This is a genomic window from Mycetohabitans endofungorum (genome assembly GCF_037477895.1).
GTDB lineage: Bacteria > Pseudomonadota > Gammaproteobacteria > Burkholderiales > Burkholderiaceae > Mycetohabitans.
In genome coordinates this window covers 2,648,133-2,703,440 of record NZ_CP132744.1, presented here as the reverse complement: position 1 = coordinate 2,703,440, position 55,308 = coordinate 2,648,133, and the positions used below count along the sequence as shown (strand labels likewise).

56 protein-coding genes and 5 pseudogenes (2 of these 61 running past the window's edge) are annotated in these 55,308 nt (G+C 60.9%); 35 read left to right on the top strand and 26 right to left on the bottom strand.

From position 1 onward, the window contains the following. From RA167_RS12005 to RA167_RS11980, 6 genes are all read right to left on the bottom strand, one after another. Positions 1 to 152, bottom strand: partial view of a putative holin gene (locus RA167_RS12005; protein WP_076785720.1) — the 5' portion only. The gene continues 193 nt to the left of window position 1, outside the view; the window shows 152 of its 345 coding nt (coding positions 1–152); the start codon lies at positions 150 to 152; the stop codon falls past the left edge of the window. Between the two features lie 17 nt (positions 153 to 169). Then, the gene (locus RA167_RS12000) at positions 170 to 376 is read right to left on the bottom strand and encodes a tail protein X (protein WP_076785719.1); all 207 of its coding nucleotides are present in this window, start codon (positions 374 to 376) and stop codon (positions 170 to 172) included. Further along, positions 376 to 867 (bottom strand): head completion/stabilization protein, encoded by a 492-nt coding sequence (locus RA167_RS11995; RefSeq protein ID WP_076785718.1) that lies wholly within the window; start codon positions 865 to 867, stop codon positions 376 to 378. The genes RA167_RS12000 and RA167_RS11995 overlap by 1 nt, the downstream gene beginning before the upstream one ends. Before the next feature lie 99 nt (positions 868 to 966). After that, entirely contained in the window at positions 967 to 1,680 is a 714-nt protein-coding gene (gpM, locus tag RA167_RS11990) for a phage terminase small subunit (protein WP_076785717.1), read from the bottom strand. Further along, entirely contained in the window at positions 1,677 to 2,738 is a 1,062-nt protein-coding gene (locus tag RA167_RS11985; protein ID WP_076785716.1) for a phage major capsid protein, P2 family, read from the bottom strand. Before RA167_RS11985 ends, gpM begins: the two co-directional genes overlap by 4 nt. A gap of 36 nt (positions 2,739 to 2,774) precedes the next feature. After that, on the bottom strand, positions 2,775 to 3,638 hold the full coding sequence (locus RA167_RS11980; protein ID WP_076785715.1) for a GPO family capsid scaffolding protein: 864 nt from the start codon (positions 3,636 to 3,638) through the stop codon (positions 2,775 to 2,777). 142 nt (positions 3,639 to 3,780) lie between these two features. On the opposite strand from RA167_RS11980, the gene RA167_RS11975 reads away from it, so the two are divergent. From RA167_RS11975 to RA167_RS11965, 3 genes and pseudogenes are all read left to right on the top strand, one after another. Further along, complete coding sequence (locus RA167_RS11975; protein ID WP_076785714.1) at positions 3,781 to 5,547, top strand: terminase ATPase subunit family protein; 1,767 nt, start codon at positions 3,781 to 3,783, stop codon at positions 5,545 to 5,547. After that, entirely contained in the window at positions 5,544 to 6,614 is a 1,071-nt protein-coding gene (locus RA167_RS11970) for a phage portal protein (protein WP_237574200.1), read from the top strand. The genes RA167_RS11975 and RA167_RS11970 overlap by 4 nt, the downstream gene beginning before the upstream one ends. Before the next feature lie 36 nt (positions 6,615 to 6,650). Continuing rightward, positions 6,651 to 6,833, top strand: a pseudogene (locus RA167_RS11965) (hypothetical protein); the annotation flags it as partial. A 53-nt stretch (positions 6,834 to 6,886) separates the two neighbouring features. Here the strand turns inward: RA167_RS11965 and RA167_RS11960 are convergent. The 3 genes from RA167_RS11960 to RA167_RS11950 all read right to left on the bottom strand — a co-directional run bounded on the left by RA167_RS11960 (position 6,887) and on the right by RA167_RS11950 (position 8,251). Then, the gene (locus tag RA167_RS11960) at positions 6,887 to 7,246 is read right to left on the bottom strand and encodes an addiction module antidote protein (protein WP_076785712.1); all 360 of its coding nucleotides are present in this window, start codon (positions 7,244 to 7,246) and stop codon (positions 6,887 to 6,889) included. A 2-nt stretch (positions 7,247 to 7,248) separates the two neighbouring features. Continuing rightward, the gene (locus RA167_RS11955) at positions 7,249 to 7,545 is read right to left on the bottom strand and encodes a type II toxin-antitoxin system RelE/ParE family toxin (RefSeq protein ID WP_076787514.1); all 297 of its coding nucleotides are present in this window, start codon (positions 7,543 to 7,545) and stop codon (positions 7,249 to 7,251) included. A 505-nt stretch (positions 7,546 to 8,050) separates the two neighbouring features. After that, complete coding sequence (locus RA167_RS11950) at positions 8,051 to 8,251, bottom strand: hypothetical protein (protein WP_076785711.1); 201 nt, start codon at positions 8,249 to 8,251, stop codon at positions 8,051 to 8,053. Between the two features lie 767 nt (positions 8,252 to 9,018). On the opposite strand from RA167_RS11950, the gene RA167_RS11945 reads away from it, so the two are divergent. Together RA167_RS11945 and RA167_RS11935 are read left to right on the top strand one after the other, a co-directional pair. Continuing rightward, a complete protein-coding gene (locus tag RA167_RS11945) occupies positions 9,019 to 9,768 on the top strand; it encodes an NYN domain-containing protein (RefSeq protein WP_076785710.1) in 750 nt (249 codons plus the stop codon). A gap of 2,044 nt (positions 9,769 to 11,812) precedes the next feature. Further along, the gene (locus tag RA167_RS11935) at positions 11,813 to 12,925 is read left to right on the top strand and encodes a hypothetical protein (protein ID WP_139337017.1); all 1,113 of its coding nucleotides are present in this window, start codon (positions 11,813 to 11,815) and stop codon (positions 12,923 to 12,925) included. Positions 12,926 to 12,954: 29 nt separating this feature from the next. Here the strand turns inward: RA167_RS11935 and RA167_RS15690 are convergent, their stop codons facing one another. Together RA167_RS15690 and RA167_RS11925 are read right to left on the bottom strand one after the other, a co-directional pair. Continuing rightward, entirely contained in the window at positions 12,955 to 13,278 is a 324-nt protein-coding gene (locus tag RA167_RS15690; RefSeq protein WP_217697088.1) for a hypothetical protein, read from the bottom strand. A gap of 231 nt (positions 13,279 to 13,509) precedes the next feature. Then, positions 13,510 to 13,656: pseudogene (locus RA167_RS11925) on the bottom strand (IS3 family transposase); the annotation flags it as partial. Positions 13,657 to 13,941: 285 nt separating this feature from the next. On the opposite strand from RA167_RS11925, the gene RA167_RS11920 reads away from it, so the two are divergent. Next, positions 13,942 to 15,117, top strand: coding sequence for an NAD(P)H-dependent flavin oxidoreductase (locus tag RA167_RS11920; protein ID WP_083706084.1), 1,176 nt, complete (start codon positions 13,942 to 13,944; stop codon positions 15,115 to 15,117). Here the strand turns inward: RA167_RS11920 and RA167_RS11915 are convergent. Next, a pseudogene (locus RA167_RS11915) lies at positions 15,083 to 15,235 on the bottom strand (hypothetical protein); the annotation flags it as partial. The gene RA167_RS11920 and the pseudogene RA167_RS11915 overlap by 35 nt on opposite strands. Before the next feature lie 125 nt (positions 15,236 to 15,360). Continuing rightward, positions 15,361 to 15,891, bottom strand: a complete 531-nt coding sequence (locus RA167_RS11910) for a cytochrome b (RefSeq protein ID WP_076787512.1) — start codon at positions 15,889 to 15,891, stop codon at positions 15,361 to 15,363. Positions 15,892 to 15,962: 71 nt separating this feature from the next. Here RA167_RS11910 and RA167_RS11905 point away from each other — a divergent pair. The 5 genes and pseudogenes from RA167_RS11905 to RA167_RS11885 all read left to right on the top strand — a co-directional run. Further along, a pseudogene (locus RA167_RS11905) lies at positions 15,963 to 16,229 on the top strand (3,4-dihydroxyphenylacetate 2,3-dioxygenase); the annotation flags it as partial. A 127-nt stretch (positions 16,230 to 16,356) separates the two neighbouring features. Next, entirely contained in the window at positions 16,357 to 17,082 is a 726-nt protein-coding gene (locus tag RA167_RS11900) for a hypothetical protein (RefSeq protein WP_139337016.1), read from the top strand. Between the two features lie 400 nt (positions 17,083 to 17,482). Next, positions 17,483 to 17,695, top strand: a complete 213-nt coding sequence (gene rpsU, locus RA167_RS11895; RefSeq protein ID WP_041752963.1) for a 30S ribosomal protein S21 — start codon at positions 17,483 to 17,485, stop codon at positions 17,693 to 17,695. 535 nt (positions 17,696 to 18,230) lie between these two features. Then, a complete protein-coding gene (locus RA167_RS11890; protein ID WP_139337015.1) occupies positions 18,231 to 18,461 on the top strand; it encodes a hypothetical protein in 231 nt (76 codons plus the stop codon). 108 nt (positions 18,462 to 18,569) lie between these two features. Then, positions 18,570 to 19,388, top strand: coding sequence for a Cof-type HAD-IIB family hydrolase (locus RA167_RS11885; protein WP_076785702.1), 819 nt, complete (start codon positions 18,570 to 18,572; stop codon positions 19,386 to 19,388). 110 nt (positions 19,389 to 19,498) lie between these two features. Here the strand turns inward: RA167_RS11885 and RA167_RS11880 are convergent, their stop codons facing one another. Further along, positions 19,499 to 20,563, bottom strand: coding sequence for a glycosyltransferase family 4 protein (locus tag RA167_RS11880; RefSeq protein ID WP_076785701.1), 1,065 nt, complete (start codon positions 20,561 to 20,563; stop codon positions 19,499 to 19,501). A 771-nt stretch (positions 20,564 to 21,334) separates the two neighbouring features. Here RA167_RS11880 and RA167_RS11875 point away from each other — a divergent pair. The 3 genes from RA167_RS11875 to RA167_RS11865 all read left to right on the top strand — a co-directional run bounded on the left by RA167_RS11875 (position 21,335) and on the right by RA167_RS11865 (position 23,404). Continuing rightward, positions 21,335 to 21,451 carry a protein phosphatase CheZ gene (locus RA167_RS11875; protein WP_338876923.1) on the top strand — a complete coding sequence of 39 codons (117 nt, stop codon included), beginning with the start codon at positions 21,335 to 21,337 and terminating at the stop codon, positions 21,449 to 21,451. A 215-nt stretch (positions 21,452 to 21,666) separates the two neighbouring features. Further along, complete coding sequence (locus RA167_RS11870; RefSeq protein ID WP_076787509.1) at positions 21,667 to 22,170, top strand: DUF2844 domain-containing protein; 504 nt, start codon at positions 21,667 to 21,669, stop codon at positions 22,168 to 22,170. A gap of 16 nt (positions 22,171 to 22,186) precedes the next feature. After that, complete coding sequence (locus tag RA167_RS11865) at positions 22,187 to 23,404, top strand: DUF3443 domain-containing protein (RefSeq protein WP_237574202.1); 1,218 nt, start codon at positions 22,187 to 22,189, stop codon at positions 23,402 to 23,404. 322 nt (positions 23,405 to 23,726) lie between these two features. On the opposite strand, the gene RA167_RS11860 is transcribed toward RA167_RS11865, so the two are convergent. From RA167_RS11860 to RA167_RS11850, 3 genes are all read right to left on the bottom strand, one after another. Beyond that, on the bottom strand, positions 23,727 to 24,497 hold the full coding sequence (locus tag RA167_RS11860) for a ferredoxin--NADP reductase (RefSeq protein ID WP_076785698.1): 771 nt from the start codon (positions 24,495 to 24,497) through the stop codon (positions 23,727 to 23,729). 191 nt (positions 24,498 to 24,688) lie between these two features. Then, positions 24,689 to 25,492, bottom strand: a complete 804-nt coding sequence (locus tag RA167_RS11855) for an endonuclease/exonuclease/phosphatase family protein (protein ID WP_076787504.1) — start codon at positions 25,490 to 25,492, stop codon at positions 24,689 to 24,691. Positions 25,493 to 25,526: 34 nt separating this feature from the next. Continuing rightward, entirely contained in the window at positions 25,527 to 26,030 is a 504-nt protein-coding gene (locus RA167_RS11850; protein ID WP_076787507.1) for a hypothetical protein, read from the bottom strand. A gap of 217 nt (positions 26,031 to 26,247) precedes the next feature. Between RA167_RS11850 and RA167_RS11845 the strand changes: the two genes are divergently transcribed. Beyond that, entirely contained in the window at positions 26,248 to 27,225 is a 978-nt protein-coding gene (locus tag RA167_RS11845) for an AAA family ATPase (protein ID WP_076787502.1), read from the top strand. 30 nt (positions 27,226 to 27,255) lie between these two features. Here the strand turns inward: RA167_RS11845 and RA167_RS11840 are convergent, their stop codons facing one another. Further along, positions 27,256 to 27,450, bottom strand: a complete 195-nt coding sequence (locus RA167_RS11840) for a DUF2905 family protein (RefSeq protein ID WP_076787500.1) — start codon at positions 27,448 to 27,450, stop codon at positions 27,256 to 27,258. A 20-nt stretch (positions 27,451 to 27,470) separates the two neighbouring features. Beyond that, a complete protein-coding gene (locus tag RA167_RS11835) occupies positions 27,471 to 28,661 on the bottom strand; it encodes a class I SAM-dependent methyltransferase (protein WP_076785697.1) in 1,191 nt (396 codons plus the stop codon). Positions 28,662 to 28,674: 13 nt separating this feature from the next. Here RA167_RS11835 and RA167_RS11830 point away from each other — a divergent pair, with 13 nt between their 5' ends. The 6 genes from RA167_RS11830 (at position 28,675) to RA167_RS11805 (ending at position 35,531) form a co-directional block, all read left to right on the top strand. Continuing rightward, positions 28,675 to 29,508: an SDR family oxidoreductase gene (locus RA167_RS11830; RefSeq protein ID WP_076785696.1), complete on the top strand. Its 834-nt coding sequence runs from the start codon at positions 28,675 to 28,677 to the stop codon at positions 29,506 to 29,508. Between the two features lie 76 nt (positions 29,509 to 29,584). Then, positions 29,585 to 29,980 (top strand): dihydroneopterin aldolase, encoded by a 396-nt coding sequence (locus tag RA167_RS11825; RefSeq protein ID WP_076785695.1) that lies wholly within the window; start codon positions 29,585 to 29,587, stop codon positions 29,978 to 29,980. A 1-nt stretch (position 29,981) separates the two neighbouring features. Beyond that, the gene (ttcA, locus tag RA167_RS11820; RefSeq protein WP_076785694.1) at positions 29,982 to 30,905 is read left to right on the top strand and encodes a tRNA 2-thiocytidine(32) synthetase TtcA; all 924 of its coding nucleotides are present in this window, start codon (positions 29,982 to 29,984) and stop codon (positions 30,903 to 30,905) included. A 97-nt stretch (positions 30,906 to 31,002) separates the two neighbouring features. After that, the gene (glmU, locus tag RA167_RS11815) at positions 31,003 to 32,364 is read left to right on the top strand and encodes a bifunctional UDP-N-acetylglucosamine diphosphorylase/glucosamine-1-phosphate N-acetyltransferase GlmU (protein WP_076787498.1); all 1,362 of its coding nucleotides are present in this window, start codon (positions 31,003 to 31,005) and stop codon (positions 32,362 to 32,364) included. 59 nt (positions 32,365 to 32,423) lie between these two features. Continuing rightward, entirely contained in the window at positions 32,424 to 34,241 is a 1,818-nt protein-coding gene (glmS, locus tag RA167_RS11810; RefSeq protein ID WP_076785693.1) for a glutamine--fructose-6-phosphate transaminase (isomerizing), read from the top strand. 606 nt (positions 34,242 to 34,847) lie between these two features. Further along, positions 34,848 to 35,531 carry a GNAT family N-acetyltransferase gene (locus RA167_RS11805; protein WP_076785692.1) on the top strand — a complete coding sequence of 228 codons (684 nt, stop codon included), beginning with the start codon at positions 34,848 to 34,850 and terminating at the stop codon, positions 35,529 to 35,531. An 88-nt stretch (positions 35,532 to 35,619) separates the two neighbouring features. Here the strand turns inward: RA167_RS11805 and RA167_RS11800 are convergent, their stop codons facing one another. Then, positions 35,620 to 35,880, bottom strand: coding sequence for a hypothetical protein (locus RA167_RS11800; protein ID WP_076785691.1), 261 nt, complete (start codon positions 35,878 to 35,880; stop codon positions 35,620 to 35,622). A 229-nt stretch (positions 35,881 to 36,109) separates the two neighbouring features. On the opposite strand from RA167_RS11800, the gene RA167_RS11795 reads away from it, so the two are divergent. The 9 genes from RA167_RS11795 (at position 36,110) to RA167_RS11755 (ending at position 46,912) form a co-directional block, all read left to right on the top strand. Next, on the top strand, positions 36,110 to 38,797 hold the full coding sequence (locus RA167_RS11795; protein ID WP_076785690.1) for an ABC transporter transmembrane domain-containing protein: 2,688 nt from the start codon (positions 36,110 to 36,112) through the stop codon (positions 38,795 to 38,797). Further along, the gene (locus tag RA167_RS11790; protein WP_076785689.1) at positions 38,797 to 39,324 is read left to right on the top strand and encodes a hypothetical protein; all 528 of its coding nucleotides are present in this window, start codon (positions 38,797 to 38,799) and stop codon (positions 39,322 to 39,324) included. The genes RA167_RS11795 and RA167_RS11790 overlap by 1 nt, the downstream gene beginning before the upstream one ends. 227 nt (positions 39,325 to 39,551) lie before the next feature. Next, complete coding sequence (locus tag RA167_RS11785; protein ID WP_076785688.1) at positions 39,552 to 40,301, top strand: SDR family oxidoreductase; 750 nt, start codon at positions 39,552 to 39,554, stop codon at positions 40,299 to 40,301. Then, the gene (locus tag RA167_RS11780) at positions 40,292 to 40,912 is read left to right on the top strand and encodes a D-glycero-alpha-D-manno-heptose-1,7-bisphosphate 7-phosphatase (RefSeq protein ID WP_076785687.1); all 621 of its coding nucleotides are present in this window, start codon (positions 40,292 to 40,294) and stop codon (positions 40,910 to 40,912) included. The genes RA167_RS11785 and RA167_RS11780 overlap by 10 nt, the downstream gene beginning before the upstream one ends. After that, entirely contained in the window at positions 40,909 to 42,099 is a 1,191-nt protein-coding gene (locus RA167_RS11775; protein ID WP_076785686.1) for a glycosyltransferase family 9 protein, read from the top strand. Before RA167_RS11780 ends, RA167_RS11775 begins: the two co-directional genes overlap by 4 nt. A gap of 2 nt (positions 42,100 to 42,101) precedes the next feature. After that, entirely contained in the window at positions 42,102 to 43,856 is a 1,755-nt protein-coding gene (locus RA167_RS11770; RefSeq protein ID WP_076785685.1) for a carbamoyltransferase family protein, read from the top strand. After that, positions 43,853 to 44,860 (top strand): glycosyltransferase family 2 protein, encoded by a 1,008-nt coding sequence (locus RA167_RS11765; RefSeq protein WP_076785684.1) that lies wholly within the window; start codon positions 43,853 to 43,855, stop codon positions 44,858 to 44,860. The genes RA167_RS11770 and RA167_RS11765 overlap by 4 nt, the downstream gene beginning before the upstream one ends. After that, the gene (locus tag RA167_RS11760; RefSeq protein WP_076785683.1) at positions 44,857 to 45,972 is read left to right on the top strand and encodes a glycosyltransferase family 9 protein; all 1,116 of its coding nucleotides are present in this window, start codon (positions 44,857 to 44,859) and stop codon (positions 45,970 to 45,972) included. Before RA167_RS11765 ends, RA167_RS11760 begins: the two co-directional genes overlap by 4 nt. Further along, entirely contained in the window at positions 45,962 to 46,912 is a 951-nt protein-coding gene (locus tag RA167_RS11755) for a glycosyltransferase (protein ID WP_076785682.1), read from the top strand. The genes RA167_RS11760 and RA167_RS11755 overlap by 11 nt, the downstream gene beginning before the upstream one ends. A gap of 16 nt (positions 46,913 to 46,928) precedes the next feature. Here the strand turns inward: RA167_RS11755 and RA167_RS11750 are convergent, their stop codons facing one another. From RA167_RS11750 to RA167_RS11735, 4 genes are read right to left on the bottom strand one after another with little or no spacing between them, the layout of a single operon-like run. Then, a complete protein-coding gene (locus RA167_RS11750; RefSeq protein ID WP_076796809.1) occupies positions 46,929 to 47,813 on the bottom strand; it encodes a glycosyltransferase family 2 protein in 885 nt (294 codons plus the stop codon). Positions 47,814 to 47,821: 8 nt separating this feature from the next. Next, on the bottom strand, positions 47,822 to 48,514 hold the full coding sequence (locus RA167_RS11745) for a PIG-L deacetylase family protein (RefSeq protein WP_076785680.1): 693 nt from the start codon (positions 48,512 to 48,514) through the stop codon (positions 47,822 to 47,824). Next, complete coding sequence (locus RA167_RS11740) at positions 48,511 to 49,581, bottom strand: UDP-glucuronic acid decarboxylase family protein (RefSeq protein ID WP_076785679.1); 1,071 nt, start codon at positions 49,579 to 49,581, stop codon at positions 48,511 to 48,513. The genes RA167_RS11745 and RA167_RS11740 overlap by 4 nt, the downstream gene beginning before the upstream one ends. Continuing rightward, entirely contained in the window at positions 49,581 to 50,912 is a 1,332-nt protein-coding gene (locus RA167_RS11735; RefSeq protein WP_076785678.1) for a glycosyltransferase family 4 protein, read from the bottom strand. Before RA167_RS11735 ends, RA167_RS11740 begins: the two co-directional genes overlap by 1 nt. Before the next feature lie 305 nt (positions 50,913 to 51,217). Here RA167_RS11735 and RA167_RS11730 point away from each other — a divergent pair, with 305 nt between their 5' ends. Further along, a complete protein-coding gene (locus RA167_RS11730) occupies positions 51,218 to 51,520 on the top strand; it encodes a DUF2795 domain-containing protein (protein WP_041752974.1) in 303 nt (100 codons plus the stop codon). A gap of 325 nt (positions 51,521 to 51,845) precedes the next feature. On the opposite strand, the pseudogene RA167_RS15685 reads toward RA167_RS11730, so the two are convergent. Further along, positions 51,846 to 51,969, bottom strand: a pseudogene (locus RA167_RS15685) (divalent metal cation transporter); the annotation flags it as partial. Between the two features lie 52 nt (positions 51,970 to 52,021). Then, positions 52,022 to 52,786: a DUF4397 domain-containing protein gene (locus RA167_RS11725; protein ID WP_076785677.1), complete on the bottom strand. Its 765-nt coding sequence runs from the start codon at positions 52,784 to 52,786 to the stop codon at positions 52,022 to 52,024. Positions 52,787 to 52,823: 37 nt separating this feature from the next. Between RA167_RS11725 and RA167_RS11720 the strand changes: the two genes are divergently transcribed. The 4 genes from RA167_RS11720 to RA167_RS11705 all read left to right on the top strand — a co-directional run. Continuing rightward, a complete protein-coding gene (locus RA167_RS11720) occupies positions 52,824 to 53,012 on the top strand; it encodes a hypothetical protein (RefSeq protein ID WP_076785676.1) in 189 nt (62 codons plus the stop codon). Positions 53,013 to 53,088: 76 nt separating this feature from the next. Then, complete coding sequence (locus tag RA167_RS11715; protein WP_076785675.1) at positions 53,089 to 54,039, top strand: Ku protein; 951 nt, start codon at positions 53,089 to 53,091, stop codon at positions 54,037 to 54,039. Positions 54,040 to 54,206: 167 nt separating this feature from the next. Further along, a complete protein-coding gene (locus tag RA167_RS11710) occupies positions 54,207 to 54,926 on the top strand; it encodes a DUF1120 domain-containing protein (RefSeq protein WP_076785674.1) in 720 nt (239 codons plus the stop codon). A 37-nt stretch (positions 54,927 to 54,963) separates the two neighbouring features. Beyond that, positions 54,964 to 55,308 carry the 5' end (the start) of a fimbria/pilus chaperone family protein gene (locus RA167_RS11705; RefSeq protein WP_076785673.1) on the top strand. The gene runs 375 nt beyond the window's last position, so 345 of the gene's 720 nt are visible here — the first part of the coding sequence; it begins with the start codon at positions 54,964 to 54,966; its stop codon lies off the right edge, out of view.

The window sequence follows — 55,308 nt, the reverse complement described above, 5'->3', positions numbered from 1 at the left end:
TTCAATAACCCCATATCCTTCGAGGAAACGACCACGAGGGCCGCGCCGGTGAAGGCACCAATCAGTGCATTACCGTCGACGCCAGGCACAACGCTGACGATGCCGATCACAACGGATAACGCCGCTGCGGTAGTGGTGTTAGGTTCGGCCATATCGGACAGGTCCTCTGTCAATCAAACAGTTGCACAAGTGGCGCGGTGCTCGCGATTGCGCTTGCGTCGGGCAGCTCGACGACAGTGCCGATTGGCAATATCACGCCCAGCTCCGCCAATCCTGGATTGGCCTGCAGCGCGGCTTCGACGGTGCCATCGGTGCGTCCGTAATGGCGCCAGCACAGCGCGTCAAGCGTATCGCCTTGGCGTGAAATGACTTTCATTAGATCAACTCGATCGTTGACAGTGGGATGCCGCGAATCGCGTTGATCGCCCACCGCACGTTACGCCGCGCTTCGCTGATCGCGTCTGTGACATCTTCAGTGCGACTGGCGCCGGCCTTGGTTGTGTCGTAGCCGCGATACTGCTCCAACACGTCGGCTCGCACGCGGTGGTAAATCGCGCGGCGATAGCGCACGACGTGCACGCTGACACCATCGACGTGCGGTGCTGGCACACTGGCTAGATCGGCGTGGCCGGCCGCGACCTGGGCGGCCTGCCACGTTGCCAATTCGTCATTGACGCTGGCGAGCGCGTCCAGTGTGGCTAGGCGCAACCGTTCGTCCGTGATCGTGCCATCGAGCCGCATCGCATCGCGCAGGCCGGCGAGATCAATATCAGGAAACCACCCGTCGTTGGCGACGGTGCCTGGTGTAGCGGGCGGGCGCGCTACCGCGCGACCGGGCGTATCGGGGATGGCAAAAAAGCCGCTCATGGTTTCGAGGTCGGTAGATGGCGGTGGACCGACGTTCGCCTCGCGTTGCCGTCAGGTGTGGCGAAGGAACGCCGGTGCCGCCATGGCCGTAGGGGCTCGTTACAAACGCGCGGCTAAGCCGTGCGCGGCGCTCAACATCGAGTCGAGTCGAGCGATGCTCTGTTTTACGCCGGATCGCGCATCGAGCCGCAATGCCTCGCGCAGGCTCGCTAAGGCCGCCTGCGCTCGCGCTCGATCGCTGGCGTCATCCAGGCTGTCGCAACCGATGGCTCGCATGTCCAGCAGCCCCAACGCTTTGTGCAGCTTCGCGCGGATCGGATCGTGCATGTCGCACGACTGCGTGAGCGCATGCACCTCAGCCAGCTGCGTGGCGTCGAACGGGCCACCATCGCGTAGTGCGGCCAGTGCCGCGTCTGCAAACTCTTCGGCGATGGCGGCCGCCGTCGAGCGCTCATACTGGTCGGGTAGCGTCAGGCCATGCCGCAGCGCGTACCGCGCGATGTCCAGTGCGCCGGCATAATCGCCGGCGTCGATGCGCCAAATCATGACAGTCATCAGCACATCGTCCTGCGCACCGCGTCCGCCTGCAAGGGCACCGTCCACATAGGCGGCATAGTCAGGCAGCACCTCGCGCTTCACGTCGATTTTGCGGGCCACGGACTGGATCGCCTTCAAGCGTCGCTTGTCACTGGCGAGTTTGGCCAGCATCAACTCATAGTGACTTGCCCCGATGAGCGATTCGCCCGACTGCGCCAGCGTGGCCGTCTTGGCAGCCCGCACGCGCTCAATGTGACGTTTGGCCAGACTGATCACGGCGTATCCTTCGCGCGAGCCCGGCTCGTGTCGTCGCTCGCATCGTGCTTGGCGGCAATCTCGATGTTTTCCACGAGACAGCCCGAGCCAAAGTCCTCGACCACATAGGCATCGTTCGACGACTCGTAGTTCTCGATGCGGTCGCGCTTCGGATTGTCGGTGACTGCACGGCGCCGCGCGCCTTCCTGCCAGTAGATCGACAAGTGGTCCAGCCGCTGAATCAGGAACGCGTTGGCGGGAAAGTACGGCACCGACACGGCTGGCAGCCCACCGATGCGCTTTTGGCCCACGATCATGTCGGCGGCCATTTGCTCGCTGGGCACGTTTTGCGTGTTCAGAATCGGGAAATACTTGTCGTGTAGCAGGCCTCGACCGCAGATGACCACCAGCGCCGTGTCGTCCTGATACCACGGTTCGACCAGATTGGATAGCGCATCGTAGACGGCCGCGTCGAGCGTGGCAAAATCCGCGCCCGCGCCACCAATGGCGATCTTGCCCGATGTCTTGCCTTCGCTGAGCACGCGCTCTGGGGACTGTTCGCGGTACTTTTGCAACCAGCCCTTGTTGACGTCTTGCAAGAGCGGGTGTTGCTGACGATCGGAGCTCGCCGCGCGGCTCGTACCATTGAAGCCGATGCAAATACGATCGAGCGCTTGGCGCTTGACGATCGCATCGCGCACGCGAATTTGAAAGTCGTCAAACTTGGCCCACGCGTCCAGCTTCGCATAGGTCAGGTGCGTATCGAAGTCGGTCTTTGTGCAAAAGTACCCACTCGGATCTAGGTCCGTGGCATCGACCGTCGTGCGGTCTTTGACCGACGTGTCGGTCGTACTGGCGATTGGTGAACCCACTCCCAGGCCCAGTTTTTGGCCTTGCTGCTCGACCACGCCAATTACGTTGATGCGTTGCAGGAATTCGCTTGATTCGGTCAGCCGATTTTCGAGCGTCTGCTGCACGCTGGGCTCGACCGTGAACTTCTCGGCTGCGTTTGGCACGCCATTGAGTTCGGCAAGCTGGGCGGTGAACGCGTTGAACTTTTGCCGAGTGGTGTTGCGCATGGAGTCGGTCTCCGGAAAACGTAAAAGAGGAGCGGGTTAGCAATCGGTGGCGATTGGGCCACGCTGACCCAGTGCCACTGGGCGCGGCGCGCTGCTTTGCTTGGACAGTGCCGTGGTCAGGTCAGCCAGGGCGTGTGCGGTCGCCGCATGCGCATCGCGCTCGGCGGCCAAGTCGGCGCTCAACTGATCGAGGCGCGTGGCCAAGTGCTCGACGCGGGTATGTTGGTCGCCGCTGTGTTGGGCGATCGCCTCGATCGCACACGCGAGGTCGGTCAAGCGTACGTCGTCGCTTTGCTCCTTCTTTTTGACCAGTCCCAAAATGTCGGCGATTTTTGAGAAAACAGACTCATTGCGCTCCTGTGATAGGGCGGTCGGCTCAAATTCCATGGCAGTTTCAATCGCTTCGGAAAACACGTTCTGTGGCGATTGCTTACGCGGCGCAAGCGGGTTCGCTTGCGCGCTGGCGGCGAACGTGAGCATCTCGGTACCCAGACTCGCTGGACTGTCGGTCACCGCCAGGCCCACTAGATACGCTTGCTTGGTGTCGGCAAACGACGGGTCCACCTCGCATGACGTATAAATCTTTTGCTTGGCGCGCGTAAGCTCGACCAGATTAGGCGTCGGTTCAATCTGCGCATACAGCCCCACCTTGCCGGCAAACTCGCCGGTCTCATCGCGCGCTTCAAGTGCGAGCACGTCACCATACGCGTTAAAGGGGCCATCGGGCAGCACGCCACGGATGTGTTCGAGATTCACGCGTGCACCGTACAACGTACGGCTGTAGTTCTTCGCCATCTGCGCAATCCACTCGCGCGAGATGGTGCGCCCATCGGTAGTCGCGCCTTCGACGGCGATGCGAAACCACTTCGACTTGCTGGTAGGGTGTTCCAAGGTTGGCATGGGAGGCGTAACGGACGGTAGGTAGCGTGGAGGAGATGGTCGCGGTTTGCGCATGCACATTCAACGATTCGCGTCGGTGTGTGCACCGGGCACGTAGCGCCGCCGCTGCGCGTGCGCGCGTGTCGCGGGTACGCTGTGCGGCATGTCGGACATTGCCTATCGCCCGCTTTCTGTTGACCTCCGCAAGCAAGCCCGTGCGCTGTACTGGCAGGGCTGGCGTGTGTCGTCCATCGCGCGTCATCTGAATCTCAAACGGGCGACCGTCGAGTCATGGAAGCGACGTGACGGCTGGCATAACGCGTCACCGATCGATACGGTCGAGTTCACGACTGAGAGGCGTGTCAACACGCTGATCGCTAAGGAGAAGAAGGATGGCGCCGATTACAAAGAAATTGACCTACTGATGCGCCAACTCGAACGCATTGCGCGCGTGCGCAAGTACGGCGAAAGTGGCCGGGAAGCGGATCTCAATCTTCATATCGCGGCACGTAATGCCGCGCCGAAGAAAAAGCCAACGCGTAACGATTTCAGTGACGCGCAACGCGAGAGCCTGGTTGACGCGTTTCGCGCGTCGCTGTTCGACTACCAAAAGGTGTGGTGGCGCGCCGGGCAGCACCGCACGCGCAACATTCTGAAGTCACGGCAGATCGGCGCGACGTGGTATTTCGCACGCGAGGCGCTGGTCGATGCGCTCGACACGGGACGCAACCAGATTTTTTTGTCCGCCAGTCGCGCGCAGGCACATGTGTTCCGCCAGTACATCACGCAGTTCGCGCGCGAAGCGGCCGACGTTGATTTGACGGGCGATCCGATCGTGTTGCCGAACGAAGCAATACTGTATTTCCTCGGCACGAACGCGCGTACTGCCCAGAGCTATCACGGCAACTTCTATTTCGACGAGTATTTTTGGGTGCCGCGCTTTCGCGAGCTGAATAAAGTCGCCTCCGGCATGGCGATGCATCAGCACTGGCGCAAGACCTACTTTTCGACGCCATCGAGCATGAGCCATGAAGCGTATCCGTTTTGGAGTGGCGAGCACCGCAACCGAGGGCGGGCAAAGGCCGAGCACTTCCACCTCGACAGCTCACATCAAGCGCTGGCCCGTGGCCGACTGTGCGAGGACCGGCAGTGGCGTCAGATCGTCACCGTCGAGGATGCGGCGGCGGCCGGCTGCACGCTCTTTGACTTGGCCGAGCTGCGTGATGAGTACAGCGCCGACGAGTACGCGAACTTGCTAATGTGCCAGTTCATCGACGACACCGCGTCGATTTTCCGGCTCGCCGACTTGCAGCGCTGCATGGTCGATTCATGGCAGGAGTGGACGGACGACTTCAAACCGCTCGCGGCGCGCCCGTTCGGTGACCGCCCGGTGTGGGTCGGCTACGACCCGGCGCTGTCGGGGGATTCGGCCGGGTGCGTCGTCGTGGCGCCGCCGCTGGTGGCCGACGGTCCCTTCCGCATACTGGAAAAGCACCAGTGGCGCGGCCTGGACTTCGAAGCGCAGGCGCGCAGCATCGAGCAGATCACGCAGCGTTACACCGTCACGTATATGGCGATCGATACGACCGGCATCGGGCAGGGCGTCTATCAGCTCGTGCGTCAGTTTTACCCGCGGGTGGTTGCGTTTAATTACTCGCCGGAAGTGAAGGGCCGGCTCGTGCTCAAAGGGCTGTCGGTGGTGGGCCATGCCCGGTTGCAGTTCGATGCGGGTTGGACCGACATGGCGCAGTCGTTTATGGCCATTCGCAAGACGCTGACCGCCAGCGGCCGTCAGGTGACGTATGAGGCCAGCCGCAGCGAGCAAACCGGTCACGCGGATCTCGCTTGGGCAGTGCTGCACGCGATATCGAACGAGCCGCTCGAAGGCATGGCGGCTCGTCATGCTGGATTTATGGAGATTTGTTCATGATGGGAAAAACCGAGCGGCAAAGGCGCGCTCACAACCTGTCAGCCCGACGCTGCCGTGCTCGGGCGAGCGCCTTCACGTTTGGCGATCCAGTGCCGGTGCTCAATCGCGCCGAGCTGCTCGACTACACGGAGTTGGCGACCATCAATGGATGGTACGAGCCGCCGGTGAGCTGGTCGGGCTTAGCGAAGTCGTTCCGAGCTGGCACGCATCACGCGTCGGCGCTGTACTTCAAGCGCAATGTACTCTCGTCCACGTTCGTGCCGCACCGGCTGCTGTCGCGCGACACGTTCCGCCGCTGGGCGCTGGACTTTTTGATGTTCGGCAACGGGTACCTTGAGCGGCAGACGAACCGGCTGGGCGGCACGCTCAAATTCGAAGCGGTGCCAGCCAAGTACGTGCGTCGCGCCACGGACCTGGAGCGGTATGCACAGACAGATGGATGGCGGCCCGTGCACGAATTTACGCCCGGCACAATCCACCATTTGGCCGAGCCGGACGTAAATCAGGAAGTGTATGGCTTGCCCGAGTACCTCGGCGCGCTACACGCGGCGTGGCTCAACGAGTCATCGACGCTCTTTCGACGTCGCTACTACGAGAATGGCAGCCATGCCGGTTTCATCTTGTACGTGACGGATCCGGCACAGAATCAGGACGACATCGACGACATGCGCGCCGCGCTTAAAAGCGCGAAGGGGCCGGGCAATTTCCGTAACCTTTTTTACTACGCGCCCCATGGCAAGAAAGACGGGATCCAGCTGATTCCGGTGTCGGAAGTGGCCGCCAAGGATGAGTTCTTCAATATCAAGAACGTCACACGCGACGATTTGCTCGCTGCGCACCGCGTACCGCCACAGTTGCTGGGGATCGTACCGGGCAATACCGGCGGCTTTGGGGCAGCGGATACCGCCGCGAAGGTGTTCGGGCGCAATGAAATTGTGCCATTGCAGGCGCAGTTCCTCGCGTTCAACGAGTGGGCGGGTGACGAAATCGTGCGGTTTGTGCCGTATGCGATCGATATGCCTGCCGCGAATGGTGCCGCGCCAGCCATCGGCGTGGCATCAGCCTAACGCATCATGCCGTGTCGGCAGTCACGCCGGGTTCAATCCGAAATCGCCGTGAAAGACGAGTTCTGCAAGAATGTAACGCGTGAGGATCGACTTGCCGCGCATCGCTTGCCGCTGCAACTGCTCGGCATCGTGCCAAGCAACTCGGGCGGGTTCGGCATGTCAGACACTGCCGCACGCGTATTCGGGCGCCACGGAATCCAGCCGCGGCAGGTTCGCTTCGGTCCATACGCCATTGCGCCAGCGACACCGATCGCATTCAGCCGCCAATGACGTTACGCGTGCGCGGCGGTACGCACGCGCGTCCGAGTTGGCGCCGGCGCGGGAGCAGGCTCCGCCGCATGCACGGGCGATGCAGTGATGGTCAAATGCAGTCCCAACGCGCGCACAACCTTCATGACCGTTGCAAACTCCGCGTTTCCGCCTTCCGACAGAGCGCGATAGAGCGCTTCCCGCTTCACACCGGACTCGCGCGAGAGCGCCGTCATCCCGCGCGCCTTCGCGACGTTCCCGAGCGCGGCTTGAATCAGGCGCGGATCTCCCTCTTCGAACGCTTGCGCCAGATAGTGACGAACCGTTTCTTCGTCCTTCAGGTACTTCGAGCCGTCGAATTCAGTCAGTTCGCTGATTTTCATACTTAATCCTCCAGTTCGCCGGCGAGCTTTTTCGCCAGTTTGATGTCTTTTTTCTGCGTTGATTTGTCACCACCGCACAGCAGCACGACGATGATTTTGCCCCGCCGCACGAAGTAGGCGCGGTAGCCTAGACCAACGTCGATCTTCATCTCGCAGACGCCTTCGCCGACAGCACGCCAGTACCCAAGATTGCCGAGCTTTGCACGTTCGATGCGAACGTTAATCGCCGCGCTTGCGATCGGGTCGCGAACCTCGTCGAACCACTCATCGAATTGGGGGGTGGTCAGAACTTTGAACATGACGCTATTGTAACCCATAAGGGACAATGTGGCGCCTGCTTGCTCGCGCGCGTCCCTCCATTCCGTACCGCTGATGGACGCGAGCCGCGGCGCCTGCGGCGGCCGTCAGCAGTGCATGATCGTCGCACTGGTTTTCATGATATTCGGCACGACGCGCTCGCGCGCCCGCGCGCCGTCTATGTGCCGTCGCCTTTTCATAGCCTTGCGCAGGGTCAGCCGGCCCGCGCGAGGCCGCTGCGGAGCCTGCTGTCGCGTCGCGGCGGCCATTTCAGAGGGATGAGGGGGGGCGCACCTGCGAGCGCTGTAGCCGTCGTCGCGCGGTCCCCTCCTCGCCTGCCCGCTTCGCTTGTCACAGCACTTTTAATGCATTCGGGATATGCCGGGAAGGCCTGCACCGTGCGGGCCTGAGGGCATTTGAGCGTGCAACAAAATAATGCGGTTTGATGCGCGAATGGTGCACTTTCATGCGCATGATGCCCCTCGCGGTGGTAAGGGGCGGCAAAGCTCACAGTATGTCGTCTAGATTACTCGATGCGCTTATCAGCTGACGGCGCAACGGGTCTAGCAATAGATAAACCGACTGTGCATGTACCTGTCCAGTATCTGTCTTGCCAAGCAACTCGCACAACGCATCGATCCCGTGACTGGCATTGGCGATGGCCTCGGATACCTCGCGTAGAGGGGGCAGTGGTCGGGTGAGCGACATATCACACCTCCGACTGCAATTGCGCCATGGCTTGGCTAACCAACACCAAATTCGGCATTGGCCAGACAGCTAGCCGGCTTTTCGTCGCGTGGGGAATGCCGTTGAGGTGGGCAATCTGGAAAAGATCTATTTCATCCCATTGAAAGGGTTGAAGAGAAGGGGGGCACACGGCCATGTTAGCCTCCTACGAATCGTTCAATTTCGCCTCCTGTCAGAGAGGCGGCCGGGCACTTGAACACGGTCGTAGGGCCGCCCGCAGATTTCCCCTTACGGGTCTTGTATAGCTGCGCGCCACCCGGCCATAAGCAAGTGTTGCCAGCGTAACTAGGACAACACGGAACCTATGGACGCAAAAAAGCCGCTTTACTGACGGGAGCGGTTTTCCGCCTACGAAAAGGTGTGTTCAGCACCTTGAAATAGCTTGCCATCGATTCGGAACAGCGTCAACTTTTTGATATTTCGAGACCTTTCCTCGCCTGCGAGCTGTGCTTACGCGAGCACCATGCCGCACAGCTCGCCAGCCCTTGTGACATGGGTTTCCAAACATTTTCCAGTGTGCGGGAATCGTGCGTTTTCATGCACGTCATTGCGCCACAATGCATCTATTCGGCGCTACGAAGACATGCATAGTCTTGCACTAAGAAATATCTTTTGGTATCGTTTGGTTTATGGAGCCCTTGGCAGTACGCCGACGCACATCATCCAGCGCCGCGCCGAACCCTTGGGCTTTTTTGCGTTCCGGGGTCATAAAAACAGGGGCGGATGACATGCCAACAGCGATCCTGATTGATGGGGCTTTCTTTATCAAGCGCTTTCGCGCTATCGAACCGCACAACGCGCATGATGCACGGCGAGCTGCGGAATGTGCGCACCGGTGGGCCTGTGCTCATCTAACGCCGAAGCCCCGCCGAAATGGCGGAGGATATGATGAACAAGCGGACAGGCAACAAGTGCGACGTCAACGACGGGAGCTTTATCGAATTTTCTTCTATGATTGCCCGCCACTGGACAAGAAAATGCACAATCCGGTCAGCAGAAGATCAATCGATTTCGGCAAATCCCCTGAAGCTGTGTTTCGCTTGGCACTTCATGAACATCTACGCGGAATGCGAAAGGTTGCACTTCGCTTAGGCCACCTGTCGACGCTGACACCCTGGGTAATCAAGCCGGAGAAGGTCGGCGACCTATTGGCTGGGCGAATTCAGATGGCAGATATTACGCCGGACGACGTCATGGTTGACGTGCGCCAGAAAGGCGTTGATATGCGCATCGGGATCGACGTTTCTTCGTTGGCATTCAAAAAGCAGGTTGATCAAATCGTTCTGATAGCCGGAGACGCCGACTTCGTACCGGCCGCTAAACAGGCCCGACGCGAGGGTATCGATTTCATCCTCGATCCGATGTGGAAAGGAATTCCACCGAACTTGAACGAACACATCGACGGATTACGTTCAACCTGTCCTCAGCCGCAACGCAAATCCAACCCGCATGATCGGATGTGGTGTGAGATACAGTGAAATTACAGTTTGGGTGAGCTTGGATAGCCCTGATTGGCCTTGATTAGCTTTGGTTTTACAAATTGCGAGTTGCGCAAAGCATTGATTTATAAAGGGTTACAATGTGTGGGTAAAACTCCGAAGGCAGGGGTTGCTGGTTCGATCCCAGCCGGGCGCGCCAAATTTGTCGAAAAATCAAATAATTAGCTCGCTCTTGCGCGCAAGCTATGCGTCGAAAAAGGCCCGGAATGGCCTAGCTTGAGACTCTCAGTGTACCCAAATTTGTACCCATCTGTCCCTGATGCCCGGACCTAATTTTACTTTGCTAATTCGTAAGGCCCCGCGCCGCCGCGTGCCCGCCCGGTTTCCCCCGTGGGTCCTCCGACGATTGCTCTGGAGAATTGGGAGGGGGTGGCAGGGGGAGCCTGCCGAGCGCTGGCCGCTTCACTTCTGCCTGCCATAGGGCAGTGGGTGATCGAAAGTTTTTAATTTTAAATCAACACGTTGCGTACGCATGGCGGCTGGTCAATCTTCGTTCGGGCACACAATCGGGCCTAAAACGGGACGAAACAACAAGTATAGACAAGGGTGCGCCGTGCCCGTGGCGGGGCTGTAGTCGGGCCGTAGACCATCGCCCACCATATTGACCATGCGCCGCCTAGCTTCTGGCAACGCGCTGCGAATGCGCGTGCACGCGTGGGCTATCTGTTTGCCGTTTGCTGTGGTTGCCTGCTGTTCGAGCGTTTGTAATGCGTTGCGAGCTGCCGGTTAATTTCAGTCATCTTATCGACACAACACACCATTCTTCGCTCGCTGCCGGGAGGCTTGCTGACATTGTCGCAAGTCGCGTATCTGTGCCGCACTCCTGGAGCGAGCGAAGCAACGCGACGAGATGCCGACGCCGTGGGACGTGGGCCCGGCCTTCAGCGATTACGCCGTCTTAGGATCAGGGGGGAACACAATTGCCCATTGTGCAGCGAGGCATGGGCATTGGAATTTTTGCACACTGGCTTGCAAGAGATGTAGACCGGGAAATATTTACGCATCAATTCTTATCGGGCAGGTTTAATCGGGGCCTACTGGGCGGGCGCGTCAGCCGCCTCTGAGTGTTTAACTTGACCGGAACCGATTGAACAGCGTTGCTTGGGGGGGCGGTTTTGCGATCCTTCCGGCTGGCATATTCGATGCTGTGGCAAATCAGATACACGATCCAGGTCTGCGCCGCTGTGCTGGGATAGGCTGCGCCGATGGCTCGGCCAGTCCCCTTGATCGTTGATCACCGCAATCAGGATGTCCTGGCAACCGCCGGTCTTGAGTTCGTTGAACGCCGGCATCAAGTCCTGCCCCTGGGCGATGTTATCACTCCCTTCGCTAGCTTGCCCAAGCCATGCCTTAGGCGATTCAGGCAGCAGCCCAAGGGCCTCCGCCTAGAGGCTACCGTGCGTTTTTTCATTGGCCTATCCATGACTTCGCCTTTCATGATATGCCTCACCTATAAAAATTCGGACAGGTCCGTCATGATGTTCACACACGACAAGTATTTACTAGATCCGGGTCGTGTAAAGTGAGCAATAACGTTTTGCGTACCGTGAGCTTATAAGCGCTGGTTAGAATGACGACCCGCAACATCGGTTGCATTGGGCGATGAATGAATGATGATTGAATTTGATGACATTATCTGTGTGGTCAGGCGCAGTAACATGGGCAAATCAACGGTGTTACGCGCCTGCAAAGCGGGCGTCGGTATGGGCGGGGATAAATGTCAGGCGGCAGTTCCTGGGCGCCTAAGGCGGAAATTAAGGCTCACGCACCCAAGGGTATCAGTAGCGTACAGCACCTATGGCTTATTTTGTATGGCTTGACCGCTTGACGCTAATGAACTGATCCGCATGAATGCCTTCGTGTTTTCCCTTTTTGCGTCACTGCGTAGCCCAGTTCCTGGCAACACTTGCTCAAACGGCTTTCCCCATACAGTCTCTAAAAGTAGCGGAGGTTGCGCTGAAATCCATTGATCTAATTCATTAGAATTTCTGATGTTAGTTAATACAGTTAATAAGGTACTTGGATGAAAAAAAAGCATTGTCTGCAACCTAAAGGTCTGTCGGTTATGCTCAGTGTAATCACGATGCTCGTGGGTTGCGGAGGCAATACACCGAACACTTTAAGCCCAAATGATAAGGATCTTATTTCACCTACTTCCGGACCTGAACTATCCGTCTTATCGAAGGAGAGCCGGACACCAGGTCGCTTAACAGTGGAGCCAGTGGAGGTAATCGCCACCAGTTTTGCGGACATCCAAGCGGCTAACGCTGCATTGAGGGCTTCACCGGCAGAGCAGCACATCAACCCAAATAATGAAAATATCCAGTTACCGTTTTTAACGGAGGGAGCGCCTCCAATTGCAACTCCATTGGCACCTCGATCACCCGATGTGGAGAGAGCCAGCGCCGAGTCGGCATCTCCCCTTCTACAGAATATAAGGGCTACATTGGAGATTAATCCAAACACGTCCTATCATAACATTAAAGATGAAAATCTTGAGCGACTCGTATTTAGGCTGATACGTAGGTTTCGACTCGACGCCGATAGTATTCCATTTGTGATCAAAGCACTAAATAAACTATATCACCGTGGTCCCGAATACTATGCCGCTCTGTCGGACGTCTATGGTGATCCTGCTGAAGAGCACCATCGGCGCTACGAACACGTATCGTCATTGTTTGACATAATTAGGCACAGCGCAATGGAAACCGAGCCATGGCGTGAGAGACCTAACCCATTTTTCTTTAGTGATGCGCTTAAGGTGTTAGCTCAAGCAATATTATTGCAAAAATCTGCGGAGCAGGAACAGGGCACCCCAAATTTGGTCGATTTCAGCGAGGTTTGCGAGAAATTCGAGTCGTACTTTAACGAACACGATAATATGAATATTCCTATTGATTTAAATAGGATTAAGCTTAAATTATCCGGGAATAGCGTATCACTATCTGAGTCGCTCGCTCCCCGCATACTTAAATTGGAAGAGCTGTCAAGGGCAGACCGCAATCTGGGAAGGGAAGGGCTTAAGTATTATTTGAGCTATTACTCTAATGCCCTCCAGGATGCTGCCAAAACAGGTGTGCTGAAGGACGGTGATTTTAAAGACATTTTGGAAAGTTTACAGAAAAAGTACTATTGAGATCGATAGCATAATAATCCCTCCTGTTACTATATTCCTGTTCTGATAATCGGGGTCTTGGTCAGCCAAGCCCGGTACAATTGCCGCCCCAGTCGGGAGGTATTGTCGCCGGGCCTGGTGGGTGACTGGTGATCGCTGGTAGGGGGCTGGAATGATGCGACGCTGTCGATGTTTTCGTCGTCGATCAGTCTTCCACCATCGATACAATGCCAGTGGCCGCTGCCCGTGACATCGCGATCATTGCTAAAGTCGCCTGCTACTTGCCACATTCGCTGCGTTCGCTTTGATTGATTGATCAGCCGCTCGCCGAACTCGCCATGCTGCACGGTTTTGACGACAATCTCACTACTCACCTCACTCAAGCCAGCAACCGCATTCGCGACCTGGGTGCCCCAATCTATTGGACTCTTAAACGCATTTTCGGACCGCGCCCGCACTACCTGTCAATGATCGCCGCTACGGAGCCGAATTGGATCGACGTATTGGCGCGATCTCAGAATCGCCGTATAGGCGATGACCGATGATTGGCGTAATGGCGCTAGCGATGCCGTAATCGGAACGCCTGTCGAACTTCCATCAACGAATGTAAATTCCGCTCTCTGGCCGGTTGGGCGCGATTTCGGATAGCCGTGCAAACGCGCTGCTCGGTCCAACGCTCGAGCGACGTATAAGCCCAAGATGTCGTGGTCCACGACGGGCGTCATTCGCTCCTTTTGGCATCGCGCGCGGCGATTCGCGCGGGGCACGGCTGGCGCGCCAGATGTCCCCGCACGTGTACGGTCCGACGTTGCGGCAAGGTGACGCGTTGGTCTGCTTATGTGTGGTGCCAGGCGTGCGCGCCGGCAGCGCATTTTGTTGACGAAGATTAAGGTGCGCCAACCCTGCGTGTCGCACACTGTCGCTTTGAGCGGGTTCGCCCGCCATCGTCAAGAGGTTCAACCGTGCTTGTGCAAAATGTCGTATGCGAACGCCTCAGGATCAAGGGCAGAACACTGCTGCCGATCGTACAGGGAGGCATGGGCGTGGGCGTGTCTGCACATCGTCTGGCGGGAACTGTCGCATCGCTTGGCGCGGTAGGCACGATCTCGAGTGTGGACTTGCGCCGTCACCATCCGGATTTAATGGAACAAAGCCAGCGTTCGCGCGACCGGCAATTGATCGATTCGCTGAATCTGGAGGCGCTGCGCCGGGAAGTGGCGGCCGCATTGCAGCTAGCTTCGGGCAATGGCTTGGTTGCGGTCAACGTGATGCGCGCGGTGTCTTCATATGCCTCCTACGTCACCCAGGCATGCGAAAGTGGCGCAGGTGCGGTCGTGGTCGGCGCGGGTCTGCCGTTGGACCTGCCGGAGTTGACTGCCGACTTTCCGGACATGGCGTTGATTCCAATCTTGTCGGATGCACGCGGTATCGGCCTGGTGCTGAAAAAGTGGATGCGCAGAAACCGCCTGCCGGACGCTATTATCATCGAGAACCCTCGTTATGCGGCTGGGCATCTCGGCGCGCCGACGCTTGATGGGTTCGACCATCCGAACTATGCGTTCCAGCATGTGCTGGAAGGCGCGCGCGAATTGTTCAAGACGCTTGGGCTGGAGATGGAGAACATCCCGTTGATTGTCGCGGGGGGGATCCACAGTCACGAGCAGGTTCGGCATCTGCTCGACCTCGGCGCCAGCGCCGTGCAACTGGGCACCGCGTTTGCGGTGACGGAAGAAGGTGACGCGCATCCGAATTTCAAAAAGGTGCTGGTCGAGGCAAAGCCAGAGGACATCGTGACGTTCATGAGCGTGGCCGGCTTGCCTGCGCGTGCCGTGCGCACGCCGTGGCTGGCCAGCTATCTCGAGAAGGAGCAGAAGCTGCAGCGGGCCGCCAAGCCGCGGCGATGCACGGTCGGATTCGACTGCCTGCAGCAGTGCGGGCTGCGCGATGGCATTGGCAAGCATGGGCAGTTTTGCATTGATATGAGGCTGGCCCATGCGCTCTCGGGTGACGTCGGGCGAGGATTGTTCTTTCGCGGCTCGGAAACATTGCCGTTCGGCCATGTAATCCGTCCAGTGCGCGAGTTACTTGATTATCTGCTAGGTGGCGTGACACAGGTGCGTGCGCCGACGACAGCGGCTCGGCCATATACAGATGCAAGCCCGGTCCGCCAGTGTATTTCCGCTGCAGCTCGTCCTGGTGCTCCAATGCCTTAACCGGATCGTTGGTAAAGCCGACCGGCAGTTGCGAAGCGTTGGTGTAGTACGGGTTCTCGAGTGTGTGAGCCTGCAGGGCCTCTCTCTTCCTGACACTTGACCATTCGGACTCGGACATGGTCGAGCGACGACGAGTCGGGTGGCGGCCGAACTGCAATAGGAAAATCCGGCGTTCAATGCGCGTCGGGTCGTCGACATCTGGGCTGACGGCCGGTGCCGCGCCGGCCGCGCGCGGCGCATGGGCTACAGCATCCGGCGCAGCGTCCGGTCCCGCAGCAGCACGTGACGGCCGATCGCGGCCAACGCATGCAATCCGATCACCCAGTAGAACAGGTTGCCGGTGAACTTGTGCATTGCCTTGAGCAGTGGCCGCGCGACAGGATCCGCGCCGATCAGCCGGATGTCCAGCCCGACGATCGGCAGCGAGACCGGGTTGCCACCGGCGTTGACCATCAGGATGCCGAGCAGCGGCTGCGTGAAGATGAACAGGTACAGCGCCAAGTGCACGACGCGCGCAAGGAACACCAGTATGCGTGTCGACTCGACCTCCGCGGGCACCCCGTGCCACAGGCGCCAGAGTAACCGCAGCGACGCGAGGGCCAGTACCAGCGAGCCGGAACAGAAATGAATTGTGTTCCAGAATGTGCGGCTGTCGCTGCCCTTCGGGCCGCGTACCTCGATCGCGACATAGGCGAGTGCAACGAGCAGGAAAATCGCCCAGTGCAAGAAAATGGCGGGTTTGGAATAACGATCCGTCGCGGGGGTGGCGGGCATCTTGATATCCTCTATTATTGTGATGGTGGGCCGGGCGCCCGGCAAATCGGACGTCATGGCGCGTCGATTGGCAAGCGGCCATCGACGGCCATCGCATCATCGGCGAACGCTGTCGTGTGCTGAACGTCGATACCCTTATCGTTTCCGATGTGCGCTGTCTAGTCAATGCCGGCTACTACGTAAACCGCAACGCTCATTTTTGAGGAACTTACACGAGCAACGAGGTGCCGTTCTTCATCCAGGACATGACGTATGGGTACCCGGGCAATCCTGCGTTGGGACGGTTGATTGCTCAGACCACGACCGAGTACGGTGTGCACACGCACGAGATTGACAACCGTGGCGCGAACGCGACTATGCCAGGCAGTCGCCAACGTTACTGATTGGGCAATTTTAGCGCCGCCTTAATTTCAATTCTTAAAATCATCGGCCGCAAAAAGCCTGAATATCGACAAGAGAGGAAAAATGCGGGCAATTATGGCGGTGGTAGGCGTGTTGAGTGTGGCGGTGGCGGCGTGCAACGGTAGCCAGGTGTCGCCGACGGGTATCGTCGGCCCGTATTCGGGAACCTGGAACGGACAGTCCGCCCGGATCCTGGTGCTGGATGATGGCCGTTTCTATGTGCGATACATGAAGGCCGACATACCGAGTGCGCTGGCCGGCGTGGTCGCAGGTACGATCGCGTCGGGGGACGGGAGCGTCGCCCATGGCAGCGGCATCGACTACAACTACGGCGACCCAGGCGTAACGACGCTGACCTGGAGCGGCAGGTATGCGGCCCGCCAAGCGATCGCGGCCAAGGCGACCTATGCGGACGGCAGAACGGCACAGCTGAATGCGCGCTATGATCCGTGCTGGACCCGAGCGACGTTGGTGGCCGCGACCGGCAGCTTTTGCGGCGCGGGGATGGCTCACCGGAAAACACAAGTCGATTTCGATGCCCTGCGGCTCACCGTGGACGCCAAGGGGAGCATCGTCGGCCTATCACAGCATTGTCAGTTTTCCGGTACGCTCGCGCCGCGCGTAGACAGCAACGTCTATGACGCGACGCTGAATTTCAATGGCGGCGCCGGTTGCGCCTACCCGAATACCTCGGCAAGCGGGATCGCCATGATGCACGATACGCAGCTGGAAATGTTTGTCCAAACTCCCGACAAATCCAGCATTTTGCTCGTCATGGAAAAGCAGTAGCGGGCTTAGATGCCCGATCCGGGCGTTGCGGCCCCGACGTGCACCGACGGCGGCGATTGTTGCGACGATGATTCACACCGCGATGATCCGAGACGCTGGAAAAACGCTGGGGTCTATGCTATCCTGCCACGCTTTGGAGCGAGAAGGGTGTCCCGGTTGACCTGTTCCGGTGTTCCACCGCTTCTCATCGCGCCCGCCTACGCGTTTGCTTCCCCCTATATTCCCTGAGGGCCTGCCCGCCATCATGCGGGCGGCGCAGTTGTGGTCCGATTTTCCGGGCACCGTCAATACTGCTGCGCGCCCATCGGGCTTCCGCGTGTCGACGCATCTTGCGTGAGCGGGGGAAAGCGGCAATGCAAGGCGCCAGGGCGATGAATGTATTGAACCAGCCAGGGACAACATGACCACGATTGTTATCAAGGAAAACGAGCCGTTCGAAGTGGCGATCCGCCGCTTTCGCCGAACCATCGAGCGCAATGGCCTGATCGCCGAGTTGCGCGAGCGCCAGTCGTACGAGAAGCCGACGGCTGTGCGCAAGCGTAAGAAGGCCGCCGCAGTCAAGCGCCTGCAGCGTCGCCTGCGTAGCCAGCAACTGCCGAAGAAGCTCCACTAAACGGCTTGCCGGTCCGCCCGCAGGCGGATACGCATCGATCCAGACGGCCCATGTCCACCGGACATGGGCCGTCTGTCGTCTTTGCGTCGATGACGGTGGCCCAAGTTTGCGCTCGAAGGTACCGAGCACAATCGTAGTTGCGCAAGATACCTGCCGACAATACGCTATTCGCCCATGCCGGGGAAGTGTTAGCGCATGCCTTCCATGCTGCCGAGTGAAATGCGGTTCAGGTGACCCGGCACAGCAAGTCGCATCTCAAATCGAACTGCTGCGCAATCGAGGTAAGGCGGTCTTGCCAGTCGCGATGATTGAAGCTGTCGTGCATGCTTTGCCGGCAACTGAGCAACACGACCGTCGGGTGGGCCGCTGTGTCACGAATAGTATTCCGGTAGCGCGTGCAGCCGATCCGGCAAATAAAGGGGAAGACAAGCCTTAACTTACCGAGCGGTAAAGGCGCCAGTTCAGGGCAGCCAGTGATTATGGATTTCCATCGGGTGACGAGGCGAGCGGCGCTTGGCTTGGTTTGCGCGCCATCGTGCACGCACAGCGCGCGCTGGACGGCCGCGATATCAACGCGATGGTCGCTACACTGGACGCCGGCGAGAACCTGCCGGCGGCGCTATGCGGCGGTCTGGCATTGCCGATGGCGAAATATGTCGGAACTGCAGTGAGGGTTCGCTTCGTATCTCCGGCTGGAGATTCGGCCGATGGCGCGTTGCGCCTGGCGTCGATGGCCGCCGCACAATCGCCGAGCATGCTGCGCTGAAGTGGCGTTAAAGTGGTATGCTTTAGCGCGTTTCACGCGCGTGAGTAGCACGCGGCCGTACGTGCAAGCCGTATCTCGCCAGCGTACTTCGTTCTCAGTGACCTATCTATGTACCAAGTCATCGCCACTGATCTGGACGGTACGCTGCTCAATAGCGATCACCAGGTCGATCCGTTCACTGTCGCCACGCTGCAAGAGTTGCAAGCGCGCGGCCTGCATTTTGTGATCGCGACCGGGCGACATTTCCGCGACGTTGCGGGAATCCGTGACCGGCTCGGCATCCGGCCGTATCTGGTCACTTCCAACGGCGCGCGCGTGCACGATGCGCGAGACAACCGCATTCATGCGCACGATTTGCCCGCGGATATCGTCAAGCGGCTAATGGCGCCCGATATCGCCGGCACGCATGGCCGTGTCATCGTCAATTTGTTTGTCGACGATGCATGGCTGATCGATCGCGAAGCGCCTCAGCTGTTGACGTTCCATCAGGATTCCGGGTTTCGCTACGAGGTTGCCAACCTCGCGGCACATGATGGCCAAGGGGTGGCGAAGGTACTGTACATCGGAGACGCCGCTGACCTGCGCGTTATCGAGCGTAACCTGGCCCGGCATTTCGGGGATGCGTTGTACGTGACGTATTCGCTGCCCGATTGCCTCGAGGTGATGGCCGCTAGCGTGTCGAAGGGACGTGCGCTGGCACTCGTGCTCGAGCAACTTGGCCTGCCGGCCGAACGGTGCATCGCATTCGGCGACAACATGAACGACATCGACATGCTGGAGTCAGTCGGACACCCGTTCATGATGGGCAACGCCAACCCCCGATTGATCGCGCGGCTACCCCATGTCCCGCGCATCGGCAACAATTTCGAGGCCGGGGTCGCCCACCATTTGCGCGCATTGCTCGCGCCGCAGCGCGAGCCCGCTTAAAACGGAGATAGTCGTCGTCGTAACCATAATAGATGGGGCGAGGAGCGACATACACTGCGGGTGACGACGCATAGACCGATGCGATCGATGCCGCCACGCGGGCGGCTTTGTCAGCCTGCCGCGACCTTGCGAAGCATCGGCTGGCGCGCGCCGCGCGCCAGTGACGCATACGCGTCGACGTAATGCTGTGCCATGATCCGCGCCGTGAAACGCTGTTCGAAGCGCGCGCGGATTTGTTCGCGGGACAGCGCCTCTACCTGCGACAACGCGGCCACTGCGCCGTTGACATCCTCGCAAATGAAGCCGGTTACGCCGTGCTCGACCACCTCGGGCACTGAGCCGCGGTTGAAAGCGATCACCGGCGTGCCACATGCCATCGATTCGATCATGACTAGTCCGAACGGCTCACACCAGTCAATCGGGAACAACAACGCTTTCGCACCGGACAAGAAAGCCGGCTTCTGTGCTTCGTTGATTTCGCCAATGAACTCGACATCGCCGAGTGAGAGTAGAGGCTCGATCTCATTCTTGAAGTATTCGCGATCGACCTTGTCGACCTTGGCGGCGATTTTCAGCGGCAGACCGGCCTGCGCGGCGATGCGGATCGCGTGATCGACGCGCTTTTCCGGGCAGATGCGGCCTAGGAACGCCAAGTACGTCGGCTTGATGTCCGTTTGCGGCACGAGTAGGTTTTCCGGCAGTCCATGATAGATGGTATCGACCCACCCGGCACGCGGCAGCGGCCCACGCTGCGAATCCGAGATCGAAATGACGTGTGCCTGCGGGAAGCTGTCAAAGATCGGTTGCAGCTCCGGCAGGTCTAGGCGCCCATGAAGTGTGGTGACGAACGGCGTGTCGATCTGCGAGAACAGGGGAAACGGCAAATAATCGAGGTGAAAATGCAGGATGTCGAACTCGTGGGCCACGCGGCGCACCTGTTCGAGCATCAACATATGCGGCGCCATCCAGTCGCGGATGGACGGGTCCAGGCGCAATGCGCGGGGCCACGCCGCTTCAAGGCGTGCCGAAGTATGCGAATCGCCGCTCGCGAACAGTGTCACATCGTGACCCAGCTCCACCAGCCCTTCCGTCAGGTATGACACCACGCGCTCGGTGCCTCCGTAGAGCTTGGGCGGCACAGCTTCGTGCAGCGGTGCGATTTGTGCGATACGCATTGTGTGCTCTCCTTACGAAAAATCGCCCTGCGCCTCGTTGCTGGAGGCGCTGCGTGTGGGCAACGCGGAAAAAAATCGGCGAATCGGACCGCCAGTATGCCGCAGTTGCGGTCAGTCCGACGGATCGCGATATCGCGATCGGAAGTTTTATTATCTAGGCGAAAGCGAGGAATTCGAGCAATTTTTCAAAACCTTAATTTTGTTACAGTGCGAAACATCGGCGCAATATTGCATTCCGATCCATTGCGCCGCATTAGCACATCGTGAGGCGCGACGAAAGCCGCTCGCACATCACGACGCGGCGAAGGCGCTGGGAAGCACTGTCCGTCGCCACGCAGTTCCAATGGACCCTATCATGCCACGCTCAACCGCGAGGCGGGGCGGGGGCAAGATTCGAACCAGCCTGCGAGTACGTTGCCAACTTGTTGTTCTTAAAGGTTTAAGAGTTGTGCCACGCGCCACTGGCCTATTGCCGATGTGTAATTTGCACCGTGCTCATGTAGGAATATTTTCTCCATATATAGAAACCTTCCAGCGCGGGCGGGATACTCCTTTCCGATTTAGGCACCGTGAGTGTTCTACGAAACTCGATTCACGTTGGGCAGCGTGGTATGGCGCACCGATCGACGGCGAGCAAGTGCGTACACTGATGGCCGACACGCGTTCGTTCCTGCAGAAAGTGCCCGTGTCGACATAAGCCAACAACGTGCAGTTGCCCGAGGACATGTCGGCCGATCGGCATGAGCCGCTCGCCGCCGCGCATGCCCCATCTTGACGGGGAGTCCGTTGAGTCTGCCCTATGGTCCGCAGATCAATCCCGAAGGGCGTACCGACAGCGTCACCAATCAGCCCCAGGTCGATGATCTATTGACCAGTCTTGGGCGCTGAGATTGAGTAAAAGATGGGCGCGCAAATGCGTCGCTGCGTACGATTGCAATCCATTGGAACAGGAACGGGGCACCGCAGGCGCGGGTCCTGGCGGTGCGCCGTCAACGGCTTTGGGCGGCGCCGACGAAGTCGGGTGTGATTCGTTACATCGCGTACATGGCCTGGGCGTGCCGGGAAAACCGGTGAAAAGGCAGTGTTTCAAGGAGGAAGCCAAAATGAATATCCAAACAGCGTGCACCGCACTAGCTGGTGCCACGTTCGGCGTGGTACTGGTGGCACACGACGCGTGCGCCGCCCTTGGCAGCGCGCCGAGCTACGCGAGCAACGCCGCATCCAGCCAGGCCACGCTGCGCGCGGCCGTTGCCGCATCGCCATCGACGGCGTCCGGCGCCAGCGCAACGACCACCCCCTATACCGTGCAGCAGACCATGCTACCCACCGGCACCGTGGTACGCGAGTACATCGCCGATGGCACCGTAATCGGCATCGCCTGGTCCGGTCCTCAAATGCCCGAGATGCGCACGTTGCTGGGTACCTACTTCCCACAGTACGTCAGCGATATCCAGATGCAACGCCGCGACCAGGGCGGCCACGGGCCGGTGTGGATGCGCAGCGGTGACTTAGTCGTACATTCGGGCGGGCACATGGGCGACTTCAGCGGGCAAGCCTTCCTACCGCGGGCCTTGCCGGCCGGCATGACCGAAGCGGATATCCGCTGAACACAGGAGTGCTATCGTGACCCTAGTCAATACACGCCGCGGGCTCACATGGCGCGCCGCGGCGCTCATGGGCGCCATGACGCTGGCCGCGTGCGGAAGCGGCGGCCATTCCAATTCGGCGGTCAGTTCCGCTCCCCTGGCGGCCAATGTTGTGCCGATCACGGTGGCGCGGGGGCTCGACCGGGTGGCCAACATCGGCACTGTGTCCGTCACCATCTGCGCAGCCGGTAACGCCGCGCGGTGCCAGACGCTTGACAACATCCAACTCGACACGGGTTCGTATGGCTTACGAGTGGTCGCCGCGGAATTGTCACCCACATTGCGCGGCGCGCTGCAGCAGGCCACCGTGCCCAATTCGAATGCGCCGCTTGCATCGTGCGCGTTGTTCGCGGACGGGTATTCGTTCGGTTCGGTGCGCATTGCTGACGTGACGCTAGGTGGGCGGACCGCCAATGCGATCCCGATCCATTTAATCGATGATACTAAATTCCCGACAGTGCCATCCGACTGCGTCGTAGGTCGCTCGGAGAACACCACGTCGGAGTTGCATTCTCGCGGCATCCTCGGTGTCGGGGCGGCAGCCGTGGACTGCGGCAACCGATGCGCGACCAATGCGGCCGCCAGTTCCTACTTCAACTGCGCGAGTGCGTCCAACTGCGTGCAGACCGTCGTGCCGCTTGCCCAACAGATCGCGAACCCGGTGGCGAACGTGCCGATCGACAACAATGGCGTAATCGTCGATATGCCCGCGATCGGCCCCTCGGGACAGTCTTCGGTCAGCGGCACCTTGTTGCTGGGTATCGGCACCGCATCCAACAACCAGCTGGGCAGCGGTGTGATGGTATCGACCACCGATGATTCCGGTAGCTTCAGCGCGACGTACAACGGCTCGAGGATCACCGGGTTCACCGATACCGGCTCCAACGGCCTGTTCTTCACCGACGCGTCATTGCCCGTGTGCGGCTCCGGCAACCCGTTCTATTGCCCGCCTGGCCAACAGACCAAGATCCTCACCGTGACGGGCGCGAATGGTGCCACCCAGGCCGTCAATCTCAACGTGGGCAATGCGTCGATGCTGCTCAGCACGCCTAATACGTTTGCGTTCAACGATTTGGCCGGGCCGATGCCCCGCTACTTCGACCTAGGCATGCCGTTTTTCTATGGGCGGCGCGTAGCGGTGGCGATCAGCGGCAAGTCCACACCATCAGGCAATGGTCCCTATGTGGCATTTTGACGTGATGCACTGAGTGACCGGTGGCCGTGCGGGCGCACGGCCACCGGTCTTGCTGTTTGCCATTATCGGCTATCGGCGCGTCGTCATATTGACGGCTGGGCGGTCTGCAATTCGGCGTGTTGCGGCGGCGGCATCATGTGCCGTGATACGCCCAAGCCCACCGGGTACCGAGCGCCCAAGACGCTGTCGCTTCGCGACGTTGCATAGGGTGCTGCAAAGCCTGCCCGACGAAGCCGTGCCGAGTCGCGACATGCTCATCATCCTCAAATCACGGTCACGGCGGACAGCGACCTGGTGATGATTTCGCCCGTGGTCCGGCGTGTCAACTGACAAAGGCCTTCTCGACCACATAGTGGCCCGGCGCCGAATTGCTGCCTTCGGTGAAGCCCATGCCATCGAGCAGTTGCCGTGTGTCACGCAGCATATGCGGACTTCCACACAACATGATGCGGTCGTTGTCGATCGAGAACGGCGGCACGCCGAGCCGCTCGAACAATCCGCCCGTTTCAATCAGCTCCGTGATGCGTCCGCGATTCTGGAACGGCTCACGCGTCACGGTCGGGAAATACACCAGTTTGTCGCGGATCAGCTCGCCGATGTGCTCGTGCTGCGGCAAATGCTCGGTGATGTACTCCTTGTACGCAAGCTCGTCGACGAAACGGCAGGTATGCGTGAGCACGATCTTCTCGTAGCGATCGTAGACGTCCGGGTCCTTGATAACTGACATGAACGGAGCCAAGCCGGTGCCAGTGGAGAGCAACCACAGCGTCTTGCCGGGCAACAGATTGTCGACTACCAGTGTGCCGGTCGGTTTCTTGCCAATGTAGACCTGATCGCCTACTTTCAGGTGCTGCAGCCGCGATGTGAGCGGGCCGTCCTGCACCTTGATGCTCAGGAATTCGAGGTTTTCCTCGTAGTTCGCGCTCGCCAGGCTGTACGCGCGCAGCAGCGGTTTGCCATCCACTTCCAGGCCGACCATGGTGAACTGACCGTTATCGAATCGAAAGCCCGGATCGCGGGTGCAAGTGAAGCTGAACAGCGTGTCAGTCCAGTGATGCACGCTGAGAACGGTTTGTTGGGTCAGATTGCTCATGGTGTTTCAGTCGGATCGATGGCCGTCGGGTCCGGCACGCGCGACGGTCTGGCTAAATATATTAAGCACGTTACCATTTTACCGCGTCGCGGCAAAGTTATCCGGTGCTTGGACAATGGCGCGTCGCCAGACGTAACGAGCGGCACGCGGGGCAACGAGTAGTAGGCGCGTTGCAACGCCGTGGAACCGTCCTAGTCCAGCCGCAACCGCGCTATGTACGGCAAGTGATCCGATAACCACGCGGTGCGGGGTGCGGGCTCGAGCCATTGCATTGGCGTGATGCCCCGTACGAACATCTTGTCCAGCGCCAGCGCGGGCGAGAATGCGGGAAACGTCTTGCCAGCCTCGCCCAGCGTTGAGGCCACCTCGCGCAAACCGATCTCGGCGAACAACGGCTCCGAGTCGTTCTTCCAGTCGTTAAAATCGCCGGCGAGCACCAACGGGCCGGTTGCCGCCTCGCGGGCGATCCAATGGGCGATCCAGTTCATCTGGCGCAATCGCGACTGGCGGGTGAGCGCCAGATGGACGCACAGCAATGTGATCGGCGTGTTGTAAAGCGTCGCGCGTGCCACCAGCAAACCCCGCTTCTCGAAGCGGTGCGCGGAAATGTCCCAGCGCCCTCCTAGGTCGAGCGGATGCGGCGACAGGATCGCATTGCCGTGTCGCCACGATGGCTTGAACACATTTGGCCCGAGCGCCAGCTGTAAGCGCAATGCTTGCGCTATTTCGGTAGCCTGGCACTGCCATACGTCGGTAAGCGCGCCTTGCAGCGGCTCGCCGAAGCCATTGCTGGCCAGCACGGGCGCGGGCATCCGGCGCGCCATGGCCTCCTGCAGGAAATACAGGTCGGCCGGCGTTGCCTGCATCCAGCGTTGCATCGACTGCCATGCCTGCAAGCCGAGCGGCGAGCGGCCCTTATGCAGATTCCAACTGACGGCGACGAATTCCTTGTCACCGGTGCGCGGCACGCTGGGCAAGGTATCGCCGTGTCGCATCGGTCGACTATCCTTACGCGAGTTCATCACCCGTTCACTGTTCCACAATGCTCGCCTGTACGCGATAGACGAGTTGCGGGTCGTGGTCCACCAGCTTCCACGCTACCGTTCGCCCGGGCGGCACGAGCAGGCCGGGATGGACAGCGGTGACTCGACGCGGCTGCGGTGGCAGTGCACAACCCTCGGCGGTCTGTGCGGCACGCGTATCCTCAAAGATCTCCTGTACGTCCAGCGACAGAACCGCCTTGCCGCCGTCAACGTGGGTCGGCGACACGGTCAGCGTGCGCGACAACTCGATGCTGGCCACCGGTTGGTTCTGGCAACCGAGCTCATGCACGACGCTACGCTTGTGTGTCTCCGACTTCGCTTGGCCGACCGTGGTCGTTGCGCCAAAATGGTCGACACTGCGCCCGTCCTGCACGACTTCAATATCCCAGCGTACCTTCGGCGGACCCTCCTGCGCGCATGCCACGGCGGCAACCGAGGCCAGCAGCACGCCGGTGGCGAGTGTACGAAGGGCATTCAACAGACTTGTCATAAGGGATTCAGACTCGGATCGCCCGATGGATTCATGCTCCGCACGGCGGCCGAGTTCTGCATGCACGAAACGGTCATGATAACGGGGTTTGGCCACGCGTGCGGACACCACGCGGCGTTGGCAGCAACGCCGCGTGACTGCTAGCTTGCACAACTTATTGACGCCGATACACTGAATTGGCGCCGCGCGGGGCGGCGTGGCAGCAGAGGAGGTGAATATGACTAACGCAATGGTCAAGCAGGAAATCGCGGTGGCGGCTTTCAAGCCGATCTATGACTTAAGTCAGATCGAGACGGCCTTACATGACTTGTCCGATGGCGCCAGCGAGGCGTTGCGAAGCACCTACGAGAAAATGCTGAAGGTCGGCGCGTTGCGCTTTTGCGTCAAGCCCAACCGGTTGCCGTCAATCGACGCGCTCCTCGCCGAGTCCCCAAACTTTAGCGAGCCGCTGGAGGACGTGCGCAAACAGATCGCGCTCGTGGCCGAGACCGACGACAGGCTCGAGTTAATGCCCATGCTGCTGCTGGGCGAACCCGGCATCGGCAAAACGCATTTTGCCCGGCAACTTGCGCGCCTGATCGGCACCGGCTATCACTATGTCGCGATGAGTTCGCTCACCGCGGGCTGGATTCTGTCCGGGGCGTCGTCACAGTGGAAGAATGCCAAGCCAGGCAAGATCTTCGACGCGCTGGTCAACGGCGCCTATGCGAACCCACTGGTGCTGATCGACGAAATCGACAAGGCGGGCGGCGATGCGCAGTACGATCCACTCGGCGCGCTGTATGCGCTGCTCGAGCATGACACCGCGCAGTCGTTCATCGACGAGTTCGCCGAAGTGCCCATCGATGCATCCAGTGTGCTTTGGATCGCGACGGCCAACGACATGCACTGCATTCCGGAGCCCATCCTGAACCGGATGAACGTCTATGAGATCCCGACGCCGGATCGCGATGGCGCGCGCCGTATTGCCCAGTCGATCTACTCAGAGATCCGCGAATCGCACGCATGGGGCGCGCGTTTTCCGCAAGCGCTCGAAGAGGCGCCGCTGGACGTGCTGTCAACCTTGTCGCCGCGCGTGATGCGGCGCGCCATCATCCACGGCTTCGGCAATGCGCGGCTGGCGGGACGCGATGCGGTGAGCGCGCACGACGTGGTACTCGATCGCCACGCGCGCAGACGCTCAATCGGGTTCTGACGCTGCTCGAGCCACGCCGCTGTGCGGCGACTAGAGCAGCCGCACGATTAGCGAGCCCAGCAGTGTCAACAGCAGCGTCGACATGAACGGCAACGGCAGACGGCGGCCGCGCCAGCTGAGCGCGAGATCCCCGGGCAAGCGACCGATGCCCAGTCGGGCGAGCCAGGGCCAGCTCGCGCTAAGAATCACGGTGGCAATGAAGGTGGTCAGCAACCAGCGGAACATCGACAGGTCAGCCTCATGAGTCACAGCATGTGCGAACGATCGCCGCGCTCAAACGCGCCCAATGCGCCATCCAGGCCGCGGCAAAACGCGATCACTTTGAACAGTTCGCCCATCTCTGCCTCGGACAGCAGCTTCTGTACCGCATTAGCCGCGGGCAGGAAGCGAGCCGGATCGGCCGGGTCCAGTTGCGCCAGCGAGTCCGTGATGCCTGCGTTCATCAGAAAGCGTGCTTGCGACGTGTATCCGAGCAAATGCGCGCCCGCGTCGTGGGCAGCCTGCTCGATGGCGCTGAACTGCACATGCGCGGTGATGTCCTGCAGGCCGGGGTAAAGGAACGGATCGCCGTGTGCACGGTGCCGGTAGTGGCACATCAACGTGCCCTCCGTGCGCTGTGGATGGTAATACTCAGCAGCCGGGAAACCATAGTCGATGAACAACGCGGCGCCGCGGCCGAGCACCGAGCACACGGTGCGCACGAACGCGGCAGCCGCCTCGTGTGTTTCGGTCACGTAGTCGTGCCGGCCAGGAACGCACGCGAGTGCGGCCGGCACGGCGGCGGCATCCAGCGGCCGATCGGCGAACACGAAGCGGCTCGCATCCGCCACAGCGACGCCGCGTTCATGCCACAAGCCATTTTGCCGCGCAAACAGACGCACCGGCATGGCGTCCAGCACTTCGTTGCCAACCATCACGCCCTCCACGCGCTCGGGCAGCGCATCGACCCACTGGACGCAGGAGGCGAACTGCGGTGCAGTTTTCGCAATGCACTCGCGCTGGCGCGCGCGCAACTCGCCGGACAATTCCACGATCGTGTAGCGCACACACCCGACACCGAGCGCATCCAGCGTGCGCAGCAGGCCGGCGGCGAACTTGCCCGTTCCCGCTCCGAATTCGACCACGTGGCGTGTGCCGGTAGCGCCGAGTATCTCGGCCACCGGCTTGGCGAACGTCTGTGCAAACAGCGGCGAGAGTTCCGGCGCGGTGATGAAGTCGCTCCCATCGTCGGGACTGCGGCCGAACTTGACTAGACCACCGCTGTAGTAGCCTAGACCCGGTGTATAAAGCGCGAGTTCCATGTACCGGTCGAATGGCAACCACCCTCCGGCCGCAGCGATTTGACCGGCGATGTGCTGCACTAACGCACGAACGTGGGCAAGCTCGGTATCGTCAGGAACGGGTAAACTATCAGGCTGCGTTGAATTCGGCTTCATTCCCGCATTGTAAATGAGCGACCCGTCGTGCGCCGGTCAGTATCCGGCTTCCCCTTCTTACGCGCCGCCCGTGCGCCGTGTCGCACTGGTGACCGGCGCAGCACGGCGCATCGGCCGTGCGCTGGCGCTTGGCATGGCCGCGCGGGGTTGGGACATTGCGGTCCACTACCATACGTCCGAGGCTGACGCGCAGTCGCTGACCGCCGACATACAGGCGCTGGGCCAGCGTGCTGTCGCGTTGCGCGCCGATCTGGCCGACGAGGCACAGGTGCGGCGCCTGGTGCCGGATAGCATCGCCGCGCTCGGGCGCATCGAATGCGTGGTGAACAACGCGTCGCTGTTTGACGAGGATACGGCAGCCACGTTCGGATACGGCACGTTGTTGAACATGACGGCGATCAATGTCGGCGCGCCGCTGGCGCTCGCGCAGGCGCTGCACGAATCGATTCCGGAGGTGGCGCGCGAAGACGAGACGTTGCGTGGCTCGGTCATCAACGTGCTCGATCAGAAGCTGTACAACATGAATCCGGACTATCTGTCGTATACGTTAACGAAAGCCGCGCTGCAGGCGGCCACCGTGGCGCTGGCCCAGGCGCTCGCGCCGAAGCTGCGGGTCGTGGCCGTCGCGCCCGGACTCACGCTGCGCTCCGGTAGCCAGACCGATGAAAGCTTTAGCGACGCGCACCGGCGCACGCCGCTTGGACGCGCATCGACGCCGGCCGACTTGGTTGAAGCGGTGTGCTACCTGGCCGACGCGCGCGGTGTGACGGGTGCGACGCTGCTGGTCGATGGCGGCCAGCACCTCGTGCCGTCGCCACGCGACGTGATGTTTATGACGGATACGTGAGCGCGATGCTTGCGTGCTTACTGCCGGGCCGGGCCATGCCGCGCGGCCACCGCCTCTACTTTTGACTGGATCGCCCATGCTCTCCGCCCTTTCGCACCCAAGCCTCGCAGACTGTCGGCGCCTGTTCCTGCGCAACTACGAGATTTCCATCAACATTGGCGTGCATGATTTCGAAAAACGCGCCGAGCAGCGCGTCATCGTCAACATCGACCTATTCGTGCCGCTGGCCGAATCGACGCCGCGCGCCGACAAGCTGGCCGAGGTCGTTGACTACGATTTCATGCGCTCAACCATTGCCCAACGGGTCGCGCGCGGACACGTCCATCTGCAAGAGACGTTTTGCGATGACGTTGCCGCCGCGATGCTGGCGCATCCGAAAGTGCGGGCAGTGCGCGTATCGACCGAGAAGCCGGACGTCTACTCCGACTGCGAGTCAGTGGGTGTTGAAGTCATCCGTATCAAGGAAGCCTGACATGCATGCACCCGAGACCACCGTGCGGGCCTTGACCCGTCGCGAGCAGAAACAGGCCTACGAAAACAACAAGCTGTTCAAGCGGCTGGCCCGGCAGGCCGGCCAAGCCATTGCTGACTACAACATGATCGAGGCCGGCGATAAGGTGATGGTTTGCGTGTCCGGCGGCAAGGACAGCTATGCGTTGCTGGACATCCTACTGCGGCTGCGCGAGCGAGCGCCGATCGATTTCGACATTGTCGCGGTCAATTTAGATCAGAAGCAGCCTGGGTTTCCCGCGCATATACTGCCCGAGTATCTCTCGGCACGCGGCGTGCCGTTTCATGTCGAGAACCAGGACACGTACAGCATCGTCAAGCGCCTCGTGCCCGAGGGTAAGACGACGTGCTCGCTGTGCTCGCGGCTGCGGCGCGGCATCCTATACCGCGTCGCGGGTGAGTTGGGCGCGACCAAGATCGCGCTTGGCCACCACCGCGACGACATCTTGCAGACCGTGCTGCTGAACATGTTCTACGGCGGCAAACTCAAGGGGATGCCGCCGAAACTGCAGTCCGACGATGGCAAGCACATTGTGATCCGGCCGCTCGCCTATGTGAAAGAGAATGATTTGGAAAAATATGCGCAATTGCGTGAATTTCCAATCATTCCATGCAATCTGTGCGGCAGCCAGCCGAACCTAAAGCGCGCCGAAATGAAGACGTTGCTGCAGGAATGGGACAAGCGCTTCCCTGGACGGGTAGACAACATGTTCAGTGCATTGTCCGACGTCGTGCCGTCGCACTTGATGGACCCTCGGCTGTTTCCATTCGCCGGGCTGCGCGCGACGGGCGTGGCCGATCCGCACGGCGACATCGCATTCGACGACGAACCTTGTGCAACGCCCGACAGCGGCACCGTGCCGATCGTGCCATTCGACGCGCTGTGACGCCGCGACGCCGGCGCGCCGTGTGTGGGTTGCACGACGGAATGCAGCAAGCCCGATGCTAAAATCGGCCCTTCGAGACTCGTTGGACGTTGACGCCGTGAATATCGTCATTCTTGCAGCCGGCATGGGCAAGCGCATGCATTCCGCGCGGCCAAAGGTGCTGCATTCACTGGCTGGCAGGCCATTGCTGTCCCATGTCATCGACACGGCGCGCGCGCTGACGCCGAGCCGGCTCGTCGTGGTGGTCGGGCATGGCGCCCAGGCCGTGCGCGAGGCCGTCGCCGCGCCCGATATCCAGTTTGCGCTGCAGGCCGAGCAACGGGGTACCGGTCACGCGGTTCAACAGGCGCTGCCATTCATCGACCCGGCACTGCCCACGCTGGTGCTGTACGGCGACGTGCCGCTCACGCGCGCCTCGACACTGCGGCGACTGGTCGACGCGGCGGCCAACGGCCACTATGGGGTGCTGACCGTCACGCTGGACGACCCACACGGTTATGGTCGCATCGTGCGCGATTGCGCCGGACGCATCACACGGATCATCGAGCAAAAGGATGCCGACCCGGAGCAACGGGAAATCCGCGAGATCAACACGGGCATCGTCATCTCGCCGAGCGGGCGGCTCGACGCGTGGCTAAGCTCGTTGACAAACGACAACGCGCAGCGCGAGTTCTACCTGACCGACGTCGTCGAGCGCGCGATCGAAGACGGTGTCGAGGTCGTCGGTGTACAGCCAGACGACGTATGGGAGACGCTCGGCGTGAACAGCAAGCGACAATTGGCTGACCTGGAGCGCGTCTACCAGCGCAACGAAGCGCTGCGACTGCTGGACGCCGGCGTCACGTTGGCCGATGCGTCGCGCATCGACGTGCGCGGCACGCTGGAGTGCGGCGCCGACGTGTCGATCGATGTCAACTGCGTGTTCGAAGGACACGTCGTGCTGGGTGACCACGTCAGCATCGGGCCGAACTGCGTGATTCGCGAAGCGACGATCGCCGCGGGCACGCGCGTGGACGCGTTCACGCATGTCGAGGGCGCACGCGTGGGCGAGAATGTCGTGCTCGGCCCATATGCGCGGCTGCGTCCCGGGGCCGTGCTGTCCAGCAACGTGCATGTGGGCAACTTCGTTGAGGTCAAGAACGCGGTGCTCGGGCATGGCGCGAAAGTTAACCATTTGAGCTATATCGGCGACGCCGACGTCGGGGCGCGCGTGAACATCGGCGCCGGGACGATCACCTGCAACTATGACGGCGCGAACAAGCATCGCACCGTGATCGGCGATGACGTATTCGTTGGCTCTGGTACGCAGCTTGTTGCGCCGGTCGTCGTGGGTTCAGGAGCGACGCTCGCAGCCGGGACCACCGTCTGGCGCGACGTGCCCGCCGGGGCGCTGGTGTTGAACGAGAAAACGCAGGTCGCAAAGCCAGGGTACGCGCGACCGGCCAAGAAAAAGGCCTGAATGTACGGCGCCGATGAGGCGGCCCAACGGTCACCCTCCATTTTCCACGGATAAACATCATGTGCGGCATTGTCGGCGCGGTAGCGCAACGTAACATCGTCCCGGTCCTCGTCGAGGGGTTGCGACGTCTCGAATACCGCGGCTACGACTCGTGTGGTGTAGCGGCTATCGTCGATGGCGCCGCTCGGCGCGCCCGCAGCGTATCGCGTGTGGCGGACCTCGACCTGCAGATCCGCGACACGCAACTGGCGGGGGAAACTGGCATCGCGCATACGCGCTGGGCGACGCACGGGGCGCCGGTCACGCACAATGCGCATCCGATTTTCTCGCACGACACGATTGCGCTGGTTCACAACGGCATCATCGAAAACTATGAAACTTTGCGTGAAGGCCTGCGCGCGAACGGTTACGAGTTCGTGACGCAGACCGACACCGAGGTCATCGCTCACCTAATCTACAGCCTTTATCGCGGTGACTTGTTTGCCGCCGTGCGCGAAGCGGTGAAGCAGCTGCATGGCGCCTACGCGATCGCCGTGTTCTCAAAAGATCAGCCGCATCGGGTATGCGGCGCGCGCGCCGGCTCGCCGCTGGTGGTCGGGCTGGGCCAACAGGAGAATTTCCTGGCCTCGGATGCGCTCGCGCTGGCGGGCAGCACCGACCGCTTCATTTTCCTCGAGGAAGGCGACGTGGTTGAATTGACGCTGGACGGCGTGCAGATCGCGGACCGCGACGGCAGCCTCGTACAGCGGGAGGTACGCACCGTCAACGCGTATGGTGGCGCGGTGGAGCTTGGGCCGTACCGGCACTTCATGCAAAAGGAGATCTTTGAGCAGCCGCGGGCGATCTCCGACACGATTGCGCAGACCGACGCATTCGATCCCGAGCTGTTCGGCGCTGGCGCCGGCGACGTGTTCAACGGGATCGACAGCCTGCTGATTCTTGCGTGCGGCACCAGCTACTACTCCGGTTTGACAGCGAAGTACTGGCTCGAATCGATCGCGAAAATCCCCACGCAAGTCGAGATCGCAAGCGAGTATCGCTATCGTGACTCCGTGCCGAACCCCCGGTCACTCGTCGTGGTGATCTCCCAATCCGGCGAGACGGCGGACACGCTCGCCGCACTCAAGCATGCGCAGGCGCTCGGACACTCGCATACGCTGACGATTTGCAACGTGGCGAGCAGCGCGATGGTGCGGCTCACCGCGCTGCGCTTGCTGACGCACGCGGGCACCGAAATCGGCGTGGCGTCAACCAAGGCATTTACAACGCAGCTCGTTGCCCTGTTCGTGCTCGCGGTGACGCTGGGACGGCTGCGCGGTCATGTCAACGCGAGTCTTCAGGCGCAGTACCTGAAGCAGTTGCGGCACCTGCCGGCGGCGCTCAACAGCGTGCTCGCGCTCGAGCCGCAGGTCATCGCGTGGGCAGAGGAATTTTCGCGCAAGGAAAACGCGCTGTTCCTTGGCAGGGGCATGCATTATCCGATTGCACTTGAAGGCGCGTTGAAGCTGAAGGAAATCTCATATATTCACGCTGAGGCGTATCCGGCCGGCGAACTCAAGCATGGGCCGCTCGCACTGGTGACCGAAGCGATGCCGGTGGTCACCGTCGCGCCGAACGATGCGCTGCTGGAAAAACTAAAGTCCAATATCCAGGAAGTACGCGCACGGGGCGGCCAGTTGTATGTGTTTGCTGATGCGGATACGCGAATCGTCAACGACGAAGGCCTGCATGTAATTCGGATGCCCGAGCATTATGGGCTGCTCTCGCCGATCTTGCATGTGGTGCCATTGCAATTGCTCGCCTATCACACTGCCTGCGCGCGCGGTACTGACGTGGACAAGCCGCGAAATCTGGCCAAGTCGGTGACGGTGGAGTGAGGAGGGTAGAGATGGAGGGCACCGGTGCTGGCACAGCGTGTGCCGCACGGGCCGAATCGTTCGCCGCTGCGCTGCATGGCACAGGCTGACCCATGACTAAAAAACGGGGAATAGCGCGCAACGGCCGGCAGTTTCCCCCAAGGCCCTCAAACCATTCGCCGTCTCCTAGCGGGCGAACGCTGACCAGACCAGACCTGTATTCTGACGCGAGCCAGCACATTCCAATTCAACGCCGCCGTCGAGCAGGCTCTCCACCTTGCATCGAGCCCGGACGCGCGAGCATTGCCGGGTTTCAAGCTGCACCAAGATACTCATCCGCTTAACCTACCCGACAGGCCGTCATAGCAAGCTAGCCGCGGCGCGGTGGATTGACGCAGGCCGCTGCGGTGTGGGTTGTTGCAACGCAGGTTGTTCGCAGTGCAAGCTTGCCGCAGTTCGTTAGGTTGAAGCGTGCGCGGCTGTAGCGCGAAACAGACGGCTGTGCTCGGTTTCGCACACTATCGGCGGTGTCGATGGTGCAGGATATGGATCGGGAACGGCGCGCGGGCCACATCGTGCGCCATCTGGTGCGGGCAGGAGACCAAAGAAAACCAAATAGGCAAGACGATGAACGAGCTAATCGAAGATTCGGGCCGGAGCCCGACGATACTGCCGGTCGCGCTGCGCGCAGCGACTCGTGAGGAGTACGGATATTTCTTTCACCTGTACCGGGATTCCCTGAGCGGCTACTTCAGGCAGACGCTAGGTTGGGAGGACGATTTTCGCCGAACGGCTTTCCGAGTGAGCTATCCGGTTGCACGGTGCCAGGCCATCGTGGTTGACGGCGTGTCGCGGGCGGTAGGGGTATTATCCACGCAAGTGTGCGAAGACGGTGGGGTAGAGGTCGCGCTGCTGTTGGTGGATCCGGCATTCCAGGGCCGACAGATTGGCGCGACCCTACTGCACCGCGTATGTGACGCCGCCCATCGTGATGGCCGCACGGTCAAGCTGCAGACTTTCAAGCTCAACGAGCGCGCCGCGCGATTCTATCTGCGCCAAGGGTTCCAGATTGTCGCCGAAGACAAGTATTATTTACACTTCCGGTGTGTACCGTGCGACGCCGGCCCGACAGTCCCTGCCTTGCTGTCGGCATGCGTTGATACGCAGCTCGACGCGAATCGCGATCGCGCTGCAGCAAGGCTCGACGTTGATACCGCAACCTCTGCTACTCGCAGCGGCCCTCCGAACGCGTGCACGACCGCGGCCCTCATCGACTGGCCCATGGAACGCTCCCTACAAGGCATCCTGTGAGTCTCGGCGGACCAGGTCTGCGGTTTCTTGACGGAAATCAAACTTGGCCCCAGTCAGCCAACGCGACATCACACGCGCCAGCATTACATCACTTCTGTTCCAACTCGTCGATCTCCTTACGTTCGCGCCGCGCCTCATTGCCACGCCGCGCTCGTAACCGCTGCCGGGACAATACTGTGATGACTTGCTGCGTCGTCGCACCAGCCGGGATTTCATTGCGGATCGTATTGGGCACCATCGGCAGCCCGGCGTGCTGCCGGCGCAGTGCCTTGGCAATGGCTCGGCGGCACTGTTGGCCATGGCAATCCCATTCGTCGCGAAATTTTCCGCAGTAACGGCATCCATCCATATAAATAGTCTACCGCTAAACCGGCCGGTGGAGATCGCGACCCTCGAGCTTGCCTCGGTACGCTGTTCGGGACATGTCGCACAAATTGCAACACTCCGCCTGTCATTGCCCCGAGCACCGACACCACCTTTGCGCCACGGCACGCAGTCCTCACCACATTGGCAGCCACGCCACTCGGCGGTACAGAACTTGCAATGGCGGCGTAACGCGCAAAACCGAGTTGGCTTCCATGACTTCGCCCACCTTCGCAGGCGCGGCCCGCATCAGCGGGTTGCGCACCCGGATCGCCTCCGACCTGTGGCACGCTATCTGGCACCACAGGGCGCGGGTGCTGGCCGCCGTATCATTGCTGCTGCTAGCCAAGGCGGCTGCGGTGGCGGTCCCGCTGCTGCTCAAGGATATCGTCGATGCGCTGGGCAACGTCACGAGCCGGCCAGCCGCGATACCGATCCTGCTGCTGTTCGGCTATGCTGTGGTGCGCTTTGCGTCGAATGCATTAAGCGAGGTGCGCGACATGACATTTGTGCAAGTCACGCAGCGCACCGTAGCCGACTATACTGCGCGTACGTTTGCTCACCTGCATCATCTGGGCGCGCGCTTTCACTCGCAGCGTGAGACCGGCTCGGTGGTACGCGACCTGGAGAAAGGTACCGCCGGCATTGGTTACCTGCTGGGTGTTGCGGTCTTTACGATCGTGCCAACGCTCATCGAAATCGCGTCGGTGCTCGCCATTGTGGTTAGCAAGTATGGCGGCGGCTTCACGCTGATTATTTTTGCGACATTTGCCGTCTACGCGGGTTATACGATCGTGTTCACGCGGCGCCGCGTGCGGGTGCAGCGCCGCATGAACGCGTTGGAAGCCCAGGCCAATAGCCGTATCGTCGACAGTCTGCTGAATTACGACACGGTCAAATATTTTGCACGCGAGGATTTTGAGTGCAAGCGGCTTGACCAGGTGCTGCAGCAACGGCAGGACGCGGGTATCGAGAATCAATATGCGCTGTCCACGCTGCATATCGGGCAGAGTGCGTGTATCGGCGCGGGCATTGCGGCGGTGATGTTGTTGGCCGGCCAGCACGTGGTAAGCGGCGCAATGACGGTTGGCGACCTGGTGCTGATTAACGCTTACATTATCCAGGTCAGCCTGCCGCTGAACACGTTGGGCTTCGTATTCCGCGAGGCCAATGACGCGATGACCAACGTGGAGCGGCTGTTTGCGCTGCTGGATGCGCGCGGTCAGGCAGGCGAGGATGGTGATGTTGCGGCGGCGCAGCCGCTCGTGGTGCGTGGTGGCGAGATCCGCTTCGAGCATGTCGACTTCAGTTACGAGCCCAGTCGTAGGATCCTGTGGGATGTCTCGTTCCGGATCGAGCCGGGCCAGACGGTGGCCGTCGTGGGAGGCAGCGGCTCGGGCAAGTCGACGCTGGCCCGGTTGTTGTTCCGCCTGTATCAGCCTGATGCGGGATCAATCAAGATCGACGGGCAGGACTTGCGGCTGGTCACACAGCGCAGCCTGCGGGCGGCCTTGGGTATCGTGCCGCAGGACACGATTCTGTTCAACGATACGATCGCGTACAACATCGGCTACGGTCGTGAAGACGCGACCAAGGCCGACATTATCGCCGCCGCGCGGGGCGCGCAATTGGGCGAGTTCATCGAGCGCCTGCCGGATGCCTACGACACGCGGGTCGGCGAGCGAGGCGTGCGCTTGTCCGGCGGGGAGCGCCAACGCGTGGCCATTGCACGCGCGCTGCTCAAACAGCCGCCGATCGTGGTGTTTGACGAAGCGACGTCGGCGCTCGATACCCGTTCGGAGCGGGCGATTCAACAGGAATTGATGCGTGTGGCCGAGCACCGCACGAGTCTGATCATCGCGCACCGGCTCTCGACCGTGGTTGATGCCGATCGCATCCTAGTCATGGAGCACGGGCGACTGGTCGAGCAGGGGACCCACGCTAGCCTGCTAGAGAAGGGTGGAGTCTATGCGCAGATGTGGGCGTTGCAGGCGCAGCAACGCGAGTTGGAGCGCGCCGAACAGCGCTTTGCGCTTTTGCCGATCAACGTCGGTGCGCTGGTCGACAACGTGCTGGACGCGTTGCAGGAGGTCGCGGTACGCCATCAGGCGAGCTTGTTCAAGCGTATCACCGACGACAACGTAATCGTCACTGGCGACGCGGCGACGCTGCGGCGCTTTATCTGGCAGTTGTGCTGCACCGGCATTGAAGCAGGCGGGGCAGGCAGCCGCATCGAGGTAAGCGTGGCTCGTCACGACAACGATGCACGCGTGTCGATCTGCACGCCGGATCTCGAGACGCCGGAGTTGTCATTGTTGGATCTGGAGTCACTCCAGGCCGTGCTTGAGGAGCAGCGTGGGTATATCTTGCGCAGCCGCGACGATGTCGGATCCACGATCCACATCACGTTACCGCTGCGGGCCGTCGCGGAGTTGCCCGCCGCTGACGGCCTCGCGCCGCAACCGCTGCAGGCGCTCGGCGCCGCGCGACTGGAGGGCGTACGCGTGGCCTGTGTGGATGATCACGAGGAGGCGCGCGACGCGCTGTCCGCGCTGCTCACCAGCGCCGGAGCGCAGGTCGCGGCGTTCAAATCCGGCCAGGCACTGCTGGACTACCTTGGGCGCACGCGGCGCGACGACTGGCCGGCCGTGATGGTCTGCGACATCGACCTGGGCGAGGAAAATGGATATTCGATGATGGCCCGTGTCAAGCAGCTTGAGGCGGCGTGTCCAGACGACACCGCGTGCCGGATCGAAGCAATCGCGCTGTCCGGCTACTCAAGTGAGCATGAGCGGGCGCGTGCCGTCGAAGCCGGTTTTCGCGGCTATCTGACCAAGCCAGTCAAGGCGATCGATTTGATTGCCGCACTCAGAGCATTAGCCACTCATTCAAGGAGAAACTGATGAGCTTGACGACGCCCAGCCCGCTAGGGAACCTATCCACCCCACGCCGCAGCGGTAGTCTATATGCCGACCGCAGCGCGGCCAGCGCCGCGATCGAGATGTTGCTGCCGACGCTATCGGCGGCGCTGCACAACACAGTCGTCGGCGACAGCGGGTGCTTGCATATCGTCGTGATGGATCCGGCACTCGGTCCTAGCGACGCGTGCTTCGAGGACGCGATCCTGTACGAGCATTCGATGCCAGATCCGGCGCAGTGGGACGCCGATTACCGCGCGTATGCACGAGCCAAAGCGCGGCTGTCGTGGGAGCACGGTATAGACAGCCGGCTTGTCCAGTGCAGCCAGCCGCACCGTTTGCGCCGCGGTGACACGAACCTGTGGGGCAGTGTGGCTCAACACGGCATCGTGGTGGGCGTCTCTGGGGCCCAACCATGGTTTGACGAGGCGTTGGCCGGATGTGTCGCGCACTGCCTGCGCGCTATCGCGCAGCACCGCGCTGAAGCGGCGGCGGGCACGCTAGCGCTGTGATCACTAACGCGGACCCGCGCCCCGTACCCCGTCGCACTGCACCTGGGCGTTTTTGCCAATGCCATTATAAAAATGGGTAACGGGTCGAGGCGTCGACCTGGCTGGAATGGCTGCTGTATGCGCTTGGTCGTCTGTGGGCGCATTGGGTTAGGGGCGGGCACGCCATTCGCTCAACAGGAGCCAGAACGTTTGTCTTGACAAACGTCTGACTCACTGAAGGAGCGAACGTGGCACAGACTGCAGACTTAACGAACCCGATTCTCACCGGCAAGACAGCGTTAATCACCGGAGGCGCCCGTGGCCTCGGTGCGGCGATATGCGACGAGTTGGCACGCGCCGGCATGAATATCGTCGTGGCCGATCTTCATGAGGACCAGGCGCGTGCAACCGCGGCTGAGTTAGGCCAGCACGGCGTCAAGGTCGTGTGGCAGCGGATCGACGTCAGCGACGAGGCGTCGGTGCAACAGGCGATGCACGCGATACACGAGTCGGTGGGCGAGCTCGATGTGGTCGTGAACAACGCAGCGATTGATGTGACGGCCGCGATCGAAGACGTTGACGTCGCCGCCTGGCAGCGCGTGCTGATGACGAACCTATTCGGCCCCTACCTGATATGCCGGGCGGTCGTGCCGATGATGAAGGCCCGAGGCGACGGCCATATCGTCAACATCGCATCAACCGCTTCAAAGCGCGCATGGCCAAATGCCTCCGCCTACCACGCGACTAAGTGGGGACTGCTGGGCTTCTCTCATGCGATGCATGCAGAGTTGCGTTCGGCTGGCGTGCGCGTGTCGGCCATTGTGGCCGGCGGCATGCGCACTCCGTTCTTGCTGGACCGTTTTCCCGATATCGACGTCGATACGCTGCAGCCTCCCCAAAATGTGGCCGCGGCCGTACGGTTCGTGTTGACGCAGCCGCTCGGCACGGTGATCCCTGAAGTCACGGTGCTGCCGATGAAGGAAACATCATGGCCGTAACGCGCGGAGCCAGCCGCGGCGCCGTGCTGTTGGACAAGGACGGCACACTGCTGAAGAATGTGCCCTACAACGTCGACCCGGCGCGCATGGTACTGACGCCAGGCGCCGCACAAGCACTGCGCCAGCTTGGCGCATTGGGCATACCACTCGCGGTGGTGTCGAACCAGCCCGGTGTGGCGCTTGGCTGTTTTCCCGAGGCGGCGCTGTGCGCCGTGCGTGAGCGGCTTTGCGCGCTGTTTCGCGAGCACGGTGCAGTGCTCGCGGAGTTCTTTTATTGCCCGCACCATCCAAGTGGGGCGGTGGCGCACTACGCGATCGAATGCGATTGCCGCAAGCCGCGATCGGCGTTGCTGACGCAGGCCCTCGCGTTCCTGGACGCCGCGCCGCAATACAGTTGGATGGTCGGGGACATCCTCGACGATATCGAAGCGGGCCGTGGTGCAGGTTGTCGCACGATCCTAGTCGATTGCGGCAACGAAACCGAATGGCGGCACGGCCCACAGCGTGAGCCGGACTTCGTGGTCGAGCGGCTCGACGCCGCGGCCCACATTATCGCCGCGCAGTGCAACGGCACGCCCGTTGAGAGAATCGGACAGGAGGCGGCAACATGAGCACAGGCTGGAACAACGCGCGACGCATCCTGTGTGTCCGGCTCGACAACATGGGCGACGTGCTGATGACTACGCCTGCGCTGCGCGCGCTGAAGGGTGATGACGGCCGTCGTCATCTAACGCTGCTCACCTCCAGCGTCGGCACCGCGCTGGATGGGCACCTGCCGATGGTCGACCAGGTGTGGGGATACGACGCACCATGGGTCAAGCACCCGAGCGCGTCGCCGGACGCAGCGCCGGACTTCGCGATGATCGAGCGACTGGCAGCCGGTCGGTTTGATGCCGCGGTCATCTTCACGGTCTACAGCCAAAGCCCTTTGCCGGCCGCGATGATGTGCTGGCTGGCGGGGATTCCGCTGCGTCTGGCGCACTGCCGCGAGAATCCGTACCGCTTGTTGACTGACCGCGTTGCGGAAACCGAGCCGCACCAGCGCGTTCGCCACGAAGTGGTCCGGCAACTCGAACTGGTCCGCTCAATCGGTGCGACGACAACCAATTGGCAAATGGAATTTGCCTACAGCGAACAAGACCGACGGTCATTGCAGCGTCGGCTGCAAGCCGCCCGGCGCCGGCAAGGCGCGCCGTTCGCGCAGCTTGGCCACGGACGCTGGCTGGTGGTTCACCCCGGAGCCAGCGCGCCGTCGCGACGGTGGCCAGCGGAGCGCTTCGGCGAAGTGGCTGCGCAACTCGCCCCGCAGTTCGACGCGGTTGCGGTGACCGGCAGCGCGGCGGAATCCGCGTTAGTCGACGCGGTATGCGCACGTGTCGGCAAGCGCGCGGTGCCGCTGGCCGGCCGGTTGTCGCTGGGCGAGATGGGCGCGTTGGTCGGCGCAGCGGATGTGTTGATTACCAACAACAGCGGGCCGGCGCATCTTGCCGCGGCCGTCGGCACGCCAGTCGTCGATCTCTATGCGTTGACCAACCCGCAACATACGCCATGGCGCGTGCCGCACCGCGTATTGTCCACCGACGTTCCGTGCAAATACTGCTACCGCAGCGAGTGCAGCGAACCGGGACACCCGTGCCTGACTGGCGTGGGGGTCGATGAGGTCGTCGCGGCTGCGCGCAGCTTGCTGGACGGACACGATGCTGCCCAGGCCGAGCGCTGGACCACGTGCTATTGGCAGCTGGGCAGTCCGTCCCCTGCCAACGTAATTCCAATCGCAACCGCGATAGCGAGAGCCTGACCATGCCAGACACCCGTACTCCACTTTATACCCTGGGGATCAATGCCGCATTTCACGACAGCGCCGCGTGCCTGGTGCGCGACGGCGTGGTGGTCGCCGCCGCCGAGGAGGAGCGCTTCACGCACATTAAGCATGGCAAGCGGCCGGTGCCGTTCTCGACATGGGAATTGCCGTATCACGCGATCGACTACTGCCTGTCGGAAGCGGGCATCTTATTGCGCGACGTGCACCACGTTGCGTATTCCTATGACCCTTGGCTGCAAATCGATCGCGGGCAACAAGAGCCGGTGTTTACGTTGCCTTTATCCCCGTCCGCCCATCGCAAGGCAAGTGGACACGTATCGCCGTGGGATCCGCTGTTCCTATCCTACGTTGTCAACGCGCCGCGGCAACTAGCCGACGGAGTGCCGCACCATTTGCAGAAGCGTTGGCGCGGCGTGACGCCGGATGGACCCTTCGAATGGCATTGTGTCGAACACCATTTGTCGCACGAGGCGAGTGCGTTCCTGGCGGCACCGTTCCAGCGCTGCGCGGTGCTGACAATGGATGGCCGGGGCGAAAAAGCCACCACCAGCTACGGCGTATTCGACGGACACCAGTATCGACGCATCAAACAGGTCAATCTGCCCAATTCGTTGGGATTGCTTTACGAGCGAGTGACGCGCTATCTCGGCTTCCTGCACTCGTCGGACGAGTACAAAGTGATGGCGCTCGCGTCGTTCGGCAAACCGGCCTACATGGACGCGATGCGCCGCCTGGTGCGCTATGTCGACAATGGCGACTACGAAGTCGAAAGTATTGACCTTGTCTCGCTGTTTGGGCCAGCTCGCGAGCGCGGCGGCCCGCTCGAGCAGCGGCACTATGACATCGCCCATTCGCTGCAGGCAATGCTAGAAGAAGTCGTGCTGCACATGGTGCAGTGGCTCGCGCACACCACGGGCGAAAAGCAGCTTGCGATGGCAGGCGGTGTGGCGCTCAATTGTGTCATGAACGCCAAGGTCCGCGACAGCGGATACTTCGACGACGTATGGGTCCAGCCCGCCGCGGGCGATGCCGGCACGGCGTTGGGCGCCGCGCTGTGGACGGATTTCCAGCAGCGCGGCGTGCGCGACGGCAAAGCGATGGACCACGCTTACCTCGGTCCGGCGTACGACGAGGCGACCATCCAAGCATTGCTGGATGAGGCGCAACTACCCTACCGACGGCTGAACGATGTGGCAGCCGACACCGCCGCATTGCTGGCCGACAACCGGATCATTGGATGGTTCCAGGGACGCATGGAGTTTGGTCCGCGAGCGTTGGGCGCCCGCTCAATATTGGCTTCACCGATCGACCCCGGCATGCAGCAGCGCCTGAACCGCATCAAGGATCGCGAGGATTTCCGTCCGGTAGCGCCCGCTGTACTGGAGGAAAAAGCGCACGAATGGTTTACCGCACGCAAGCCAGGTCGGCTGCATGCCCCGTTCATGTTGTTCGTGTACAACGTGGCGCCTGGCCGGGAAGAGGCTATTCCGGCGGTACGCCACGTCGATGGCACAGCGCGGGTTCAAACGGTGAACGCGGATCAGCACCCGCTCTATCACAAGCTGCTAACAGCATTCGACCGGTTGACCGGTGTGCCGGTGTTAGTGAACACGTCGTTCAATACGCGCGGCAAGCCGATCGTATGCTCGCCACGCGACGCGCTAGAGTGCTTCTGGACCTCGCCGCTCGACGCGCTGGTGATCGGCCCGTTTCTGTTGGAGAAACACCGATGACCGACGTCCCGGACACGGCAACGCGGATCATGGTGTCGGTGGTGGTGCCCACCTATCGACGCCCCGATCTGCTGGCACGGTGCCTGGACGCGCTGTGTGCACAGGTGTTTGATCCGAGCGCCTTCGAAATACTTGTGGTCGATGACGACCGCGCGCGTCACAGCGCAAAGAGCGTGGTTCACGCGTTCGCACAGCGCAGCAGCGGCATGCCACGCGTGCGTTACATTCCGGCCTGGCGCACCCGCGGCCCAGCGGGCGCGCGTAACGCGGGCTGGTACAGCGCGCAAGGAGCGATCATCGCGTTTACCGACGACGATACGATGGCCGATCCGATGTGGCTGCGGGAAGGGTGCGATGCGCTGGCGCGCGATCCGACGGCTTGCGCAGTTGCGGGGCGCATCGAAGTGCCGCTGGATGACGCGCCGACCGATTACGAGCGCGACGCCAGCGGCTTGGCGCACGCCGAATTCGCGACGGCGAACTGCTTCGTGCGCCGTGACGCGCTCGTGCAGGTCGGCGGCTTCGATGAGCGCTTTACTCGCGCTTGGCGCGAGGACGCTGACCTGATGTTCATGCTGCGAGAGCACGTCGGGCCCATTATCAACGCACCGCAGGCTCGGGTTCTGCATCCGGTGCGCCCAGCCCATTGGGGCGTAAGCATTGGCCAGCAGTCCAAAGTGTTCTTCGATGCGTTGCTCTACAAGAAGCATCGGCGCGTGTACCGCCAGCATATCCGTCGGGTGCCACCCTGGCATTACTACATCGCCGTAGCAGCGTTGCTCTCGGCTGCGGTATTGCTGGGCGCCGGGCAGCGTGGCGCGGGCAGCGTGGCGCTGGGCATCTGGGCAGCGGTGACCATCTGGTTTTGCTGGCGGCGGTTGCGCGGCACCTCACGCGCTGCCTCCCATATTGCCGAAATGATCGTCACGTCAATTGCAATCCCGCCCGTATCGCTGTATTGGCGGCTGCGCGGCGCGCTTCACTTCAAGGTGCTTTTCCTATGACACCCAATACAGTGAAACAAGTCGGCGAGGCAAGGCGCGAGCCTGCCGGACACGCGAGCATAGCGGTATTTCGCGCGTTGCAGCTGGGTGACATGCTGTGTGCTGTGCCCGCGCTGCGTGCGCTGCGGCGTGGCGAGCCCCACGCCAAGATCACGCTGATCGGCTTGCCGTGGGCGAAGCAATTCGCACAGCGCTTTGCTGAGTACATCGATGACTTCGTGCCGTTTCCGGGCGCGCCCGGATTAGCTGAGCAGCCCGCCGATGCGGCGCGCCTTGCAGCGTTCTTTGAGCAATGCCGCGCCCGACGTTTTGATCTGGCGATCCAATTGCATGGTAGCGGCACGCATACCAACCGTATCGTCGCGCAGCTCGGCGCAGTCCAAACGGCCGGATTCATGCCGGCGCCCGGCGACGGGGCAGCGGGCGGCACGGCATACCCGCTCGACAAGACGATCCCGTGGCCTGAGTCGGTCCCCGAGATCGTACGCTATACACGGCTCATGCAGGCACTGGGCTATGGTGATGGGGGCGAACACCTGGAGTTTCCGCTGACCCGGCTCGACCATGCGGCATGCCGTGCGCTTTGCGAGCAGCACGAATTGCCGCCACAACAGTTCGCGGTCTTTCATCCCGGAGCGCGCATGCCATCCCGGCGATGGCCGGCACAGCGGTTTGCGTCGGTGGCCAACTGGCTGTCGCGACGCGGCATGCGCATCGTCGTGACCGGTACGGCATCCGAGGCAACGCTCGCCGACGAACTGACCCGCCGGCTCGATGTGCCGTATGTCAATTTGTGTGGGCGTACGTCACTCGGCGTAATGGCCGCCTTGATCGGGCGAAGCAAGATGCTCGTATGCAATGACACCGGGGTGTCACATATTGCAGCGGCATTGCGCACGCCCAGTGTGGTGATCGCCTGCGGCAGCGATGTCGCCCGATGGGCGCCGCTGGATCGGGAACGCCATCGTGTATTGGCTAACTATCCGCCATGCAGGCCGTGCATGTTCGACGTTTGTCCGTACCAGCATGCATGCGCGACAGCGATCGACGTACGGGATGTTACGCATCAACTTGAGCAGATGCTCGAATCGGAGGCTTACCATGCCGCATAAACGTTTGCGGGTTCTCACTTGGCACGTTCACGGAAATTACCTCTATTATTTGTCGCAGACGCCGCACGACTTCTATGTCGTGACTAAGCCTGGCTCGCCGCCCGGCTATGGCGGCTGCGCAGGAAACCTGCCGTGGGGCCCCAATATGCACGAGGTGCCGTACGATCAGGTGCGCGCGGCTTCGTTCGACTGCGTGCTGTACCAGCACCATAAGCACTATGCCGAAGACCGGCAACACGCACTCAGCGAAGCACAGCGGCAATTGCCCGCGCTTTTTGTCGAACACGACCCACCGCGAGAGCATCCGACCGATACATTGCATCCGGTTCAGGATCCGAATGTGTTGCTGGTGCACGTCACGCCGTTCAATGCGCTGATGTGGGACAACGGCGTGACACCCACACGCGTGATTGAGCACGGTGTGCTGCTGCCGGACGGTGTTGCGTATCGCGGCACGCTGGCCAAGGGCGTGACGGTCGTCAATCATCTGCGCAAGCGCGGCCGACGCCTGGGCGCAGATATATTCGAAGCGGTACGCGAGGCGGTGCCATTGGATTTGGTCGGGATGGGGTCCACCGAACTGGGGGGCATCGGCGAAATCCCGAACTTAGCATTGCCTGGCTTCGTTGCGGATTATCGTTTCTTCTTCAACCCGATCCGCTATACGAGCCTGGGCCTAGCAGTGGTCGAAGCGATGATGCTCGGGTCGCCAATCGTTGCGCTGGCAACAACCGAGATGGCGCAGGTTGTGCGCAGTGGCCACAACGGCATGGCCGATACGCGGCCCGCCGTATTGGTCGACACGATGCACCACTTGCTCAAAGACCCGACGCTGGCCCGCCAGTGGGGCGACGCCGCACGGCGCGATGCGCAGGAACGGTTCAACATCGCACGATTTGCCGCCGACTGGGATCGCGCATTGCGCGACGTCGCCGCGTGAAGCGGATGACCTGCCGCTATCCGCCGGCTTCGGCCGCCTCGACGCAGCGGCGCATCTGATCAACGTACGGCGGGATCACGCGGCGCTCGCTGAGCACCCATCCGAGCCCGCGCAGCGCCTGCCACCAGCCCGTTAGGCCGCCTTCCTGCCATACGCGCGGCGCCAATTGCAGCGTGCGCTGCAACGCGGCGCCGGCCGGAAGACGCAGCCAAGCGGCCCATACGGCGTTGCGCGCCAGCAGGCTGCGCCGCCGGCCTGCGTCGCGGACCGGCGACGGATAGTGGCACACGGTCAATTGCGGGGCGTACACGAGCGACCATCCGGCACTGGCCAAATCGAGCGCCAACACCGCTTCTTCACCGCCAATGAATAAGCGTGGATGGTATCCGCCGGCAGCCAGGAACGCGTCGGTACGAAAAGCGGTAGCCCCTGCAAGCAAACCTAGGATCGGTGGGCCGGGAAGGGCGCAAGGTGGCGTAATCGGACTAGTTCGCATCAGCTCGCAGACTGGATCCTCGCGACGCTGTGGGCCGACCAGCACGCGAGCGGTCAGGGAACCGACTTGTGGATGGGCGTCCAGCAGATCGGCGGCCAGTGATAGCGAGCCGGGCTCCCACCACGTGTCATCGTCACAAAAAGCAATGTAGCGGGTACGCGCGGCGGCCGCGCCGAGATTACGGCCAGCAGCGCCGAGATTGCTTGGCGCCTGGATCAGCGTGACATGCGCAAAGCGCTGCGCGACCTCTTGCGCGGTACCATCACGCGAATCGTTGTCGACTACGATGATTGGCACGCGCTCGGGCAGCGCAGTCAGGCGAGTCAACGTCCGAGCCAACTCGTCGCGTCGCCGGTACGTGAGCACGATGACCGTAATGCGATCCTCGTGGTGCGGACTGGCCATCGACGCGCTCATGATGCCGTAGGAACACGTTGCAACTGCCAGTAACACTCCGCGCGCTCGAGGTCGAGCAGCGTATCGGGCCTGAACAGCGCGACCTGGCTCCGGTACGCCCGCACGGCCTTAGCTTTCGCGAGCGCGCTGCCGTCGGTTGTGTCCTCGTCCACCAATGCCGCCGGTTGCGCTGTCCAACCTTGTGCCTTCCAGTGAGCCAGCCGTTGTTTCATCAGGCCCTCCTTGCGCCGATACAGTGCATCCTCGTAAAAGAACCAACGTCGGGTGGCAGATTGCTCGCCAAGCAGCGCCAGCATCGCGTGCTGCACCCGGAGGTGGTCGCGGTGAAACAAGCCGGCCGGCGCCAGCACTCCCATCTGCGCATGCGTATCCAGCAGCGAGCGAAGCGCGTCAAGCAACGCATCGTCAGATACGGTGCATCCGTACTGATCATCCAGGAAATCTAGCCAATGAGGTTCGGCCCGAAGGATCGACAGGGCATGCCGGTCTTCGACGCGACGGGCCTGCATCGCTTCGTGCGCAGAAGCGAAGCCTGCGTCGCGGTCCCATGGTGGCGTCGGCATCGCGCGGGGCGGTATGCCGGCAAAGACGGTCGCGACAATCGAGCCGGGCGCTTGGGCAAGTAACCGACCGCAGCCGAACACTGCGTCGTCCAGATGCGGCGAAATGACGAGCCAACGTGTAGTCATGCCTGCACCTGCTGCGCCAGTTCGCCGGCCTGCCCAGCATGAGCATGCGCGGCGGACACCGCACGCCGCGCGTCGGCAGGGACACCATTCGGACCGCCAGGGGGCCGATGAACGTTCGGCGCGGCACGTTGGACGAAATAGCGCACAGTGCGCGCGAGTCCGTCCGCCAGCGTCGTGGCCGGCGACCAGCCGAGGCGCTGGGCGGCCAGCGTCAGGTCCGGACAACGTTGCCGCGGGTCGTCCGCCGGTAGCGACGCATATCGGATTGGCACACGGGCCCCGGTCACGCGGATGACCTCGCGAGCGATCTCGCCGATCGTCACTTCGGCGGCGTTGCCCAGATTAACTGGCTCCGCAAATGGACTCGGTGCCTCCATCAAGCGGATCAAGCCGTCGACCAGGTCGTCCACGTAGCAGAACGAGCGCGTCTGAGTTCCATCACCGTAGACGGTCAGCGCTTCACCCGCAAGCGCCTGAGTGATGAAATTGGATACCACGCGTCCGTCGGCCGGATGCATGCGGGGACCGTACGTATTGAAGATCCGCGCAATGCGGATATCAACGCGATGCTGCCGATAATAATCGGCGAACAGGGTCTCGGCGCACCGCTTGCCTTCGTCATAGCATGAACGCACCCCAATCGGATTGACATTGCCCCAATACTGCTCATGCTGCGGATGCACCGACGGGTCGCCATAGACCTCGCTGGTCGACGCTTGCAGGATCCGCGCCTTCACGCGCTTAGCTAGCCCGAGCAAGTTGATCGCACCGTGCACGCTGGTCTTAGTGGTTTGAACCGGGTCCTGCTGATAGTGGATTGGGGAGGCGGGACACGCGAGATTATAGATTTCGTCGACCTCGACATACAACGGAAACGTCACATCGTGACGCATCATCTCAAAATTCGGCGCATCGAGTAGATGGGCAATGTTGTCCTTGGTGCCGGTATAAAAGTTGTCCACGCATAGCACGTCGTGGCCAGCCGTCACCAAGCGCTCGCATAAGTGTGAGCCAAGAAAGCCGGCGCCACCGGTGACCAAAATCCGCTTGCGGCCATATTCTTTCATTACCCATTCTCCTTCTGGTTCGGGGTGGCGGTTACCGGCATGATGGGCGAGCGCCGACTGCCCCCCAGCGAGGCACCCGCGCACGCGGGCCGCCGCGTTGTGTCGCACAACTCGTCATAGACTTGAGCCAATCGTGCGGCGACGCTATCCCACGTATAGTCACGCTGCACGCGCTGGCGGCCCGCCAGGCCCATTGCCACCGCCTGTTGCGGATCGCTGCGCAGCGCCACCAATTTACGGGCCAGCGCCGCGGGCTCGCGCGGCGGCACCAAGTAGCCCGTTACACCATCCACAACGGTGCTGCGGATGCCACCGACATCGCTACCGATCACCGGCGTGGCGCAGGCCATCGCCTCCACTGGGGTGATGCCAAAAGGTTCGTACCATGGCGTGGTCACAAATACATCGGCCGCACTGTAGAACAGTCGCAGCACATCCCGGTCGCGGCGGCCGACAAACGTCACGCGCTCGGCAACGCCCGCCTGCTGGGCGACGCGCATCAGCCGCGCCAATTCGGGACAGCGTTCCGGGTCAGGCGTATAGTCGTCGCCCCCGACCACATACAGCCGCGTAGGCTGAGCAGGGTGTGCCGGCAAGTGGGCAAGCGCTTCGATCACGTTGTCTACGCCTTTGCGCGGCACTAGCCGTCCCAACTGTAATATGGCGAACTCGTCCGGGCGCCATCCGAGTCGCGCGCGGGCCTCGAGCCTCGGTACCGGTTGAAATTCATCGCTGTCAAAGCCGCATGGAATGACCCGGATGCGTCGCGGGTCACCCGGATACAACGTCGTCAGGTCGATCTGGTCTTGCGGGCATTCAGCGATCACCCGATCCGAGCACTGCACCAGCTTATCTTCTATCGCAAAACGCTCGTCCGGAAACGCGTCGGCCATGCCTTGATGCTGCCGGCGTACTCGACCTAGCGCATGAAAAGTGGTAACCAGCGGGACACCGAGCTGTTGCTTCACGCACAGCGCCGCCTGACCCGACATGAAGAAGTTCGCGTGCATCACGTCGTAGGGCACGGGTTGCCGTCTGAAATAGTCGATGAGGAAGTCGGCAAAGCACGCCATGTACGGCAGCATCGCTTCTTTCGGCATGTCGTTGGGTGGTCCCGCGGGCACATGGATGACCTGCATCCTGGGACCTATGCGCATCACCTCCGGCAAGTGAGGATTGTCACGGCGGGTAAAGACGTCAACGTGCCAACCGCGCAATGCCAATTGCTTGGCCACATTAGCCACGTAGATGTTCTGGCCGCCTGAGTCGACGCCGCCGATCACACCCAACGGCGAGGCATGCTCGCTGATCAGGGCGATTTTTTTTTGCATAGTGACTGCTCCCGGTTGATGAAGGCAGCGGTGCCTTTCTCGGGTGCACTATGCAAGCGATGTACCCGCGCGTCGATCGGACCCTGTCACCCGCATTGCAGCGCGCCGAATCAGGGCAAGCCTTAGCGAAGTTCGAAAAAGTTACAACCGCGTGACACCATCTGAGTATCGCCGCTGCGCGTTGCTCGGCGGTGCAGCAGTGTGGGAATGTGCTACGGGGAACGCAGTTTGCGGCGCGATGATCACGCGGCGCGTGCAAGCCTGCCGCGCCCCTTATGTGTCATTGGCTTTTAAAGGAGATCGTTATGACTTCCCGTCATCCTCACACCGGTCACGAATTGAGCCACGCGCGGGCGCATGAAGGTGACCGCGTCCAGCAAGACCATGATAAGGGCGGTCACCAGAGCGGGCATGGCAAGGCGCCAAGCCCGGTTGATATCCAGAAGGCGCTCAAGGGCATGGACTACCCGGCCAGCAAGGAAGATGTCATTCAATGCGCGCAACGCTCGCATGCCGACGACAGCGTGCTAGAGATGCTCAAGCGTATTCCGGAGCGAGAGTATGGCACCCCGGCTTCGGTATCCAAGGAAGTCGGAAAATTGATGTAATCCGCGCGTGCCGCGTGAGCATGACCATGACCGGCGGCGCAGCGTGGCGTTGGCGGCGCCGGGGCCCGATCTTGTTACTGCCGTTACTGCCTTATATTGGCGACATCCCCGCTACGGTCACCGTCATCAGCACGGTAACACTTCACCCAAGCCTTGATTACAATACCGCTAGTTAACGCGCCCGCCATGCGACGCGCGAGGCCAATCGCGTCACCAGCACCAGCATCGGAACTGCGTCGACGTCACCCAGTGCCAGCACCGGAGCTGCGCTGACGTCACCCCAGTACCGGAACTACACCGACGTCATTGAGGACGGCGGCCTAACACAGATATAGACGGCGCTGCCCGCAAAGATGAGAGATGGCGAGCATCTCGCAACCGATGATGCTCGCTGAGAACAGCAGCAAAGCGGCCTCGCCAGCGATTGGCCGCAGCAAGTTGGCGTCTTGCCCGTCGATGCAATAGGGTGAATGATCGAGCCGGGCAAGCGTGTCGCTTCCTTTATTGAGGCGTCAGTTCCTGGGCGGACGTATCGGCCTCGTTGCCCTGGGCGACCAGGACATGAATATTGCCGGGTACGATGTCGCCAATGCCGCCCGACGGGATCGTCAAGACGAGCCAATCGGCGTTGTTAGCTAAGCTGACCGGCGCGCTCGTCAGAATCGGCGTCTTCGTGCCGGCATGAGTGACGATGACCTGATACGTGCCACCGGATAGGTACACTGAATCTTGACCGGATTCGGGTACCGCATGCTGATAGGCGATGGAGGACACCGTGGGTGTCACGCTGGAGATGTCGGTACCGGGCGCCACGACGTAGATGTCCACGTTTGGCGCGTTAAACGACGCATTGAATCCCCGTACGCGTGCCTTGTCCGAGAGCAAGCCCTTGTCATACGGATCGTCGATCACGGAGACCGCGGATGGCGAACCCTGGATTGCAATAGTCGTGTAATGGTGTCCTTTGGCTGCATTGAATGCCTGTGAGGCCAGCGTCAAAGACGTGCCGGTTGCATTGTAGGTGGCGGTCTGGGTGCCTGCGCCGACATCGCGATAACGCGTGACGCCCTTGTACTGTACGTCGGTCGCGTTCGCTTGCCCGTTTAGGTAGTAATCCAGATTCGGGCTAATCGGAACGGCATTGATGAACCTTGCCTGCGGAGAACTCAGCCCGAGTTCGGTGCCGAGGTCCTTTCCTCCCCCACTACACGCGCCCAACATCAGCGTGGCCAGGGTCAACGTCGCAACGGTACGGATTGATTTCATAACATCCTCTTAGTTATCGGTAGAACAAAGCGAACGAATGCTGAATTCGGTTGTGGCAACGGTGTTTTGCTTGACATCGCATTCGTATATGGCTTTGGTCTGGTATTTCAACAATGGCCTCATCGTATTGTTCAACGGACATATCGGGGGCGTTTCGAAAGAGCAAGTGTTGTTCCCGGACGACGTGGGCTACGCAGCTGGTCCGGCTGGTACGCAGCTTGCATAACCGGAACGCTACGGCAAGCGGCGATAAGCCGACAATACGGCGCGCGTGCGCCGCAGGATCACACGAAGGAGGCTCCATGGCGTCACGAATGATTTGGAAAGGCGCGATCAGTTTTGGCCTCGTGCATGTACCGGTGCAGCTATATCCGGCCACCCGGACGGTGAAGCCATCGTTCCGGATGCTGGACAAGCATTCGATGGATCCGATCGGCTATCGGCAGGTCAACAAGCGCACAGGAAAGGAAGTGTCGCGCGAGGATATCGTGCGCGGCTATGAGTACGACAAAGAGCGCTATGTGGTACTGACCGACGAGGAGATCCGCGCGGCCAATCCAGACTCGACGCAGACGGTCGATATCTTGACCTTTGTCGATTCGAAGGCCGTGTCGTTTCTGTACGTTGATACGCCGTACTATCTCGTGCCGGATCGGAAGGGCGAAAAGGTCTACGCGTTGCTTCGCGACGCGTTGAAAGCGACCGGTAAAATCGGTATCGCGTTGGTCGTGATGCATGGCCGCCAACACCTTGGCGCACTGATTCCGGTGGGTCCGTTGCTCGCGCTGGACACGTTGCGCTGGAAGGATGAACTACGGGCGTTGGCTGAACTCCCGCTGCCGGAAGTCGACGCGAGGAGGGCTGGCGTCACGGCTCGTGAGCTGGAGATGGCCAAGAAGCTCATTGATGACATGAGCGGCGAATGGAAACCCGAGGACTACCACGATACGTTCCGGGACGACATCCTGGCGTTGGTTGAAAAGAAGATCCGAGCGGACAAGACGAAAAAAATCCCAAGTATTGAGAGCTCGGCAAAAAGGCGGGCCGCCGATGTGGTTGACTTATCTGAGCTGTTGCGGCTCAGTCTTGGGCAGCGCAAGGATGGATCGAGCATCGACGAGGATATGGCCGGTGCCGACAAGCGGAAAAAAACGACTGCCCGCAAGGGGCCCGTTACGAAAGCGGGCAAGGGCGGAGCGAAAACTGCGGCAGTATCCAAAAAAACTTCTCCGGGCAAGCGCCGCGCCGCGTGATAGGGGTAAAAGCGTTTTGTCTTGTTATGGACGAAGATCATAACGCAGTGCTTCGTATCACAACGGATCATCTCGTATTTTGTGACACAATTGATGGGCGTTGACCACTATAATTCTGGTCCGCCAACGCCACCCGCGTAAGCAACGCATTTAATCGCACAGCATTTATGAGATCACCGATCGCGTACGCTATATTTTTGGTTTTGTTGTTTAGCAGTTCTTCCAAAATATTCGCCAGCCCAGAAAAAAAGGGGCAACAAGAAAAACAGCTTATTATAACTGGAAAGATCAACCCCGGCGCATGTGAAATAGCTGAACTGTCCCCTTCGCGAGTCAACCTCGGGACCTTGGATTCACTTCATCTGGAGAGAAATATGGTGACGCGATTGGAACCGCAGGACGTCAAAATTGGTATCCAATGCACCGCGCCTACGTCGATAGCGATCCGATCGAGCGATGATATAGGTGTTGCTAATCCGTTCGCGATAGGCGGTACGCTACTCGACAATGCAACGGCAACGCTAAGTGAAAGACTTGGGTCCCTAAGAGGTACGCTCGCTTCCAATGGCAAACCGATTGGCGTATACGCAATCGAGTTGCATGATATGCGATACGCGGACGAACGGGGCGAAGGTGATGCGGAACCTTTGGGAAGAAAACAAGGGATGGAAGGGTGGGAAGCGTTCGATAACGGTACGGGCGACTCTCGACTACTTAACGGCCCATTTGATGAGTTGACATGGTCCTCGGATGGGATTAGTCCTGTCAATGGTATGCTTTTTGATGCAACACTAAAAATCATACCTTACATTATACCGACCGGTCAGTTGAACCTCACCGATACTATCGATTTTGAAGGAAAAACCACCATTACGCTAACGTATTAACTCGCATCAAGCAGTGTTGTCTAGACGGAATTTCAAATTGAACGTACTGAAGTATTGGCGCGCAGTAGTATGCGCGATCCAGGCGCTTGTATGTGCCTATCTCGGAATGGGGCCGCATTATGCCGCCGCAGTCGGTGTCGTGCCGGAGACCTCAGCTGTACTGATCGACGAAAATAGCGGCGAGGCGGCGATCAAAGTGCGCAACGCCGATGCTCATCCGATTATCTTGCACACGGCCATCATCGATACAAAAGAGGACCCTGACAGGCTAATCGTGGCCACACCTTTGGCGGCCAGACTTGAGCCGGGTGAGTCCCAGCTGGTTCGCTTCATGTTGATCAACAAGGAGCCACTAAAATGCGAGCGGATGAAACGGGTCGTA

What these genes read in the sequence shown, in the direction of transcription:
- RA167_RS11730 (WP_041752974.1), top strand. Translation starts at nt 51,218, where the DNA reads ATGACTTCCCGTCATCCTCACACCGGTCACGAATTGAGCCACGCGCGG.
- RA167_RS11760 (WP_076785683.1), top strand. Translation starts at nt 44,857, where the DNA reads ATGACACCCAATACAGTGAAACAAGTCGGCGAGGCAAGGCGCGAGCCT.
- RA167_RS11850 (WP_076787507.1), bottom strand. Translation starts at nt 26,030, where the DNA reads ATGACAAGTCTGTTGAATGCCCTTCGTACACTCGCCACCGGCGTGCTG.
- RA167_RS11710 (WP_076785674.1), top strand. Translation starts at nt 54,207, where the DNA reads ATGAGATCACCGATCGCGTACGCTATATTTTTGGTTTTGTTGTTTAGC.
- RA167_RS11955 (WP_076787514.1), bottom strand. Translation starts at nt 7,545, where the DNA reads ATGTTCAAAGTTCTGACCACCCCCCAATTCGATGAGTGGTTCGACGAG.
- RA167_RS11830 (WP_076785696.1), top strand. Translation starts at nt 28,675, where the DNA reads ATGAGCGACCCGTCGTGCGCCGGTCAGTATCCGGCTTCCCCTTCTTAC.
- RA167_RS12000 (WP_076785719.1), bottom strand. Translation starts at nt 376, where the DNA reads ATGAAAGTCATTTCACGCCAAGGCGATACGCTTGACGCGCTGTGCTGG.
- RA167_RS11735 (WP_076785678.1), bottom strand. Translation starts at nt 50,912, where the DNA reads ATGCAAAAAAAAATCGCCCTGATCAGCGAGCATGCCTCGCCGTTGGGT.
- RA167_RS11920 (WP_083706084.1), top strand. Translation starts at nt 13,942, where the DNA reads ATGGGCGTGGGCGTGTCTGCACATCGTCTGGCGGGAACTGTCGCATCG.
- RA167_RS11755 (WP_076785682.1), top strand. Translation starts at nt 45,962, where the DNA reads ATGCCGCATAAACGTTTGCGGGTTCTCACTTGGCACGTTCACGGAAAT.
- RA167_RS11980 (WP_076785715.1), bottom strand. Translation starts at nt 3,638, where the DNA reads ATGCCAACCTTGGAACACCCTACCAGCAAGTCGAAGTGGTTTCGCATC.
- RA167_RS11720 (WP_076785676.1), top strand. Translation starts at nt 52,824, where the DNA reads ATGCTGAATTCGGTTGTGGCAACGGTGTTTTGCTTGACATCGCATTCG.
- RA167_RS11935 (WP_139337017.1), top strand. Translation starts at nt 11,813, where the DNA reads ATGAAAAAAAAGCATTGTCTGCAACCTAAAGGTCTGTCGGTTATGCTC.
- RA167_RS11750 (WP_076796809.1), bottom strand. Translation starts at nt 47,813, where the DNA reads ATGGCCAGTCCGCACCACGAGGATCGCATTACGGTCATCGTGCTCACG.
- RA167_RS11725 (WP_076785677.1), bottom strand. Translation starts at nt 52,786, where the DNA reads ATGAAATCAATCCGTACCGTTGCGACGTTGACCCTGGCCACGCTGATG.
- RA167_RS11745 (WP_076785680.1), bottom strand. Translation starts at nt 48,514, where the DNA reads ATGACTACACGTTGGCTCGTCATTTCGCCGCATCTGGACGACGCAGTG.
- RA167_RS11860 (WP_076785698.1), bottom strand. Translation starts at nt 24,497, where the DNA reads ATGAGCAATCTGACCCAACAAACCGTTCTCAGCGTGCATCACTGGACT.
- RA167_RS11900 (WP_139337016.1), top strand. Translation starts at nt 16,357, where the DNA reads ATGCGGGCAATTATGGCGGTGGTAGGCGTGTTGAGTGTGGCGGTGGCG.
- RA167_RS11840 (WP_076787500.1), bottom strand. Translation starts at nt 27,450, where the DNA reads ATGTTCCGCTGGTTGCTGACCACCTTCATTGCCACCGTGATTCTTAGC.
- RA167_RS11835 (WP_076785697.1), bottom strand. Translation starts at nt 28,661, where the DNA reads ATGAAGCCGAATTCAACGCAGCCTGATAGTTTACCCGTTCCTGACGAT.
- RA167_RS11770 (WP_076785685.1), top strand. Translation starts at nt 42,102, where the DNA reads ATGCCAGACACCCGTACTCCACTTTATACCCTGGGGATCAATGCCGCA.
- RA167_RS11910 (WP_076787512.1), bottom strand. Translation starts at nt 15,891, where the DNA reads ATGCCCGCCACCCCCGCGACGGATCGTTATTCCAAACCCGCCATTTTC.
- RA167_RS11880 (WP_076785701.1), bottom strand. Translation starts at nt 20,563, where the DNA reads ATGCGTATCGCACAAATCGCACCGCTGCACGAAGCTGTGCCGCCCAAG.
- RA167_RS11715 (WP_076785675.1), top strand. Translation starts at nt 53,089, where the DNA reads ATGGCGTCACGAATGATTTGGAAAGGCGCGATCAGTTTTGGCCTCGTG.
- RA167_RS11845 (WP_076787502.1), top strand. Translation starts at nt 26,248, where the DNA reads ATGACTAACGCAATGGTCAAGCAGGAAATCGCGGTGGCGGCTTTCAAG.
- RA167_RS11740 (WP_076785679.1), bottom strand. Translation starts at nt 49,581, where the DNA reads ATGAAAGAATATGGCCGCAAGCGGATTTTGGTCACCGGTGGCGCCGGC.
- RA167_RS11800 (WP_076785691.1), bottom strand. Translation starts at nt 35,880, where the DNA reads ATGGATGGATGCCGTTACTGCGGAAAATTTCGCGACGAATGGGATTGC.
- RA167_RS11960 (WP_076785712.1), bottom strand. Translation starts at nt 7,246, where the DNA reads ATGAAAATCAGCGAACTGACTGAATTCGACGGCTCGAAGTACCTGAAG.
- RA167_RS11870 (WP_076787509.1), top strand. Translation starts at nt 21,667, where the DNA reads ATGAATATCCAAACAGCGTGCACCGCACTAGCTGGTGCCACGTTCGGC.
- RA167_RS11825 (WP_076785695.1), top strand. Translation starts at nt 29,585, where the DNA reads ATGCTCTCCGCCCTTTCGCACCCAAGCCTCGCAGACTGTCGGCGCCTG.
- RA167_RS11790 (WP_076785689.1), top strand. Translation starts at nt 38,797, where the DNA reads ATGAGCTTGACGACGCCCAGCCCGCTAGGGAACCTATCCACCCCACGC.
- RA167_RS11975 (WP_076785714.1), top strand. Translation starts at nt 3,781, where the DNA reads ATGTCGGACATTGCCTATCGCCCGCTTTCTGTTGACCTCCGCAAGCAA.
- RA167_RS11985 (WP_076785716.1), bottom strand. Translation starts at nt 2,738, where the DNA reads ATGCGCAACACCACTCGGCAAAAGTTCAACGCGTTCACCGCCCAGCTT.
- RA167_RS11945 (WP_076785710.1), top strand. Translation starts at nt 9,019, where the DNA reads ATGCCAACAGCGATCCTGATTGATGGGGCTTTCTTTATCAAGCGCTTT.
- RA167_RS11855 (WP_076787504.1), bottom strand. Translation starts at nt 25,492, where the DNA reads ATGCGACACGGCGATACCTTGCCCAGCGTGCCGCGCACCGGTGACAAG.
- RA167_RS11950 (WP_076785711.1), bottom strand. Translation starts at nt 8,251, where the DNA reads ATGTCGCTCACCCGACCACTGCCCCCTCTACGCGAGGTATCCGAGGCC.
- rpsU (WP_041752963.1), top strand. Translation starts at nt 17,483, where the DNA reads ATGACCACGATTGTTATCAAGGAAAACGAGCCGTTCGAAGTGGCGATC.
- glmS (WP_076785693.1), top strand. Translation starts at nt 32,424, where the DNA reads ATGTGCGGCATTGTCGGCGCGGTAGCGCAACGTAACATCGTCCCGGTC.
- ttcA (WP_076785694.1), top strand. Translation starts at nt 29,982, where the DNA reads ATGCATGCACCCGAGACCACCGTGCGGGCCTTGACCCGTCGCGAGCAG.
- RA167_RS11805 (WP_076785692.1), top strand. Translation starts at nt 34,848, where the DNA reads ATGAACGAGCTAATCGAAGATTCGGGCCGGAGCCCGACGATACTGCCG.
- RA167_RS11765 (WP_076785684.1), top strand. Translation starts at nt 43,853, where the DNA reads ATGACCGACGTCCCGGACACGGCAACGCGGATCATGGTGTCGGTGGTG.
- RA167_RS11995 (WP_076785718.1), bottom strand. Translation starts at nt 867, where the DNA reads ATGAGCGGCTTTTTTGCCATCCCCGATACGCCCGGTCGCGCGGTAGCG.
- RA167_RS11970 (WP_237574200.1), top strand. Translation starts at nt 5,544, where the DNA reads ATGATGGGAAAAACCGAGCGGCAAAGGCGCGCTCACAACCTGTCAGCC.
- RA167_RS11775 (WP_076785686.1), top strand. Translation starts at nt 40,909, where the DNA reads ATGAGCACAGGCTGGAACAACGCGCGACGCATCCTGTGTGTCCGGCTC.
- RA167_RS11885 (WP_076785702.1), top strand. Translation starts at nt 18,570, where the DNA reads ATGTACCAAGTCATCGCCACTGATCTGGACGGTACGCTGCTCAATAGC.
- RA167_RS11780 (WP_076785687.1), top strand. Translation starts at nt 40,292, where the DNA reads ATGGCCGTAACGCGCGGAGCCAGCCGCGGCGCCGTGCTGTTGGACAAG.
- RA167_RS11795 (WP_076785690.1), top strand. Translation starts at nt 36,110, where the DNA reads ATGACTTCGCCCACCTTCGCAGGCGCGGCCCGCATCAGCGGGTTGCGC.